Annotated in this window: 60 protein-coding genes and 1 pseudogene (1 of these 61 running past the window's edge); 26 read left to right on the top strand and 35 right to left on the bottom strand. The window is 62.9% G+C overall.

Going from position 1 to position 56,126, the window contains the following annotated elements; all coding sequences use genetic code 11:
- From C444_RS03515 to C444_RS03490, 6 genes are all read left to right on the top strand, one after another.
- On the top strand, positions 1-1,169 hold the 3' portion of the coding sequence (locus C444_RS03515; RefSeq protein ID WP_049909124.1) for a substrate-binding protein. The gene continues 247 nt to the left of window position 1, outside the view; the window shows 1,169 of its 1,416 coding nt (coding positions 248-1,416); the start codon falls outside the window, past its left edge; its stop codon occupies positions 1,167-1,169.
- A gap of 243 nt (positions 1,170-1,412) precedes the next feature.
- Positions 1,413-2,354: a branched-chain amino acid ABC transporter permease gene (locus C444_RS03510; protein ID WP_004590984.1), complete on the top strand. Its 942-nt coding sequence runs from the start codon at positions 1,413-1,415 to the stop codon at positions 2,352-2,354.
- On the top strand, positions 2,351-3,493 hold the full coding sequence (locus C444_RS03505) for a branched-chain amino acid ABC transporter permease (protein WP_004590982.1): 1,143 nt from the start codon (positions 2,351-2,353) through the stop codon (positions 3,491-3,493). Before C444_RS03510 ends, C444_RS03505 begins: the two co-directional genes overlap by 4 nt.
- Entirely contained in the window at positions 3,493-4,254 is a 762-nt protein-coding gene (locus C444_RS03500) for an ABC transporter ATP-binding protein (protein ID WP_004590980.1), read from the top strand. The genes C444_RS03505 and C444_RS03500 overlap by 1 nt, the downstream gene beginning before the upstream one ends.
- The gene (locus C444_RS03495) at positions 4,251-4,994 is read left to right on the top strand and encodes an ABC transporter ATP-binding protein (RefSeq protein WP_004590978.1); all 744 of its coding nucleotides are present in this window, start codon (positions 4,251-4,253) and stop codon (positions 4,992-4,994) included. The genes C444_RS03500 and C444_RS03495 overlap by 4 nt, the downstream gene beginning before the upstream one ends.
- Before the next feature lie 65 nt (positions 4,995-5,059).
- Positions 5,060-6,316: a beta-alanine-activating enzyme beta-propeller domain-containing protein gene (locus C444_RS03490; RefSeq protein ID WP_004590976.1), complete on the top strand. Its 1,257-nt coding sequence runs from the start codon at positions 5,060-5,062 to the stop codon at positions 6,314-6,316.
- 85 nt (positions 6,317-6,401) lie between these two features.
- On the opposite strand, the gene C444_RS03485 is transcribed toward C444_RS03490, so the two are convergent.
- The gene (locus C444_RS03485; RefSeq protein ID WP_004590974.1) at positions 6,402-6,812 is read right to left on the bottom strand and encodes a cupin domain-containing protein; all 411 of its coding nucleotides are present in this window, start codon (positions 6,810-6,812) and stop codon (positions 6,402-6,404) included.
- Between the two features lie 151 nt (positions 6,813-6,963).
- Between C444_RS03485 and C444_RS03480 the strand changes: the two genes are divergently transcribed.
- Together C444_RS03480 and C444_RS03475 are read left to right on the top strand one after the other, a co-directional pair.
- Positions 6,964-7,800, top strand: coding sequence for a phosphoenolpyruvate hydrolase family protein (locus tag C444_RS03480; protein WP_004590972.1), 837 nt, complete (start codon positions 6,964-6,966; stop codon positions 7,798-7,800).
- Between the two features lie 28 nt (positions 7,801-7,828).
- Positions 7,829-9,037, top strand: a complete 1,209-nt coding sequence (locus C444_RS03475) for a Tm-1-like ATP-binding domain-containing protein (protein ID WP_004590970.1) — start codon at positions 7,829-7,831, stop codon at positions 9,035-9,037.
- Between the two features lie 529 nt (positions 9,038-9,566).
- On the opposite strand, the gene C444_RS03470 is transcribed toward C444_RS03475, so the two are convergent.
- From C444_RS03470 to C444_RS03440, 7 genes are all read right to left on the bottom strand, one after another.
- Complete coding sequence (locus C444_RS03470) at positions 9,567-9,953, bottom strand: rhodanese-like domain-containing protein (RefSeq protein ID WP_004590968.1); 387 nt, start codon at positions 9,951-9,953, stop codon at positions 9,567-9,569.
- A gap of 38 nt (positions 9,954-9,991) precedes the next feature.
- Positions 9,992-10,534 carry an NUDIX hydrolase gene (locus tag C444_RS03465; protein WP_004590966.1) on the bottom strand — a complete coding sequence of 181 codons (543 nt, stop codon included), beginning with the start codon at positions 10,532-10,534 and terminating at the stop codon, positions 9,992-9,994.
- A complete protein-coding gene (locus tag C444_RS03460; protein WP_004590965.1) occupies positions 10,531-10,944 on the bottom strand; it encodes a hypothetical protein in 414 nt (137 codons plus the stop codon). The genes C444_RS03465 and C444_RS03460 overlap by 4 nt, the downstream gene beginning before the upstream one ends.
- A complete protein-coding gene (locus C444_RS03455) occupies positions 10,944-11,357 on the bottom strand; it encodes a DUF5809 family protein (protein ID WP_004590962.1) in 414 nt (137 codons plus the stop codon). The genes C444_RS03460 and C444_RS03455 overlap by 1 nt, the downstream gene beginning before the upstream one ends.
- A gap of 23 nt (positions 11,358-11,380) precedes the next feature.
- On the bottom strand, positions 11,381-11,845 hold the full coding sequence (locus tag C444_RS03450) for a DUF5810 domain-containing protein (RefSeq protein WP_004590961.1): 465 nt from the start codon (positions 11,843-11,845) through the stop codon (positions 11,381-11,383).
- 148 nt (positions 11,846-11,993) lie between these two features.
- On the bottom strand, positions 11,994-12,491 hold the full coding sequence (rimI, locus tag C444_RS03445; RefSeq protein WP_004590959.1) for a ribosomal protein S18-alanine N-acetyltransferase: 498 nt from the start codon (positions 12,489-12,491) through the stop codon (positions 11,994-11,996).
- A 581-nt stretch (positions 12,492-13,072) separates the two neighbouring features.
- On the bottom strand, positions 13,073-15,046 hold the full coding sequence (locus tag C444_RS03440; protein WP_004590956.1) for an aconitate hydratase: 1,974 nt from the start codon (positions 15,044-15,046) through the stop codon (positions 13,073-13,075).
- A gap of 141 nt (positions 15,047-15,187) precedes the next feature.
- Here C444_RS03440 and C444_RS03435 point away from each other — a divergent pair.
- The 4 genes and pseudogenes from C444_RS03435 to C444_RS03420 all read left to right on the top strand — a co-directional run.
- A pseudogene (locus C444_RS03435) lies at positions 15,188-15,670 on the top strand (deoxyuridine 5'-triphosphate nucleotidohydrolase); the annotation flags it as partial.
- A gap of 222 nt (positions 15,671-15,892) precedes the next feature.
- Positions 15,893-16,552 (top strand): helix-turn-helix domain-containing protein, encoded by a 660-nt coding sequence (locus tag C444_RS03430; protein WP_004590951.1) that lies wholly within the window; start codon positions 15,893-15,895, stop codon positions 16,550-16,552.
- 226 nt (positions 16,553-16,778) lie between these two features.
- Entirely contained in the window at positions 16,779-17,057 is a 279-nt protein-coding gene (locus tag C444_RS03425; protein WP_004590949.1) for a HalOD1 output domain-containing protein, read from the top strand.
- A 58-nt stretch (positions 17,058-17,115) separates the two neighbouring features.
- Positions 17,116-17,499: a methylglyoxal synthase gene (locus tag C444_RS03420; protein ID WP_004590947.1), complete on the top strand. Its 384-nt coding sequence runs from the start codon at positions 17,116-17,118 to the stop codon at positions 17,497-17,499.
- Between the two features lie 36 nt (positions 17,500-17,535).
- Here the strand turns inward: C444_RS03420 and queC are convergent, their stop codons facing one another.
- From queC to C444_RS03400, 4 genes are all read right to left on the bottom strand, one after another.
- Positions 17,536-18,234: a 7-cyano-7-deazaguanine synthase QueC gene (queC, locus tag C444_RS03415; protein WP_004590945.1), complete on the bottom strand. Its 699-nt coding sequence runs from the start codon at positions 18,232-18,234 to the stop codon at positions 17,536-17,538.
- Between the two features lie 19 nt (positions 18,235-18,253).
- Complete coding sequence (locus C444_RS03410; RefSeq protein WP_004590939.1) at positions 18,254-19,036, bottom strand: 7-carboxy-7-deazaguanine synthase QueE; 783 nt, start codon at positions 19,034-19,036, stop codon at positions 18,254-18,256.
- A complete protein-coding gene (locus C444_RS03405) occupies positions 19,036-19,485 on the bottom strand; it encodes a 6-pyruvoyl trahydropterin synthase family protein (RefSeq protein WP_004590938.1) in 450 nt (149 codons plus the stop codon). Before C444_RS03405 ends, C444_RS03410 begins: the two co-directional genes overlap by 1 nt.
- 228 nt (positions 19,486-19,713) lie before the next feature.
- Positions 19,714-20,004 carry a hypothetical protein gene (locus tag C444_RS03400; protein ID WP_004590937.1) on the bottom strand — a complete coding sequence of 97 codons (291 nt, stop codon included), beginning with the start codon at positions 20,002-20,004 and terminating at the stop codon, positions 19,714-19,716.
- Between the two features lie 237 nt (positions 20,005-20,241).
- Here C444_RS03400 and C444_RS03395 point away from each other — a divergent pair, with 237 nt between their 5' ends.
- Entirely contained in the window at positions 20,242-20,925 is a 684-nt protein-coding gene (locus C444_RS03395) for a hypothetical protein (RefSeq protein WP_004590936.1), read from the top strand.
- A 465-nt stretch (positions 20,926-21,390) separates the two neighbouring features.
- Here C444_RS03395 and C444_RS03390 read toward each other — a convergent pair whose 3' ends face one another.
- The gene (locus C444_RS03390; RefSeq protein WP_004590935.1) at positions 21,391-22,719 is read right to left on the bottom strand and encodes a M28 family peptidase; all 1,329 of its coding nucleotides are present in this window, start codon (positions 22,717-22,719) and stop codon (positions 21,391-21,393) included.
- A gap of 61 nt (positions 22,720-22,780) precedes the next feature.
- Positions 22,781-23,113, bottom strand: coding sequence for a hypothetical protein (locus C444_RS03385; protein WP_004590934.1), 333 nt, complete (start codon positions 23,111-23,113; stop codon positions 22,781-22,783).
- A 101-nt stretch (positions 23,114-23,214) separates the two neighbouring features.
- On the opposite strand from C444_RS03385, the gene C444_RS03380 reads away from it, so the two are divergent.
- The gene (locus C444_RS03380; RefSeq protein ID WP_004590933.1) at positions 23,215-24,282 is read left to right on the top strand and encodes a zinc-dependent alcohol dehydrogenase family protein; all 1,068 of its coding nucleotides are present in this window, start codon (positions 23,215-23,217) and stop codon (positions 24,280-24,282) included.
- A 39-nt stretch (positions 24,283-24,321) separates the two neighbouring features.
- Positions 24,322-24,546 carry a hypothetical protein gene (locus C444_RS03375; protein WP_004590932.1) on the top strand — a complete coding sequence of 75 codons (225 nt, stop codon included), beginning with the start codon at positions 24,322-24,324 and terminating at the stop codon, positions 24,544-24,546.
- 20 nt (positions 24,547-24,566) lie between these two features.
- On the opposite strand, the gene C444_RS03370 is transcribed toward C444_RS03375, so the two are convergent.
- The 8 genes from C444_RS03370 to engB form a co-directional block, all read right to left on the bottom strand.
- Positions 24,567-24,884 carry a 2Fe-2S iron-sulfur cluster-binding protein gene (locus C444_RS03370; protein ID WP_004590931.1) on the bottom strand — a complete coding sequence of 106 codons (318 nt, stop codon included), beginning with the start codon at positions 24,882-24,884 and terminating at the stop codon, positions 24,567-24,569.
- Between the two features lie 22 nt (positions 24,885-24,906).
- Positions 24,907-26,301, bottom strand: coding sequence for a selenium-binding family protein (locus C444_RS03365; protein ID WP_004590930.1), 1,395 nt, complete (start codon positions 26,299-26,301; stop codon positions 24,907-24,909).
- Between the two features lie 112 nt (positions 26,302-26,413).
- On the bottom strand, positions 26,414-27,316 hold the full coding sequence (locus tag C444_RS03360; RefSeq protein ID WP_004590929.1) for an NAD-dependent epimerase/dehydratase family protein: 903 nt from the start codon (positions 27,314-27,316) through the stop codon (positions 26,414-26,416).
- Between the two features lie 54 nt (positions 27,317-27,370).
- On the bottom strand, positions 27,371-28,255 hold the full coding sequence (locus C444_RS03355) for an NAD(P)H-binding protein (RefSeq protein WP_004590928.1): 885 nt from the start codon (positions 28,253-28,255) through the stop codon (positions 27,371-27,373).
- Between the two features lie 472 nt (positions 28,256-28,727).
- The gene (locus C444_RS03350) at positions 28,728-30,059 is read right to left on the bottom strand and encodes a cohesin domain-containing protein (RefSeq protein WP_004590927.1); all 1,332 of its coding nucleotides are present in this window, start codon (positions 30,057-30,059) and stop codon (positions 28,728-28,730) included.
- Positions 30,056-31,852 (bottom strand): DNRLRE domain-containing protein, encoded by a 1,797-nt coding sequence (locus C444_RS03345; protein ID WP_004590926.1) that lies wholly within the window; start codon positions 31,850-31,852, stop codon positions 30,056-30,058. The genes C444_RS03350 and C444_RS03345 overlap by 4 nt, the downstream gene beginning before the upstream one ends.
- A 395-nt stretch (positions 31,853-32,247) precedes the next feature.
- Positions 32,248-33,384, bottom strand: coding sequence for a hypothetical protein (locus C444_RS03340; RefSeq protein ID WP_004590925.1), 1,137 nt, complete (start codon positions 33,382-33,384; stop codon positions 32,248-32,250).
- A gap of 249 nt (positions 33,385-33,633) precedes the next feature.
- Entirely contained in the window at positions 33,634-34,251 is a 618-nt protein-coding gene (gene engB / locus C444_RS03335; protein ID WP_004590924.1) for a GTP-binding protein EngB, read from the bottom strand.
- 145 nt (positions 34,252-34,396) lie between these two features.
- On the opposite strand from engB, the gene C444_RS03330 reads away from it, so the two are divergent.
- Positions 34,397-35,677, top strand: coding sequence for a TIGR00341 family protein (locus C444_RS03330; protein ID WP_004590923.1), 1,281 nt, complete (start codon positions 34,397-34,399; stop codon positions 35,675-35,677).
- Positions 35,678-35,738: 61 nt separating this feature from the next.
- The gene (locus C444_RS03325; protein WP_004590922.1) at positions 35,739-36,452 is read left to right on the top strand and encodes an SIMPL domain-containing protein; all 714 of its coding nucleotides are present in this window, start codon (positions 35,739-35,741) and stop codon (positions 36,450-36,452) included.
- Between the two features lie 247 nt (positions 36,453-36,699).
- Here C444_RS03325 and C444_RS03320 read toward each other — a convergent pair whose 3' ends face one another.
- Entirely contained in the window at positions 36,700-37,695 is a 996-nt protein-coding gene (locus C444_RS03320) for an NOG1 family protein (protein WP_004590921.1), read from the bottom strand.
- A gap of 94 nt (positions 37,696-37,789) precedes the next feature.
- On the opposite strand from C444_RS03320, the gene C444_RS03315 reads away from it, so the two are divergent.
- A complete protein-coding gene (locus tag C444_RS03315; protein ID WP_004590920.1) occupies positions 37,790-38,107 on the top strand; it encodes an ASCH domain-containing protein in 318 nt (105 codons plus the stop codon).
- Positions 38,108-38,210: 103 nt separating this feature from the next.
- Positions 38,211-38,342: a hypothetical protein gene (locus tag C444_RS22885; RefSeq protein ID WP_004590919.1), complete on the top strand. Its 132-nt coding sequence runs from the start codon at positions 38,211-38,213 to the stop codon at positions 38,340-38,342.
- Positions 38,343-38,347: 5 nt separating this feature from the next.
- On the opposite strand, the gene C444_RS03310 is transcribed toward C444_RS22885, so the two are convergent.
- From C444_RS03310 to pdxT, 3 genes are all read right to left on the bottom strand, one after another.
- The gene (locus C444_RS03310) at positions 38,348-40,282 is read right to left on the bottom strand and encodes a response regulator (RefSeq protein WP_004590918.1); all 1,935 of its coding nucleotides are present in this window, start codon (positions 40,280-40,282) and stop codon (positions 38,348-38,350) included.
- Positions 40,283-40,344: 62 nt separating this feature from the next.
- Entirely contained in the window at positions 40,345-40,641 is a 297-nt protein-coding gene (hisE, locus tag C444_RS03305) for a phosphoribosyl-ATP diphosphatase (RefSeq protein WP_004590917.1), read from the bottom strand.
- A 36-nt stretch (positions 40,642-40,677) separates the two neighbouring features.
- Positions 40,678-41,271, bottom strand: a complete 594-nt coding sequence (pdxT, locus tag C444_RS03300) for a pyridoxal 5'-phosphate synthase glutaminase subunit PdxT (RefSeq protein ID WP_004590916.1) — start codon at positions 41,269-41,271, stop codon at positions 40,678-40,680.
- Positions 41,272-41,436: 165 nt separating this feature from the next.
- Here pdxT and C444_RS03295 point away from each other — a divergent pair, with 165 nt between their 5' ends.
- On the top strand, positions 41,437-42,471 hold the full coding sequence (locus tag C444_RS03295) for a PrsW family intramembrane metalloprotease (RefSeq protein WP_004590915.1): 1,035 nt from the start codon (positions 41,437-41,439) through the stop codon (positions 42,469-42,471).
- Here the strand turns inward: C444_RS03295 and C444_RS03290 are convergent.
- Entirely contained in the window at positions 42,468-43,046 is a 579-nt protein-coding gene (locus C444_RS03290; RefSeq protein ID WP_004590914.1) for a riboflavin synthase, read from the bottom strand. The genes C444_RS03295 and C444_RS03290 overlap by 4 nt on opposite strands.
- 128 nt (positions 43,047-43,174) lie before the next feature.
- On the opposite strand from C444_RS03290, the gene C444_RS22175 reads away from it, so the two are divergent.
- Positions 43,175-43,321, top strand: a complete 147-nt coding sequence (locus tag C444_RS22175; protein ID WP_004590913.1) for a hypothetical protein — start codon at positions 43,175-43,177, stop codon at positions 43,319-43,321.
- Here C444_RS22175 and C444_RS03285 read toward each other — a convergent pair.
- Both C444_RS03285 and gap read right to left on the bottom strand, forming a co-directional pair.
- The gene (locus C444_RS03285) at positions 43,318-44,523 is read right to left on the bottom strand and encodes a phosphoglycerate kinase (protein ID WP_004590912.1); all 1,206 of its coding nucleotides are present in this window, start codon (positions 44,521-44,523) and stop codon (positions 43,318-43,320) included. The two genes, C444_RS22175 and C444_RS03285, sit on opposite strands and share 4 nt — an antisense overlap.
- Before the next feature lie 319 nt (positions 44,524-44,842).
- Positions 44,843-45,847: a type I glyceraldehyde-3-phosphate dehydrogenase gene (gap, locus tag C444_RS03280; protein ID WP_004590911.1), complete on the bottom strand. Its 1,005-nt coding sequence runs from the start codon at positions 45,845-45,847 to the stop codon at positions 44,843-44,845.
- A 201-nt stretch (positions 45,848-46,048) separates the two neighbouring features.
- Between gap and C444_RS03275 the strand changes: the two genes are divergently transcribed.
- The gene (locus C444_RS03275) at positions 46,049-46,435 is read left to right on the top strand and encodes an Hsp20/alpha crystallin family protein (RefSeq protein WP_004590910.1); all 387 of its coding nucleotides are present in this window, start codon (positions 46,049-46,051) and stop codon (positions 46,433-46,435) included.
- Positions 46,436-46,491: 56 nt separating this feature from the next.
- On the opposite strand, the gene C444_RS03270 is transcribed toward C444_RS03275, so the two are convergent.
- Positions 46,492-47,355, bottom strand: a complete 864-nt coding sequence (locus C444_RS03270) for an ATP-grasp domain-containing protein (protein WP_004590909.1) — start codon at positions 47,353-47,355, stop codon at positions 46,492-46,494.
- A 177-nt stretch (positions 47,356-47,532) separates the two neighbouring features.
- Here C444_RS03270 and C444_RS03265 point away from each other — a divergent pair, with 177 nt between their 5' ends.
- Positions 47,533-47,964 carry a universal stress protein gene (locus C444_RS03265; RefSeq protein ID WP_004590908.1) on the top strand — a complete coding sequence of 144 codons (432 nt, stop codon included), beginning with the start codon at positions 47,533-47,535 and terminating at the stop codon, positions 47,962-47,964.
- Positions 47,965-48,031: 67 nt separating this feature from the next.
- Here the strand turns inward: C444_RS03265 and C444_RS03260 are convergent, their stop codons facing one another.
- Positions 48,032-48,229 (bottom strand): hypothetical protein, encoded by a 198-nt coding sequence (locus tag C444_RS03260; protein ID WP_004590907.1) that lies wholly within the window; start codon positions 48,227-48,229, stop codon positions 48,032-48,034.
- 245 nt (positions 48,230-48,474) lie between these two features.
- Positions 48,475-49,008, bottom strand: a complete 534-nt coding sequence (locus tag C444_RS03255) for a 50S ribosomal protein L16 (protein ID WP_004590906.1) — start codon at positions 49,006-49,008, stop codon at positions 48,475-48,477.
- 210 nt (positions 49,009-49,218) lie between these two features.
- Between C444_RS03255 and C444_RS03250 the strand changes: the two genes are divergently transcribed.
- Both C444_RS03250 and C444_RS03245 read left to right on the top strand, forming a co-directional pair.
- On the top strand, positions 49,219-50,217 hold the full coding sequence (locus tag C444_RS03250) for a glutathione S-transferase family protein (RefSeq protein WP_004590905.1): 999 nt from the start codon (positions 49,219-49,221) through the stop codon (positions 50,215-50,217).
- A 108-nt stretch (positions 50,218-50,325) separates the two neighbouring features.
- Positions 50,326-50,799, top strand: coding sequence for a type IV pilin (locus C444_RS03245; RefSeq protein ID WP_004590904.1), 474 nt, complete (start codon positions 50,326-50,328; stop codon positions 50,797-50,799).
- A gap of 43 nt (positions 50,800-50,842) precedes the next feature.
- Here the strand turns inward: C444_RS03245 and C444_RS03240 are convergent, their stop codons facing one another.
- Complete coding sequence (locus C444_RS03240) at positions 50,843-51,895, bottom strand: TrmB family transcriptional regulator (RefSeq protein ID WP_004590903.1); 1,053 nt, start codon at positions 51,893-51,895, stop codon at positions 50,843-50,845.
- A 175-nt stretch (positions 51,896-52,070) separates the two neighbouring features.
- Here C444_RS03240 and C444_RS03235 point away from each other — a divergent pair, with 175 nt between their 5' ends.
- Complete coding sequence (locus tag C444_RS03235; protein WP_004590902.1) at positions 52,071-54,089, top strand: glycoside hydrolase family 15 protein; 2,019 nt, start codon at positions 52,071-52,073, stop codon at positions 54,087-54,089.
- 143 nt (positions 54,090-54,232) lie between these two features.
- Here C444_RS03235 and C444_RS03230 read toward each other — a convergent pair whose 3' ends face one another.
- Together C444_RS03230 and C444_RS03225 are read right to left on the bottom strand one after the other, a co-directional pair.
- On the bottom strand, positions 54,233-55,399 hold the full coding sequence (locus C444_RS03230) for an ABC transporter ATP-binding protein (protein WP_004590901.1): 1,167 nt from the start codon (positions 55,397-55,399) through the stop codon (positions 54,233-54,235).
- 101 nt (positions 55,400-55,500) lie between these two features.
- Positions 55,501-56,126 (bottom strand): DUF3459 domain-containing protein (locus C444_RS03225; protein ID WP_004590900.1); only part of this gene is annotated, 626 nt, incomplete at its 5' end.

The raw sequence follows: 56,126 nt of genomic DNA, 5'->3' as shown, positions 1-56,126 counted from the left end.
GACCGACCTCGGGTGCCTTAGGTCCCGACGGACAAGACCAGGAGAAGGGCTTCGACTTGGCTGTCACACACCTCAACAACGGTGGTGGGCTCGTAGACTACTGGGACCGTCTGAGCGGTGGCGGCATCATGGACCACCAGATCGAGCCATCGAAAGCCGACACTGCGGGGAGTGCTGACACCGCCCAGGACAACATCGACCGGATGATCCAGCGAGACAACATCCAGTTCTGGACGGGTGGGATGTCCAGTACGGTGACGATGGCGATGCAGAACGTCGCTCAGCGCGAGAAAGTACCGTTCATGGGTGGGAACTCAACCTCTGCAGGAATCTCCGGTGAGAACTGCTCACGGTACTACTTCCATCCGACGTTCCACGCGGAGATCATCGGGATGGCGATGGGCGAGGCCGCGCCGTCCGTGCTCGGCGAGGACCGGTCGCTGTTCCATATCTACATGGATTACTCCTACGGCCAGTCGAACCGCGACGCCGCTCGCAAGTACCTCACCGAACAGGGTCCGTGGGAGGACGCCGGCGGTGCTGCTATCGCGGAGGGCGAGACCGACCATAGCTCCCAGATACAGGCGCTCGAAGACTCCGGGGCCGACACGCTGTACTTCTCCAGTTTCGGGAACTTCGCGGCCAGCGGTCTCGCACAGTTGCGAGACGCGGGGCTGACAGACGATATCGATGTCATCATTCCGCACGTCAGCGCGTTCACGCTCGACCCACTCGGTGCGGACGCAGAGGGCGTCCTCGGGATGGAGCCGTGGAATCCCAACGCCGACAACGAGGCCAGCCAGGTGTTCGTCGAATCGTATCAACAGGAGTACGACGAGACGCCCAACCAGAGCTCGATGCACACCTACGAGTCGATGATGGTCTACGCCGCCGCGGTCGAGGAGGCCGGCACGTTCCACCCACCGACAGTGGTTAGAACGCTCGAAGAGTTCGAATGGAGCCTCGCGTGGGGCGACTCGGCGTACCGAACGTGCGACCACCAGGTCGAGCGGCCGTGGTACCTCGTGCGTGGCGTCGGCGATGACCGCGCCGAGGAACTCGGTATCCGGACGGAGATCGTCGGGACGACCGACCCGCTCGTCTACGAGTGCAGCGAGTTCCCGGCGTCCAACTGCGCGATGGGCGACAACCCGTATGGAGACGAGTAGCGACGAACGCGTCCGACGGATCTTCATCGGCAGCTTCGGTCGGCAGACTGCAGGCGGATAGCTGGACACGGAGAGGGCAATCGGGCATCCGCCGCGGTGGCTCGTTCGAGAACGGCGGGTTCCGCGCCGCTGCGAGGTCGCTCTCCCAGGTCCGTTGAAGCGCAAGATTAACATACCAGATAGAATCAGTATGAATCGGATACCCATGAGACAGATAATCACACCTGTATCGAGGTGGCAGAGATGAGTATCGACGGAATCGTCGGCTTCCTGTTTATCGCGCTGAGCGTCGCGTCCCTGTACCTACTCGTCGCGGTCGGCCTCTCAATCGTCTTCGGGTCGCTCAAATACGTGAACATGGCGCACGGAGTACTGTACCTCGCGGGTGCGTACATCGGCCTCCTCATCGCGTCGAGCAATCAGTACGGCGGGCTGTTGGGCGAGGCGGGCCAGGTCGGACTCGGCTGGGGGTTCATCCCGGCGCTGGTACTAACCCCCGTCGTTATCTTTGTCCTGGGGATCGTCATGGAGCGGTTCATCGCGAAGCCGTTCTACGAGCGCGACCTCCTCGACCAGTTGCTGGTGACGTTTGGCATCCTGATCGCCGCTCAGGAGCTCGTCGCCATCGTCTTCGGTCGGACAGGGACGATCTATCCCCGCCCCGAGTGGCTCACTGGCGCGATATCGCTTCCCGTAATCGGCACGCCACCCGGGATGAGCGCCGCATCGACGATACGCGTCCTGGTCGTCGTGCTCACGCTCTTGCTAATCCTGGCTATCTTCGCGTTCTTCAAGTACAGCGACTACGGGCTCGCAGTGCGCGCCGGGACTGAGGACTCGGAGATGGCCCAGATGCTCGGGATTCGAGTCGGCCGTCCGTTCCTGCTGATATTCGCGGTCGGGGCCGCATACGCGGGGCTCGCTGGCGTTCTCGGTGGATCACTGTTCAACGTCACCTCCGGCATCGGCATGGAGATCATCATTCCGTCGCTGGTCATCGTCATCATGGGCGGCGTCGGCAGTCTCAGAGGAACCGTGATCGGCGCGCTCCTCGCGGGGCTCTTCTTCGCGACGGCCACGGAACTCGTCCCGAGCATGACTCGGGCCAGCATTTACCTGCTGGCGATTGTGGTCCTGACGCTCAGACCGAACGGGATCTACCCGTCGACGGAGATCGGACAATGAGCATGGACACGATCCGCAACAGCTTCGACGGGGACTCGTCGGTACTCAGCTGGGAGACGTGGAACCGGATCAAGCACACCGAACGGTTCGTCGTCCTGTCGTCGGTGCTGTTCGTGCTCCTGTTCTCGTACGCGTTCGGCCGCGCACCGGTCGTCTCGGACGTGTTCCAGGGGTACCACGGACTCGCGATGACGATACTCATCTGGTCCATCTTCGCCCTCGGTTTCAACCTCCTTCTGGGGCAGACCGGGCTCCTCTCGTTCGGACACGCCATGTTCTTCGGGACGGCGAGTTACGCAGCGGCCCTCTTTGCGATCCACGTCTATAACGAGCCACTCGTCGTCGTGCTTGTCGGGATGCTGGCCGCCGTTGCACTTGGTGTGGTCTCGGCACTGTTACTGCTGCGTCTGCACACCGTGTACTTCTCTATCGTCGCACTCGCCATCGCCCAGTTCCTCTACTTCCTCGCTCGGGAGCCGCTGGTCGAAATAACCAAGGGGATTAACGGACTCGACATCCCGCGTGTTCCTCTCCTGGGAATCGTCGATCTGAACCACGAATACAGCGGTCTCGTCGGAACGCTCCTGGTGAATAACCTCTACATCTTCATCGGGATCTTCTTCGTCGCCGTGGTCGCGCTCATCACGCGCATCCGAAAGTCGCCCTACGGGCTGATATTCAAGTCTATTCGGGAAAACGAGACGCGGACGGCGTTCATGGGCCTCGACGTCTGGCGCTACAAGTTCGCGGCGTTCCTCCTCTCGGCGGCGATTGTGGGGCTCGCCGGAGGACTGATGGCCGTCAACACGCAGTTCGCCGGCGTGGAACGTCTCTACTGGTCGGTCAGCGGCGATATCGTCGTAATGACCGTTCTCGGCGGTCTGGGAACGCTCGCTGGGCCCGTGATCGGGACGTTCGTCTTCTTCTACTTCAAGGGCATCGTCAACGGGTTCCCCACGCTCGGAAACTACTGGCTGCTCCTGCTGTCGCTGTCGTTCACCGCGGTCGTGTGGGCCTATCCCGACGGCATCTGGGGGATGCTAACTGACTTTACCGCGGCCCTCCGCGACCCGAAGGAACTGCTAACGAAAACGAGACAGCGGATCGCGGATCTCGTTCCGAATGGGGGTGATCGGTGATGGCATTGCTCGAAACGCGCGGACTGACAAAGGAGTTCGGCGGCCTCACGGCGCTGGACGACGTCGACATGGCCGTTGAGGAAGGCGAACTGGTATCCCTCATCGGCCCCAACGGTGCCGGCAAGTCGACACTCATCAATACGATAACGGGACAGCTCTCGCCCACGGCGGGCGATGTCTACTACGCCGGGACCGATCTCGTCGGAATGAAACCGTTCGAGATCGCGCAACTCGGCGTCGGGCGGTCGTTCCAGACCGCATCGATTCTGCCCGAACTCACGGTTCGCGAAAACATCCAGGTCGCGTCCTTCGCGGCGGAGCATGGCTCGTTCAGGATCAACTTCCTCCGCCGCCGTGACTCGTTCGATGCAGTCCAGGAGCAGACGAACGAGATCCTGCAGACGATTGATCTCGACTCCAAGGCCGACATGGATGCCCGATCACTTCCGTACGGTGATAAGCGTCGCCTCGAAGTCGCCATCGGTCTCGCGACTGATCCGGACCTGCTGTTCATGGACGAGCCGACGGCCGGGATGTCCCCCACGGAGACCGAGATGACGGTGAAGCTCATCGGGGACCTCCTGACCGAGTGGGGAATGACGATATTCCTGGTCGAGCACGACATGGATATCGTCTTCGACGTCTCTGACCGGATCTTCACGCTTCACCAGGGAAGACTGATCGCGCGAGGGACGCCGGAAGAGATCAGAGAGCATCCGGCCGTTCGCGAGGCCTACCTCGGCGGAGGTGAAGAGGCGTGAGTCTTCTCCAGTTGGACAACGTCCACTCCTACTACGGCCCGAGTCACATCCTCCGTGGTATCTCGGTCACCATCGAGAAAGGTGAGATCGTCACGCTCCTCGGACGGAACGGTGCCGGCAAGACGACTACGGTCCGGAGCATCGCCGGCACCGAACCGCCCGACGTTCGGTCCGGAACCATCCGTTTCGACGGGACAGACATCACGGACTGGCCGGCCGACGACATTGCGATGGGCGGCATCGGTGTCGTCCCCGAAGGACGCCGTCTGTTCAGCGAACTGACGGTCGAGGAGAACCTCGAGATGTCCAAGATCACGCGCGGCTGGTGGAATACGATCCGCCGTGGCGGGCTCGGTGGTGACGATAGTACGATGTCGCTCACGGAACTCTACGACCTGTTCCCTCGACTTGAGGAGCGACGAGAACAGGAGGCCGGAACGCTCTCCGGTGGCGAACAGCAGATGCTCTCGATTGCCCGGACGCTCCGATTACCTGATCTACAGCTGTTGTTGCTGGACGAACCGACCGAGGGGCTGGCCCCGCAGATCGTCGAGACGGTCGGTAACTCGATTGAGGAGATAGCGAGCCAGGGACTGACGGTGCTGCTCATCGAGCAGAACGTCCGTGAGGCGCTTCGCATCGCGGATCGGGGCTACGTCCTCGACCAGGGAGACATCGTCTACGAGGGGTCCGTCGAGCAACTCGAAAACGAGGACCTCGACGAATACCTCGTCGTTTGACGACGGGTGACTGCGGACGTCAGCAGCCGATAGCATTATTTTCCCCGCGTCGATATGTGTGATAGATGTCGAACAGAACCCGTCGACAGTTTCTCGCTTCGATCTCGGCGACTACAGTCACCGTAGCTGCCGGCTGTCAGAGTCCGGGATCCGTGCGAACGACCCATCCCGTCTCGGAGCCGATCACGTCGTGGCCGTCGTTTCGGGGGGGTCGATACAACACCGGCTACACGGGCGGGGCCTCGTCGATTGGATCGAGCCCGTCGATCAAGTGGACCTACGACGCCGACGGACCGTTCTGGGGCAGCCCGGTCGTCGCCAACGGGACGGTCTACGTCGGCAGCACGGACAATTCGCTGTATGCAATCGACGCCCAAACGGGAACGGAGGAGTGGGCGTTCCCGGCACAGCACCGGATCGAAGCGACGCCGGCCTACAGCGACGGGACGGTGTACGTCGGGTCCTACGACAAGCACCTGTACGCCGTCGACGCGACGGACGGAACGGAGGAGTGGTCCCGGTCGTTCGACGGTCTGGTCAGAGGGAGTCCGACAGTGTGGGACGGCTCGGTGTTCATCGGCGTCGGGTGTCACAACTTGGCATGTGCATGGTACGCCGACGAGACTGACGTTCCGGAGAACGGCTGGGTCTACTCACTCGACGCCGCATCGGGCGAGACGAACTGGCGTTACGAGGTCGGCACCGAGGTCGTGAGCAGCCCGGCTGTCACCGACGAGGCGGTGTACGTCGGTGCGTCGGACGGGACCCTATATGCACTGACGCCCGCGTCGGGCGACATCAAGTGGACGTACGACACCCGGGACATGATCTGGTCGAGCCCGGCCCTCGCGTTCGGGACCGTGTTCATCACCGATTGGAACGGGAACGTCCACGCCGTCGACGCGGCCACGGGGGACCAGGAGTGGCTCGCGGACACGGCTGGCAGGTACATCTCTGGGTCCGTAGCCATCGACGAGGAAGGCGTGTACGTCGGCCACACGCCGTACAACACGCTCGACGATCCCACGACGAACCACGCCAAGGTCTTCCGATTCGACCGAACGACCGGCACCGAAGAGTGGACATTCGAGACGCCGGCCCTGGAGATCGGGAGCAGTCCCGTCGTGACGGAAGAGCGCCTCTACGTCGGAAGTCACCGTCAGACCGACGGCGAGGACGTCGGTATTCACGCTCTCACAACCGACGGTGACGAGGAGTGGTTCCTCGAAATCGGAAACCGAGGCGTCGGTTCCAGCCCGGCACTCGTCGACGACGTACTCTACTTCAGCGGGACCGACGCAACGGTGTACGCAGTCGAGTAACGTTCAGGAGTCGCCACAATAAGCGGCGGCGGGACAGGCTGGCGAGCAATCCTCCACGCTCTGAACGGTGATGATTTCGTCTGGCCTACGCGTCCGGGACTTCACCCGGAGGGAAGACCGTCGCTTCGTCGAGGTCACGTATCTCGGCTTCCGGTCCAGGCGGGCAGTACACGGCGATGAAGCGAAGCGGCTCCCAGGACGTGTTGACTGTGCTGTGTTCGACACCGCTCGGGATGTAGACCATCTCACCCGCGCTGACGGACCGCTCCTCGTCCGCGATGGTCTGTTCGCCCTCGCCGCTGAGGAAGTAGAGTATCTCTTCACTATCAGGGTGTGTATGTCGCTCGTGCCCTTTTCCGGGTTCGAGGACCACGACTCCCGCACTGAACCCCTCTGAACCGGTGACATCGGGAGTGTTCATCCATTTCAGGGTTCCCCAGTCCAGTTGAATCGTCTCGACGTCGTCCGGTCGGACGAACCGCTCGTCTGCTACCATAACGTGTGATATCGAACAGCAAAGTATATTAAATATTTTGGTCAGGTCGATTTCCGGCAACCGACGACATCGCCAGAACGAACTGTTCAGTGGTTCGCCGCTACTGAACCCCAATCTTGATTAGGGATTCTACCGATTACTCGGTTGCACTATGGAGTTCGCACGAACGGAGTCGCTAGAGCGACTGGAATCGACCGTACAGGACGACGAACCGATCATCGGAGCGGGAGCCGGGACGGGAATTTCGGCGAAGTTCGCTGAACGCGGCGGAGTCGACCTCCTCATCATCTACAACTCGGGACGGTACCGGATGAACGGGCGCGGATCGCTGGCGGGACTGCTCTCGTACGGCGACGCGAACGAGATCGTCTTGGAGATGGGCCAGGAGGTCCTGCCGGTCGTCGAGGACACGCCGGTACTAGCGGGCGTCAACGGTACCGACCCGTTCCGCGAGATGGACGTCTTCATCGAAGACCTCCGACGCCGCGGCTTCTCTGGCGTCCAGAACTTCCCCACCGTCGGACTGATCGACGAGGACAGCTCCTTCCGGAAGAACCTCGAAGAGACCGAAATGGGGTATGACAAGGAAGTCGAGATGATCCGAGAAGCCAGCGAGCAAGGGATGCTCACCTGTCCCTACGTCTTCGACGAGTCACAGGCTCGTGAGATGACCGAAGCCGGTGCAGACGTTATCGTATCACACATGGGACTGACCACGTCCGGCGACATCGGCGCAGAGACGGCACTGAGCCTCGATGAGGCCGCCGAGCGGGTTCAGGCACACCACGACGCCGCCAAGAGCATCAACGACGACGTAATGGTTATCTGTCACGGAGGCCCTATCGCCTGGCCCGAGGACGCCCAGTACGTCCTCGACAACACCGACGGCGTCGTCGGCTTCTTCGGCGCGTCCAGCATCGAACGCCTCGCTACCGAAGACGCCATCGAAAAACAGGCACGCGAGTTCAAGGACATGACCGTCTCATGAGCCGACAGACACGGGAGAGGTGGACACGATGAGTGTCGTCATCGTCGGCACGCTCGATACGAAAGGTGAGGAGATCGGCTTCGCACGCGATGTCATCGAGTCCCAGGGCGTCGAGGTCCACTTGATCGATGTCGGCGTGATGGGCGAGCCGGAAATCGAGCCGGACACTACCGCGGCCGAGGTTGCGGAAGCCGGGGGTTCGTCGCTCGATTCGCTCCGCGAGGACGGGGACCGCGGTGCGGCGATGGAGGTCATGGGCGACGGCGCAGCGGCTATCGCGTCGCGGCTCCACGAGGCGGGCAGCCTCAACGGCATCCTCGGCCTGGGCGGGTCGGGGAACACGTCTATCGCCACGAACGCGATGCGTGCGCTGCCCGTCGGCGTTCCGAAACTCATGGTCTCGACGATGGCCTCGGGCGACACCGAACCCTACGTCGGAGCGACCGACATTGCGATGCTGTACTCCGTCGCCGATATCGAAGGCCTGAACCAACTCTCACGGACGGTCATCGCCAACGCCGCACTGGCGATGGTCGGCATGGTCGCCAACGACCCCGGCGTGGAGCTATCCGACAAGCCGACCATCGGCATAACGATGTTCGGCGTTACCACGCCGTGTGTCCAGACGGCACGCGAGGTGCTGGAAGACAGCGGGTACGAGACGATCGTCTTTCACGCGACTGGGACCGGCGGTCGAGCGATGGAGAATCTCATTCGAGAAGGCGTCATCGATGGAGTCCTTGACGTGACGACGACTGAGTGGGCCGACGAACTTGTCGGCGGGGTGCTGTCCGCCGGCCCCGACCGACTCGACGCCGCTGCCGAACGGGGAATCCCGCAGGTCGTTGCCCCCGGCGCACTCGACATGGTCAATTTCGGCCCGCGTGAGTCCGTCCCCGAAAAATTCGACGGACGAACCTTCCACATCCACAACCCACAGGTGACGTTGATGCGAACGACACCGGAAGAGAACGCCGAGCTCGGGCGGATTATCGCAGAGAAACTGAACGGCGCAACGGGACCGACGGCGCTTGCGCTTCCGCTCGGTGGCGTTTCGATGCTCGATGAAGACGGAGCGGATTTCGATGATCCCGAAGCCGACGCGGCGCTGTTCGATGCGCTTCGTGGCACGCTGGACGAGACAGTCGAGTTGATCGAGTCCGAGGCCGCGATCAACGACGAAGCGTTCGCACAGATGATCGCGGACAAACTCGACACGTATATGCAAGACAGATAACGCATCTGATCCAGACAACTGACCCTTGTGGTCCGTGAGCGGCGCTCAGCGACTTCAAGAGGCCTTTTCGGTTACCGTCACGATGGCGACAAACAACTGAAGTGCGATATCGTAATATACAATTACCTTCCAGTGGGATAGAAGTACAAGTGCAATTTTTGTGACCGTTGTTCGCTTTTTGTATATTTAACTCCCAAATACAGACTCATATATTCAGAAGGGGTTTGAGATTTTAATAATTCATATGTCGACAATACAGTTATTATCTTAGATACCAACGAACAAGACACAATAAGAGAGGCATGAAGTCAGATGTTACCCCGTCCAACAGCGAGTAGCATCCCGGAAAGTATCGGTCAGTGCCATAAACTAGGAGCGTGGACGAACGCAATTCGCGCCACGTTCGATGAACGAGTTTTTCACCAGTGATAGGCTACCAGGAGTTGGTGGCGATGACGAGATGTTACCCCCGCTGAGCCCCTTGTGACGATGGACTATTCCTGAGCCACCATTTCACTCCGAACAGCGGTTAAAACGGTGCAGCAGGGCCTTCGTCGGTGTCTCCGTCAGCAGCCGCAGTGTCTGCCGTCGCCTCCCCGTCAGCGTTTGCACGTTCTAGCGGCCCGTCCCAGCCGTTCAGTCCGGGTTCAAAGCTTACCACGTCGCCCTCAAACCCTTCATAGGACGCGATGAGCCGGGCGGCCTGCACGCTGGATTTGCCTTTCGGGCAGACTGTCACCACCTCGTCATCGCCTTCGAACCGTTCGACTTCGTCGACGAGCGACGGGAACGGAACGTTCTCGCTTCCAGGAATGTGGCCCCGCTCGAACGCGCCGGGCGAGCGGATATCGACCACCCGGACCGCCTCCTTGTCGAGTTTCGACCGTAGCTCGTCGGTGTCGATTTCGCCGTCCATACCCAGCCGCTAGCGGGCGATACCTAAACCTTCACCGGCTACAGCAAGCCGTCAGCCTGTGCCAGCAGGATGCCTTCGATGGTCGCGTCGTTGGCCGGTTCGCGCCGGGCGACCTGCAGCGCTTCGTCGATGGGCACAGTCGTCACCGAGAGGAATTCGTTGTCGTCCAGTTCCCGGTCGACCGGTTCGAGCCCCTCCGCGAAGACAATGCCACGGCGGTGCCGAAGCACGCCGGTGGAACACGAGAACTCCTCGATAAGTGAGACGCCGGCGGCCTCGAAGCCGGTTTCCTCGCGGAGTTCGCGTGCCCCGGCAGTCGTGTAGGACTCGTCGTCCTCAACGATACCAGCCGGGAGTTCGAGGCACTGCTCGCGAATGGTCGGGCGGTACTGGTCGACCATGACGAGTTCGTCGCCGGTCGTAGCGACCACGACGGCCGCGTCGGGCAGTTCAGCCCAGTAGTAATCCTTTTCCGAGCCGTCGGGCTGGCGAACCCGGTCGTAACCGCCGGTGTACCAGCCGGTCTCGTACTCGCGCTCGCTCTCGACGACGGGCCACTCGTGGGCGGGTTCGCGGGTCATACGTCCTGTCGGACCGCGACGTGGTAAAACGTGCCGTTGTGCCGGACGACGACGCCGTCGTCAGTCACAGCCCCGTCGTGCTGCTGTCGCAAGGCATCGCGTTCGTCGAAGGGCGAGTGGGTGAACGCGCCCTTGAATCCGAGCGGTCCGCGCCAGTACGGCTCTGACTGCCCGGCCGTCGACGAGGATGCCTCGGCCAGCGCCGCGCTTGTGTACGGGAACCGCCGCTCGGACTGGGTACTCCAGTTGATCGCCGTGCCGTTGTCGACGCTGTATTCGCCGTTGGTCGGCGTGGCGACAGTGTAGTAGGGGTCGCCGCTCTTGAGAAGGCCCGGGAGCGCACCCAGCGCCAGCAACAACACGACGACGGCGATAATGCCGAGCAAGGTGTTCCGTGTGACCGGACGCATCAGACGACCTCGCGGTAGATGCGGCCGAAGGCCTGACGGCGGAGCGTCCCGACTGCTGCCCGGCGTTCGTTCTGAAACGTCGCCGCAACGGCCTGCTCTGCGAACGGGGCGGCGTGCCAGACGACGTTGTCGACGTTCTCCGCGCCGACCAGCGACACCTCGCAGTCCGTGTCTTCGCGCCACTCCTCGAACTCCGCCATCGAGCCGACCTGAACTGCGAGCGATTCAGCAAACAGTACGTCGCGGGCGGTTTCGACCACCTCGCTGGTGACTCGCTCTTCGTAGGTCTCCGGGTCGAGACCCATCGCCTTCGCGACTTCCTTGACGACCACTTGCGCCGTCGGCCCGAACGCGTCGTAGCGCTCGCGGGCCTCGGCTGCCGATACCGGCGCGAACTGCCCCTCAGTGTCCATACGTCTTCTTGCTGCCGGCGGGACTATTCGGTTTCGTCTCCGGTCGCGCCCGTGTCGTCGCCATCGCTGGACGTGTCGCTGTCAGTGGCGTCCGCGTCGTCCCCCTCGTCGCTATCACGCAACATCTCCCGCGTCAGGTCCCGAGCCTCGGCCAGCACCTCACTGTCGTGGTCGCTGAGCGCGTTCGATCCCCGGTGGCGGTCCGCGCCCTGCGGGAGGTCACCGTGGCCGTGACCGTGCTCGTGGCTATGCCCGTCGTCGCTGCGGTCGACAGTGTCCTCGAACACCTGTGGAAACTCCGTCTCCTCGGCGTACTCGACGACCTCAGTGGACAGTTCGTCCTCGCCAAGCTGGCCCCAGTCGGGGACGCGCTCGTCGAGCCACGCTTCGTGGTCGTCACCGCCGGTCATCGCCGTGAATGCAAGGTGGTTCGCCAGATGCACGTCGTCGGCTTGCGGGTCGTCACACACTGGACAGGCGTATCCCATCGGTGTGCGAACCGTGGATGCGGAGCCGTATATGCAGTCGGGGTCTCGGAGCGGTGGTCGGTTCGGAAGAACTGGCTGTGCAGGGCCGTCCGGCAACAGACAGACAGTTACCACAGCGCTCAAACCGTCCCAGGCGTAGCTGACACACTCAAAGTAATCGGACCATCACAAGCGCGTCCTCGCCGTTGCTGTAGTAGTTCGGAATGGTCTTGCGGTGCTCGAACCCGAAGCGCCGGTAGAGCTTTCGTGCACCGTCATTGTCGGCTCGAACTTCCAGCTTAACCGAGCCAGCACCAGTCTCGCCGATGACCTCCAGTGCACGCGTCAACAACGCGCTCGCAACCCCCTGCCGGCGGTACGTTGGCCGGACCGCGAGGTCCTTGATGTGGCCGAGCGGGGTACCGTGGTTCGGCACCGTGTCGGCGATGACGTAGCCCGCGACGGCGGGCGGGTTGCCGTCGTCGTTGCCGGTTTCGGCGACGAGAAATCCCGTTTCGTCGAGATAGCTCTCCAGCGCCGAAAACGGCCACGGCTGTGGAAACGACGCCTGCTCGATGCGGTGTATCTCGATGAGGTCCGCGCGGACGGCTCGCCGAACCGCTGGCGTATCCGGCGTCTCCGGCCCATCAGGAGCGACCGTTGTCACATGTGTACTTCGGTGTGGACCTACATATGCGTTACCGCCGACCGAAGCTACCCGGTTTCTGACTGTTTGTCGATAAGTACTGATAATTCATGCATCGATACGACCGAGACAAGGTTAGAAAGGCGGAAGGTTCTTTAGGCTGACGAGGCTACTTATAATCGCACCCATTTTGGGTGCCACCACCCCCACCCCCACCCCTCTTTCCAAACTTTTCCATCGCTGCCGAGGTGTACTAGAGATAGATTCTGTCAGATCCGACTGCACGCGTCGTGATGAAGGGATCTGGCTACAAAATGAGTCTTGTTTGTTTGGTACTGTTGCGGGGCAAACTTCTGATAGTACCGTTACCTAGGGCAAATGTAGTCCTCAGCCCCGTTTCAATGTTCGAAAAATCGCGGTCAGAAGGCGACCGCGCTGTCTCACAGCGCGAAACGCCGTTCGACCTGAAAGTGATTCCTCGCTACGCTCGGAATCGCTCCGTCGCGGGTCGTTCCTCCCCGTCGTCGGGCGTCGATGCTGCCCGACTGCCTGCGGGACCGTAGGTCCCGCTCCGGAATCTGAGGTCGCGAAGCGACCTCGTGTTAGTCGTCTGCAGGTGCAGCGCCGCCTTCGTCGTGCTGCTGTTTCGTGTGTGAGAGCTTGCCACCGGCGGCGAGGATCTCGCGTTCGCGCTCAGAGGCGTCGAGCTGGCCGGTCGCTTCCCAGTCGTCGTTCACGCGGATGGTGAACTCCGTCTGACCGGATTTGACGGCCTCGGCCGCGTCGTCGACGATCTCGATGTCGTCGCCCTGCTCGATCTTCTCGTAGGTCTCCTCGTCGATGGTGAGCGGGACGATCCCGAAGTTGAACAGGTTCGCCTTGTGGATGCGGGCGAAGCTCTGTGCGAGGACGGTCTCGATACCCAGGTACATCGGGCACAGGGCCGCGTGTTCGCGCGAGGACCCCTGACCGTAGTTCTCGCCAGCGACGAGCACGCCGCCGTCAGATTCGAGTGCGCGCTCCGCGAACGTGTCGTCGACGCGCGAGAGCGTGAACTCGGAGAGCTTCGGGACGTTGGACCGGTACATCAGGATGTCCTGTGTGGCCGGGATGATGTGGTCCGTCGTGATGTTGTCCTCCATCTTCAGGAGGGCCTCACCACCGACTTCGGTCTCCAGCGGGTCCTTCAGCGGCACGTCGCCGATGTTCGGGCCCTTGATGAGCTCGTCGTCGACAGCGTTTTCCGGTGCGATGAGGTCCGACTCGGAGTTGCCGATGTAGGAGTCGGGCATCTCCAGACCCGGCGCTTCGAGGTCGCCGAGGTCGTCGGCGAGGTTGCGCGGGTCGACGATTTCGCCCTTGATGGCCGCCGCGGTGGCGACCTCCGGCGAACAGAGGTAGACGTTGTCGTCCTCGATACCGGAGCGACCCTCGAAGTTGCGGTTGAAGGTCCGCAGCGAGACGGAGTCGGAGGCCGGGACGTGACCGATACCGATACAGGCACCACACGTCGCCTCGGAGAAGTTGACGCCAGCGGCCATCATCTCCGCGGTCCAGCCCTCGCGGGCCAGCATCTCGGAGGCCTGTTTGGAGCCGGGGGCGACGATCATCTCGGTCTTCTTGTCGATGTTGCGCCCTTCCAGCATCTTCGCGGCCGGGAGGATGTCCTCGTAGGCGCCGTTCGTACAGGAGCCGATCATGACCTGCTCGACGTCGACGCCCTCGACCTCGGAGACGGGCACGACGTTGTCAGGCATGGACGGCTCGGCGATGAGCGGTTCGAGGTCCGAGAGGTCGACGACGATTTCGTCGGCGTACTCGGCATCCTCGTCGGGGCCGATCTCCTCGAAGACGTCCTCGCGGCCGAGGCGTTCGAGGTAGTCCTTGGTCTGGTCGTCCGTCGGGAAGATCGAGGACGTGGCACCGAGTTCGGTCCCCATGTTGGTGATGGTGGTCCGCTCGGGGACGGTCAGCGTCTCGACGCCGGGGCCGGTGTATTCCAGCACCTTGCCGACGCCGCCCTTGACCGACAGCCGGCGGAGCAGCTCTAGGATGACGTCCTTGGCAGTGGCCCATTCGGGCAGTTCGCCTTCGAGGCGGACGTTGACGACTTCCGGCATCTCGATGTAGTAGGCACCGCCACCCATGGCGACGGCGACGTCGAGGCCACCGGACCCGATAGCGAGTTCCCCGAGGCCACCGGGGGTCGGCGTGTGCGAGTCGGACCCGAGCATCGTCTTGCCGGGTTCGGCGAAGTTCTCCTTGTGGACGTTGTGACAGATACCGTTGCCGGGGCGCGAGAAGTGGGCCCCGAACGTGCCTGCCGCAGAGCGGAGGAAGCGGTGGTCGTCAGTGTTCTTGAAGTCGAACTGATACGTCTGGTGGTCACAGTACTGGGCGGCCAGTTCCGTCTGGACCTCTTCAAGGCCCAGCGCCTCGAACTGCAGCCAGACGAGCGTCCCGGTCGTGTCCTGTGTCAGCACCTGATCGATCTCGATCCCGATCTCTTCTCCGGGTGTTAGCTCCCCTTCGACGAGATGGTCGTCGAGAATTTTTTCCGTAAGCGTCTGTCCCATAACGTGCGTCAATGGATGGCGCGGCGGTATAAATCCCGCGTATTCCGTCGTATTTTTCATATAAAAACCCGCTCCGTCCGTCACTCAGAAGCGAGTCAACAGGTCGGGACAGCGGTCGGCCAGACCGGCAGTTCTTTCCACGACACTCGCACAGAACCGCGTATGTTCAAAAGTGGGCGGTTCGTCGCCGATGCCCTCGGCGACCTGAGAGAATCGCAAGTGCAACCGAACGGCGTCGACCTCACGCTCGGGGCCGTCTACGAGCAGGTCGAACCGGGACGCATCGAGCGCGAGGGCAAGACCGTCGGCGACCGGCGGGAAGTGGCCAGCGACGATGGCGTCTATCACCTCGACCGCGGCGGCTACATCGTCGAGTACGCCGACCGTGTCGTCATTCCGGAGGGGCATATCGGCTTTCTCCTCCCGCGGTCGTCGTTGCTCCGCAATTCCTGTATGCTCGATACGGCTGTCTGGGACGCCGGCTACGAAGGGCGGGGCGAAGGGCTACTGGAAGTCCACCATCCGATCGAACTCGAACGGGGCGCACGGATCGCACAGCTCGTTCTCGCTGATGCCGCTCACGAGGGGACGTACGAAGGGTCGTATCAGGGTGAGAATCTCTGATGCATAATCGCGGTCCCAGACGTGTCTCATAACCCGAGACATGGTAGGCCATGCTGTGAATTTAAGTGGATTTCCTGAGTGCTATCGATTGGTGCTTGAAGCAACTATACCCCGGTCCATACCGCCGTCAGCCTCCAGTACCCGGAAATTATACAAGCACCGTTTTCAGGTACGACAACTGTCTGACCGGGATTTATCACCGTTGCTGCGTGACAGTGAGACATGATAGTAGAATTTCACATCGATGCCCCCCTCTTGCAGCGAACAGCTGAAACGCTGAGTAAAGCAGCGATACGGATACAGCGACTTCACTGCGAGAGTGGCGACTGCCGTGCCGTCGCCTGGATTGGCCCCATCGAGCGGCCCGCCATCGAAGCGAATCTGGCCCAGGACGAGAGTATCACCGACTATGCCCACGTAGCGGCAGAAGGAGATGGTCACTGGTACACCCTACATACAACTGATACGATAATCGATACGATCGGAGAAGCGTTGTTGAACGCGGACGGGTTCCTGCTCGGTGCCGCACAGACCGGTGACGACTGGGTGTTTCGAGCCCGGTTCCCCGAGAAGAGTTCGGTGCTGTCGTTCCGTGACGTGCTCGTATCCAGTGATATCAACATCGACATTCAGACCATCACTGACGACACGGAAGCCTCCCCACAGTTCGGCGTGACGGACCCACAGCAAGAAGTGCTGTTGCTCGCGCTCAATCGTGGGTACTTCACCGTCCCGCGGGAGTCGTCCCTCTCGGACCTCGCTTCGGAGCTCGGAATCTCCAGTCAGGCCGCCTCGGAGCGGCTCCGTCGCGGGACGCGAACGCTGGTACAGAACACGCTGGCGGCCCCCGAGCGGCCGCTTGTCGGCTCACCGCCAGAGTAACCGGGACAAGGACGGCCCCCGGTTGGTGGAAAGTGAGGATGGTGGAACGCCGCCGTCTGTGAGCAGCCGGTCTAGGGGCGATATATTGCCGAATAGCTGCGTTTTGTGTCGCTTGAGCCGACAGTGTGGGAGGACGTAGCGTCTGGTCCGTCAGTTGACCACCGGTTACTTCAGACAGTGAAACAGCTCATCCGCTGTTATAAGAGAAGGGAGCGTATGCTGGAGTATGAGTTCGAACGAGGGGACTGTGTATATGTTGCGGAACCGGGCTACGGAGGGGTCCGACGACTGGGTGAGCCCCGAACCCGCAGGAGATATTATTGCCGATGCGGTGCTTGAAGCGACAGATCTAGATGCAGCTGATATTGACGGGCTGGATGCGTATGTCGACAGCAAATCACTCCGTGCGGTCGTCGGGGAGGGGACGACGGAGTCGCTGACGTTCGCTGTCGAAGGACACGACGTGACGATAACTGCTGACGGAGAGATTTCTGTCGACGGGTAACCGGCGCTGACACGGTCCCGTCCCAATGACATAAGACGATGGCCCGAGAGCCCCAGATATGACCCGCGTCGCACTCATCGCACACGACGACGAGAAGCCCGAGATGATCGATCTGGCACAGAGTTACGAATCAACGCTTTCGGAGTTCGATCTCGTCGGAACTGGCACGACGAGCAAGCGCATCATGGCAGAGACGGACCTCACGGTCGAGCGCAAGGAGAGCGGGCCGATGGGGGGCGACACGCAGATCGGCGCTGAGGTCGCCGAGGGCCGGATGGACGGTATCATCTTCCTCCGAGACCCACTGACGGCACAGCCCCACGAGCCGGACATCTCGGCACTCCTGCGCATCTGTGACGTCCACGACGTGCCGCTGGCGACGACCCGGACATCGGCGGAGTACATTCTGGACGGGCTGGTCCGGGACGAAGCCGACGACTAGCCTGTCGGGAGCGGGAGACAGCCGACTGAACGTTGCTTACTCAGCGTACGTCGGTCGTTCCGCGTACTCTATCGGGTCCCGTTCACCGATGCGCTGGAAGGCTTCGAGCCGGAACGCACAGGCATCACACGTTCCACAGGCCGGTTCGTCGTCACGGTAGCAGCTCCAGGTGTCTTCGTAGGGGACGCCGAGTTCGACACCGCGTTCGGCGATGTCGGTCTTGGACCATTCGACGAAAGGTGCAACGAGGTCAATGTCGGTGTCAGGCTTCGTACCGGCGTCGATGACGCCCTGAAAGGCGTCGAAAAAGGCGGGCCGACAGTCCGGGTACCCCGAGAAGTCCTCGCTGTGTGCGCCGATGAAGACGGCCCCACAGTCGTTGGCCTCGGCGTAGGAGACCGCCATCGACAGGAGGTTCGCGTTGCGAAACGGGACGTACGAGGTCGGAATCTCGTCGCTGTCGGTGTCGGCGTCCGCTACCTCCATCGAGTCGTCAGTCAGCGACGACGCGCCGATCTGGGTGAGGTGGCCGGTCTCGACGTGGAGGAAGTCCGCCGCGTCGACGTGGTCGGCCAGTGCGCTGGCGCATTCGTACTCTCGGTCCTCTGTGTTTTGCCCGTAGCTCGTATGCAGCAGGTACAGGTGGTCGTAACCGCGGGTCTGTGCTTCGTAGGCCGCCGTGGCGCTGTCCATGCCGCCGGAGGCGAGCACGACAGCGCGGGTGTCGTCAGTCATCTGTTGGATTTGGGGGTAGTCAGGTTCCCGGTGCGTCGTTCCAGAGGTCGACGTGAAGCCGTGGCGTGTACCGGTAGCCGTACTCCAGCGCGAGGTCCGCGACCTCTGTCCGGGTCGCTTCGAGTTGGTCGCGCGTCTGGCCTTCCGGCATCAGTAACACGTCGTCGTCACGTACGCGGGTGGACGCAGCGTCGCGGAGTCGCTCGACGAGGCGCTCGATTTCGGCCATGTCCTCGCGGCCCGTGACGACGAACTTCAGTTGTGTGTCGTAGGTTTCGACGAGTTCGGCCAGCGTCGGCAGGTCAAGCCGGCGCTCCTCGTGGCGGTCCGCCCACTCGCCGTCACCGTCGGGGTCGCGTTCAGCCGTCGGCGTGCTGGAGGCCAGTTTCGGGCTGACGCTGGCGAGGTCGATAGGGGCGTTCGGGACAACGGTCCCGTTGGTCTCGACCGTCGTGTGATAGCCCCGGTCGGCCAGCCGCTCCAGCAGGTCCGCACTCGCGTCGTGGATGAGCGGTTCGCCGCCGGTAAGGACGACGTGGCCGGCGTCGTACTCCTCGATAGCCGCCAGCACGTCGTCGACGGTAACCCAGTTGTGGGTCGGCTCCCACGAGGTATGATAGGAATCACAGAACCAGCACCGCAGATTACAGCCGCTGGTCCGGACGAACACGCTCGGGACGCCCGCCAGTCGGCCCTCGCCCTGGAGGGACTGGAACAGCTCGTTGATGGGGAGGTCGCCCGTCTCGGCGTCGGCATCGGTCCCCTCGATATCGACCCCGGGCGCGTCGTTCGCGACCGGCATCAGCGGATACAGAGTTCGCTCGTCTCCCGAACAGAGACGGCTACATCCGACACCGTCTCCGGGAGGCGGTCGGCGAGACGCTGTTCCAGTATCGCGGCCATGACCTCGGCTGTTGGTGGGTGGTCGAGGACCACCACGGCATCGCCGTCGCCACTCGCGTCGAACGCCTCGACCAGCGGGTCGCCAGTCTCAAGCAGGAACCGGTGATCCCACTCGTCGACTACGTCCGTGATTTCGCCTTTGTCGACGACCCACCCGTCGTCCGTGAGTTCGCCGGTGACGCGGACAGTGATTTCGTAGTTGTGCCCGTGCGGGCGCGAACATTTCCCGTCGTGGTGTAGCAATCGATGGCCCGCAGAGATCCGGAGCGGCCGGTCGCCGCCGACGACGAGTTCACGTTCGCCCGCGTCGGCGAGCGTGTCCTCGGCCTTCGATAGTCGCTGAGACATACCACGGTATTATCGGTCGATGGCTTAACTCTCACGGGAGCTGGCCCGCCAGTGCCTCGGTAACACGGGAACCGAGACAGAAGGGAGTCCAACAGTCACTGTCCGACAGTATGAATGCAGTGGCGGACGGTATCGAGAGCAAATAGACAGCGACTAGAGAACAGCTTTCACCACGGGCTGGCGCTCAGCAACCTCCAAAGCCGGTTCTGCGTTGGTGTGCTAGCCAGATCACTCGGAGATTGTTCCGTCGTCGACGGCTGCAAGTCGTCGGTTCATCGCTCGTAAATACTCGGCGGCAGCGTCAGGATGGCCGGTATCAAGCGCGGTGTGCACTTGCTCGCAGCCGTGCAGCAACTGCGAGCGCAACTCACACTCCGGGAGTTTGTTGCGGCTGACCGTCTCAGCCGTCGCAACTGTCTGTCGAGCCGTATCGAACTCCGCGCCGCTGATCGCCGTCTCTCCCTCTTCAGCGAGTTGTGTCAGCACCGCGTGTACGTCGCTGGGCAGGTCTCTGGACACAGGCGTTGTTAGGTATGCACAGTGATAACAGTCGTGTTGGATGTACAGTGGAGCAGCGAGTCGCAAGCCCCGGACAACAGTTGCGGCGAACCAACACTATCCGGACACATATTGGAGGCCGGAAGGAACCTGGAAATACACCAGTCGGCGGCGGTGGGCGGCGCCCCGTCTCGCAAGCGACTATCGCTGGCGAACATCGGCGTAAGGGATAGGTCACTGCAGCCCACAGAGTCGGGTGTGACACGACGTGCCGTCGAACGGGAGTTCGAACGTTACCTCTCGCAGTTCGTCGACGAGACGTACGCGGCGTTCGACGTGGCAGCCGTGCTACGCGGGTCGAGCGGGGGCCGCGTTGCAGGCAAACTGCTGAACAACAGCCGCCCGCTAGAACGCCACGTTGTCCGGCCAAAACTCCAGTCCTACCAGCAACAGATACTCGACCAGCTGGAGCCAGTGCTTGATTACGCCGCCACTGATGCGGCGTTCGACACCTATGCTGACGAAGTGCTGGCCCGGGATATCTACTGGAACGCGCTCCGTGACACCGTCCGTGGCGACCGACGAGACCAGATCCGGGAGCGGCTGCTGGCCCGCCAGCAGTCGTTCGGCGAAGACCTCGAACCGCTGGTGGCCGCCGACAGCGACGACTTCTGGACTGCTGTCACCGACGCATACGACCAGGAGACAGCGACGGGTATCGTCCAGACGCACTTCGAGTTCTCCGTCCCACTGCAGGAGGACCAGAACGCCTTCGCCTTCGAACTGAGCATCGACCCCGGCGAGGTGCTGGGCGGTCTGGCACGGGCACTGCCCACGCTTGATGTCGAGTTCACCGACGAGGCGTTGCGGTCGATGCGCCGCGCTGAACAGCAGGTCATTCCGTCGGCGAAGGCTGACGTAGAACAGGCTTACGAGTCATAGCGAGGTTCTGCCGCTGAGTGCTGTTTTGCACAGGACGCGGCCGGTCGGTGTTCCTCAGAGGTATTGTCCGAAAGTGGACACAGCGGCCGTCTTGGCACGTGGACGGCCGTTGTGTCAGGTATTGGTGTTGGTGTTGACTGACGACGGCAGGGATGGTTTACTCACGTCGGCTCGGCCTCGGACTCCGCGAGACCGAATAGCATGGGAGCTTGGCAGCGAACGCCGGTGACGGCGTTCACGTGCGGGCTTCAGTACGTAGACCAATCGACCTGCCATCGATTTCCATGTACCCATATGGTAAATAACCTACGGAATATGTTACTTCTATACTGAGTAAATCATTATAGTCGATTCTCAGCGACCAAGACGCCGGAACACAGGCGGGGGAAGAAATACTAGAATTCTGGTAATTCTTTATCACAGGTCGCAGGCGTCGAACGTGGCGGTGACGGGACCGGCGTTACGTCAGTCATCGAAGGGCCAATCACCGGTAATCCGCATCCCTTCAGCGAGGTTCTGGGCTTCGAGCGCATCGGCGATCTCTGCGGGGTCTTTGTGAGAAGGCTGGACTGAGTTATCTGCAAGCGTCACGGCGAGTTCGGTCAGGAGGACGGCCTGCTCGCGGAACGTCCGGGGTTCCAGTTTGTCCAGTGTATCGGCATGCGTGTGGCCCCAGCCGCGACCCTCACCGCCCGTTTCGCTGGTCACGTGATAGCCGGGGACGCCCCGCTGGACGAACGGCCAGTGGTCGCTGTGGGGACCCTGCTCCGGCGTGAGCGAGATAGGGTGGTCGAGGCGGTCGGCCACATCCTCGGCAGCGGCCGATAGCGCGTCGAAGCCGTGGGTGTAACATTTCAGCGTGCGACCCTGCACGACGCCGTCGAAGTTGAGCACGGCCGTTAGGTCGTCGAGCCCAGTTTCGTCGGCCAGCCGGTTCGAGCCGACCAGACCGACCTCCTCGGCACCGAAGGCGACGAACTCCACGCGTGTCTCCAGTTCGTCCTCGCGACCGGCCAGTGCGCGAGCCACCTCGACGACCATCGCCGTTCCGGCCCCGTTGTCCATCGCCCCCTCCGCGATGTCGTGGGCGTCGACGTGACTGGTCACCAGCAAGCGCTCGTCGGTGTCAGGTCCCAGTTCGGCGTGGACGTTCTGGCTCGTGGCATCGGGCGTCTCGCAGTCGACGCTGAGAGTGATATCGTCGCCCGCGTAACGACGGGCCAATCGTGCGCCCGTCTCGCTGGCGACGCCGACGGCCGGAATCTCGCCGATGGGTGCGTCTGCCGTCCCGACGCTCCCGGTCGGCGGCAGCACGCCGTCGACGTGATTCCGGTAGATGAACCCGACTGCGCCGGCCTCGACGGCGTGGTAGTACTTCTCCCGCCGGTGGATGTACCGGTCGTACCAGTCAGGCACATCCGAGCGGGCCAACACGATATGGCCCTCGCAGTCGGCGTCCTCGAAATCCTCCGGAAGCCCGTGACCGACGTCGACCAGTTCGCCGGACACCTCGTCGGTCGGCGACCGCGGCAAGGCGATACACTCGTGGGCCTGTGTCGCGACCGGTGACCCGTCGGCGTGGACGGCGCTGTTGCCCCGTGCCCAGCCCTGTATCCCGAATTCGGAGAGGCGGGCGTCGCGAGTAAATTCTGCCAGCGCGTCCCGGGTCGCCTCGGCGGCCACCCGTTCGCCGTCGCTACCCGCCATCCGGTTCCCGATGTCGACCAGCGTCTCCAGGTGGTCCCACCCGACCGTGCTGGTGAACGTCTCACCGATCCAGTCAGTGTCGTCCATACGTTTCGGTGGGACCGTGCCGGCTTTGAAATTAGGGGTCGGCGGGCGACTGAGGAAGCAATTACGATGGGGCGAGCGGGCCGTACCGACTGGTGAGTCCGTACCCCAGAACCGCCAGTGCAGTGATGGCGAAGCCAAAGAGGAGCAGCGAAAACAGGAGATCGAGCGGCGTGACGGCTATGGCCGGTTGGTTCAAGAGGCGATAGTACGCCGAAAAGAGCTCACTACCGAGGACGCTCGCGGCCAGAAATCCGGCGAAACTGGCGAAACCGACGACCGAGGCGGCGGCAGTCCGGTACCGCCGTGACAGGTCACGCCGCCTGGCGTCAGCGTACACCAGCGCGGCGACGGCTGGCGACACGAACAGGGCGGCGACAATCGGGAGGAGGGTCATGATCGGACAGTTGGCCGCAGGGCTACATAAACTCGGCTCCCGGTCAGTAGTCCGGGGTCGCCGTCCCCCGGTATTTTGCCAGGGGCGCGCGAAGCCGGTCCATGCGCGCAGCAGTGCTTGAGGCGTACGGCGAACCGCTCGCGGTCCGGGACCGGGACACCCCGACGCCGGACCCGGACGGGGCCGTCGTCGCGGTCGAGGCATGTGGAATCTGCCGGAGCGACTGGCACGCCTGGCAGGGCCACGGCGACTGGGCCGACGACGACGTGCCGCTGGGACAGGTGCTGGGCCACGAACCGGCGGGCCGCGTCATCGCAACGGGCGATCAGGTGACGACAGTGTCCTCCGGCGACCGGGTCGTCGTACCGTTCAACCTCGGCGACGGGACCTGTGGCTACTGCCGGAACGGGCACGGCAATGTCTGTACCGACGGATGGGCGCTGGGCTTCGAATCCGGCGTTCCGGGCGCGTTCGCCGAACAGGTCGCCGTTCCACGAGCCGACTACAACCTCGTCGGCCTCCCCGAGAGCGTCGGCTTCGATGCCGCGGCGGCGCTGGGCTGTCGCTACGTCACGGCCTTCCACGCGCTGGCTCATCGGGCTGACATCGCCGCCGGGGACCGCGTCGCGGTGCATGGCTGTGGCGGCCTCGGACTGGCGGCGGTCCAAATCGCGTCGGCGCTGGGCGCGAGCGTCGTCGCCGTCGACATCCGCGAGGAACCGCTGGCGATGGCCCGCGACGTGGGCGCGAACACAGTCGTCGACGCCAGCGCCGTCGCGGACGTGCCGGCGGCCATCGAGGACGAAACGGACGGCGGCGCGGAGGTGTCCGTCGACGCGCTGGGCCGGGCCGAGACCTGCCGGAACAGCGTCCAGAGCCTCCGCCCACGGGGCACGCACGTGCAGGTCGGGCTGACGACCGACGCCGAGCGCGGCGAGGTAGCGCTGCCGACCGACTGGATCACCCGCTGGGACATCGACGTGCTGGGGTCCCGTGGCATGCCGCCCTCCCGGTACGACGAACTCCTCCGTCTGGTCGCCGACGGGACGCTCGACCCGGGCGCACTGGTCACTCGGCGGGTCAGCCTCGATGCGGTCTCGGATCGGCTGGCAGCGATGACCGACTACGGAACCGACGGCGTCGAACTGGTGAGCGAGTTCGGGCCGTAGCGGGGTACGCTTTTGCCGAGTCCGTCCGATTAGTCGGGCATGTCCGACACACTGCGCGACGCGGTCGCCGAGCCGGTCCGGGACGCCGTGCCGTTCCTTGTCATCACCGCCCTGTGGATCGTCGTGATGGTCGTCCTCTACGGCCTGTTTCTCGCGACCAAGCCCGGCGACATCACCTACGACGCCTGGGTCCACGCGACGGTGTTCGTCGTCCCAGCTATCGGATTTCTGGGACAGATCCTCCAGCAGGCACTGTCGGGCTGAACGGATCCGGCACGGGAGCGTTACTTCCAGGGGTTCGGCACCAGTTCGGCCTGCACCGTCGCGCCGACGGCGAGATGCGTGTCGGTCGTCGGCTCGGCGATACAGAGCAGGACGTAGCCGTCCCGCAGATGCCGGTCCTTGAGCGCCCGCGGCGGGCGGCGATGGGTCACGTCGCCGGACAGCAGACGAGCCGTACAGGTCCCGCACGCGCCGGTTCGACAGCCGAACGGAAGCGAGACACCCGCGGCCTCGGCGGCGTCGAGTACCGTCTCGTCGTCCGGCACCGAGACCGTCTCCGTTCGCCCGCTGTCCTGCCACTCCAGCAGGACCTCGGTCATCGGCCGCCCGGTCGCAGCGTCGTCATTGCCACACGTCGCTGGTGCAGTCCCCGTCGGGCCACCGGATCTCGTGGGCACGGGCCGGCCCCTCTGGGAGATCCCCGAAGTCCACGAGGAAGTCCCGGTCTAGCGACATCGTTCCCTTCCGCGGGTCTACATCGGCTTTGAGCATCACCGAGCCGTTCTCGGCCTCCTCGGGGAAGAACTGGTTGTCCCACGAGGAAAACAGCGAGGTCGTCCAGTAGAGGCGCTCGCCGTCAAGTGAGAGCTGGAGCATCTGCGGGCCAGCAACCAGGTCCCGACCCTGGATCTGCTGGATGTCGCCGAAGTAGCCGCCGACGGAGATGGAATCGGCCTTCCGGGGGTTGCTCGGGTCCGAGATGTCGTACATCCACACCTCGCCGTGGAGCCAGTTCGACCCGAACAGGTAGCGGTCGTCCATCGAGATGAGGATGTCCGTCACCAGTGCCGGCACCGGCATGTCCCAGTCCTCGTGCTCGCGGTCGTCGAATTCGATGACCGGTTCGGCGTGGTACTCGCCGCCCGACTCGTGAAAGTGGATGATGTTCGAGGATAGCGCCGCCCCGACGTAGCCGTGGGTGCTCTCCGGGGTGTGCAGGAAGCGGGCCTCCAGCGGAATCAGGCCGTCCTCGCCGAGGTCGATGGTTTGCTCAACGGTGCCGGCTGCCCAGTCCCAGAAATTGAGCCGCTGACCGTACTTGCCGTCCTCGACGTCCTCCAAATCGAAGCCGGGGTAGTAGGTTTTCGGGGCTGCCCACTCCGTCGACAGCATCACGTTTTGGCGGGGCTGGTACCAGTAGTCGTAGTTCATCTCGATCTCGCCGGGGGTGTCCCACCGGCCCTGAACCTCGAAGTCGTCGTTCAGTTCGAGGAAGCCGCCGGGGAGGTCGCCGTCGGCGTCGCCGAGCATGGAGATGAGGATCTCACCGTCGGGGATGCAGTGGACGGTGTGGGGCGCGGAGAGGTCGTGGTCGTACACCGCTTCCGGTTCGATGACTTTCGTCAGTTCAGGATCACGTCGCTCCTTGGTGTCGACGATGTGAATTCGCGAGGACCGCTGGCCGGGAATGATGAGATGCCGGCGCTCCAGCCCCTCCATATGGCACGAGGAGGAGCAGGCGTTCCACCCGAAATGATGGAGTTCGTCGCCCTTGTTCGGCATCTGGACCCGATTGACGATTTCGCTGTAGGTATCGGAGTCGGGGTCGACGTCGACGACAGCCAGGAAGTCCGGTGCGTCGACGTCCTGACCGACGTGCAGGCCCATCACGTACGCGGTCCGTTCGGGTTCGGCTTCCTCGATAGCGGCCTGCGGAGTGGCATAGCCCGGTCCCTCGTGGTCGTGATCGTGATGGTCGTGTGTCCGACTCTCAGCTGGCTGCTCTGCGTCACTCATGCATGTTAGTTACATACACATTCCGTTTTAGTAACGTGTTCCGGATGAAACGGCCGCTACATGCGGCGCGGTAATGGCGGCGTCTGGATCGATGTGCGGGCCACCACTGGCTTCACACCAGTTGCCGCCAGCTCCAGGTCGGCTCCCAGTCGAGCAGCCGCTCGGCTTTCGTCGTGTCGATGAGCGGTGCATACGGGTTCTCGTCGTCGGCTGTCGGCCCCTGATAGTCAGCATCAGGGTACAGTTCCGCCGCGAGTTCGGCGCTTGGTGTCTCGGCGCTCGTATCTGGTGCCGAGATCCAGATGCGTTCGTGGCCGTCGAACGACGCAGCAACGGTCCGCTCGACGAGCCTAACCGCGTCGGTGGTGTGGACGTACGCATACAGCGTGTTCCGTTGGGTGTGGAAGTTCGTTGACGCCCGAGACCCGGCGAGTGTCCGGTCTGGCGCGACGAAGGTCTCTCGGGCCAGGTCGTCGTCGACGACCCACGGAAGCCGAAGCGACGTGATAGTGTCCGGCGCGTCTGTGCTCCGGCGGGCGAACCCGTCGGCAGCGATCTCCAGTGCCTGTTTCCCCATTGCATACGGGTTCGACGGCGTGAGGCGGTGGTCCTCGTCAATCGGGAGGTAGTCAACCGCGATGGGGTCCGGTTCGAACCCACCGCCGATAGCGCTGAAACTCGACGCCAGGGCAACCGTATCGACACCCAGTTTGCCGGCGGCCTCCAGCACGTGATAGCTGGACATGACGTTGCTCTCGTAGGTCCGGTATCCCGGCGTGTGGTCGGGCGTGGGAATCATCCCGAGATGGACGACCGCATCGGCGTCGGATTTTGCGAGTGCCCCGTAGACCTCACCCGCATCCAGCATGTCGGTCCTGACATATGCGTCCGAATGGTCTTCCTCCTGTTTCCCACGGGAGAGGTTGACCGTTCGATACCCCTGTGCGGTCAGGTGTTCGAGGACGTGCTGGCCGACACGGCCGTTGCCACCAGTGACGGCGACCGATTCGGGCATACCTACGTCTGCACTGCACAGCCCCAAAACAGTCCCGCAGGGGCCGGTCGCCGCCTACGACTCCATCAGCGACCGCCGAACGGCGTCCTTGATCGGCGTTTGGTCGATCGGTACGACGTCCTGCAGGTCCATTTCCGGGTCGACCGTGACCGGGTTCCGCATACTCTCTGCCAGCGGCCGGGCGATGGCGTACTGCACGTCTGTCGTGAAGCGGAGCCAGTGCGAGGACAGCCCCGGCGTCATCACCGGCACGGCAACGATAAACACCCGCTTGCCCTTTTCCGACGCGGTGAGCTTCAGCAGTGACTCGTATGACCACACCGATGGCCCGCCGATGTCGTAGGTCTCGCCGCGAGTCTCGTCAGCGTCGAGTAACGCCACGAGGTAGCTAATCGCGTCGTCGACACCGATGGGCTGACACGGCGTTCGGACCCACTTGGGGACGAGCATCAGCGGCAAACGGTCGGTCAGGTCGTCGACGATCCGAAAGCTCGCGCTCTCCGGGCCGATGATGACCGCCGCCCGGAGTACTGTCAGGTCGAACGACCCCTCCGCAAGCACCGATTCGACTTCGCGCCGCGACGCCAGATGGGGCGAGAGATTCTCCTCGTCACCGCTGATACCACTGAGATAGACGACACGGTCGACATCCGACGCCGACGCTATGTCGGCGAATCGACGGGCGTAGCGCCGGTCCAGCTCAGCGAAGTTCTCCGAGGTGAGCGAGTGAATGAGGTAGTACGCGACATCGATACCGTCACAGAGGCCGTCGAGGGAGTCCGGTTCGCCAAGGTCGCCCTCGAACGGCTCGACGCCATCGGGAAAAGATTCCTCACTCGCGCTCCGAGAGAACGCCACTACGTCGTGGCCTGCGTCGTCCAGGGTGCGGACCAGTCGCTGTCCGATAAATCCGGTCGCACCCACAACGAGCACACGCATACACTCGTACCTTGTGTCGGAACCCCAAGGACGTTGCGGCGATTCCGTGCTGTGACAGTCGACGGAGCCGTGAGAAACAGGTCGAGTGGCGCTCACGTCTTTCGTGACGACGTGACTTCTCGCTGCCGGTTCGCTCACCGCTGGTAAAACCCGGGTTCGCTATCGCTCGGCAGGTTCGTTGCACGGGCGGTGAGTCATAGCAGTTCTTCGGCATGTAGAATTTCGCGGGGTGGTGACAGCGTCACTCTTGTAGAATATGTTCGGCGTTGACCTGGCGGATTGCGAGCTTGGTCCTGGTTATATACGGGTGCTGTTGCGGATACGCGACCTTCTCACCCTATCGGCACGGTCGTTTGGTCTTTTCTCGTAGGCATGCTTTCTCCGAAAACCGGCTGTCGTACCGCCCGCTTTCGGGCTGAGGTTTCCGCCGGGCAGCCTGTGGTGGAAACGACTGCCTCTCTGTAGCCGCGACTCACTGTACCCCGTCCCGGCGATAGCCGAGCCAGCCAAGCAACAGCGATAGCGAGACGACAACAGCGGCGAGACTGAATCCGGGGCCGGAGCCGTCCGTTGTTGTCGCCCGCGTCTCTGAGACGGACGTTGTCGTGCCGGTCCCAGTGTCCGATGCTGTTGTCTGTGCAGTAGTCTGCGATGCAGTGGCCGTCCCAGTATCGGGTACAGTGGCCGACGCTGTCGAATCTGATGTCGGTGAGACAGTCGCAGTTGCTGTCCCATTTGTTGTCTCGTTTCTAGTTGCGTTCATCGTCCCATTCGTGGTGCCGTTGGCCGCTCGAACAGTCACGTTACCCACATTGGTTGTGTTGAGTTTCACGGCGTGGACACCGGATGAGTTGAACCGGACTGTGAGGTTCACCTGACGCTGTTCTCCCTCCGGGATTTCGAGGCTTGCATTCGCCCCCGTCACCGTTCCGTTATCGTAGACACGCGCCTCGAACGTCCCGTCATCGTCGCCATCATTCTCGATGGTTCCGGACACCATGACCGACTGTCCAGGCGCGGCCGATGTTCTGTTGAGCGACGTGTTTATGATCGAAAACGAGGGTTCAGGTGGGGAGATAGCACCGCCTCCACCCCCACCGCCCCCGCCACCGTTGTTATCATCGTCGTCGTTAGCGTTGCTATCATCATCAGTATCGTTGTTACCGCCGTCGCTGCTGCCATCAGAGCTGTCAGTATCGTTTCCTGCTCCGCCAGCAGTACCGGTTGCTGTTTCCGTAGCCGTTGGCGTGTCCGTTCCCGACGGTGTCGTGGTGTCTGTTGGAGTCGACGAACCGGTGTCGACGCGTAGCTCAATACTGTTGTAGGCTTCGGGTGTGACAGTCTCGCCGTCGCTGTCGGACAGTTTCGTGTCCGCGCCGACGAAGGTGAGCTGTGTGGACCCAGACGCATTTTCGGGGACTGTGAGCGTGATTTCGGCGAGAACAGGATCGTCCGTCTCGCCGGGCCGGAGCTGATTGAACGCAACCCAGCCGGCCTCGTTGTTCACGTTTGTAACGGGGTCGTCGAAGTCGTCGCTGCCGGCAACGCTGTCGATATCCGCGATGGTAGGGTCGAACGTGATATTGGTCTGGTAGCCACGCACCGCTGTTGCGTTGGTCCAGACCTGTACAGTGACCGTTTCACCGGGGGCAACGGCGACCCCGTCGCCCGACGTTTCTGAGACGGTGGTACCGACCGAGATCGTGCTCGCAGACCCCGGTGCCAGTGCGGCGACCGCCATCGGGAGCGTCCCGACTACGACCGTCAGGGCGACGGCGACAACAATCGTTCGGCCCGCCCTCATTGATTCCCCTCCGCCAGGTTCCGGGCGGAAACAGCATCACCGATGTCGACGTCACCGTCGCCATCGACGTCTGCTGCGTCCCGGTCGATGTTACCGTCCTCGCCGGCAACTGACCGCTGGATCCGGTCTACATCATCAGTGTCGACGTCACCGTCGCCGTCGGCGTCGCCGGCCACGGTTTCTCCAGGGGTGTAGCTGACAGTCAGGGTCGGTGGTACGTCGCTGTCGGCACTCTGGATATCCCAGCCGTCGTTCCCGAGCGGGCGAAATACCCACCCGGCGTTCTGTGCGCCGTTTGCCCATGCTTCCACGCTCGCCGTCACATCAATCGAACTCTTACCTGTCTCTACCGCGCCGGTTCGTGTGACCGCATCGGTGACGGCCTGGGAGCCGTCCGTCTGGACGCCGCCGTCCAGCGACGCCCACGTCGAATCGGCGCTCCAGTCCGTTCGCAGTCGATGGACCGCCGCGCCATCCCCCTCGCCCGACGTTTCAAGCGCTACAGTGGCCTGTTTCACGTCCGACCCGGGCGGTATCTGCCCGCTGTCTGTACCGATGATACCATCGAACCGGAGGAGTGCTTGTGTGCTACTGCCCGACCCCTCCGGGTCACTGCCACCGATAGATAGTGTCTCAGCGGTGCCGTAGCTCGTCTCCGGCTCAGCAGCGCGTATCATCGTGTCAGTCGTGCCGCTGTAGCCATCCGTCCGCTGCTGGAACGTCGCCGTCGGTCCGTCTGGCGTCTCGGGTGTTTCCGTTGGTTCCGGCGTCCCGGGCGACGACCCGAATCGGGCGTCAAAGTCGATATCGAACCCGAACTGCGAGTCGCTGTCGGTCTGTTCCTCGTCGGTACTCGGCGAGTACGTCCGGATCTGGATCCGGTCCGGCGCGTCAGAACCGTCTCCCGGACGGAACTCGATGCGGCGAAGCAGGCCGTGCCCGCCGTCGTCTCGGAACTGGTAGTTCGCAAGTAGCTCGTACACTGACGAGCCTGCATCGTTCGTCGACACCTGATGGGCCTCCCCGCCGCTCTTGCCCGTCCCATCGTGCCAGTGACCACAGAGAACCATGAATATCTGGCCGTTCGGTGAGACGAGGTTCTCCCAGACGGTCCGGCCCGTATTCCCGACCTTGCTGGCCTCCTGCAATTCCCGTGTCCGTTGCTGGGGCTCGTCACGGAGATACGAGTGCGTCGTGAGTATCGTCGCCCGGTTCGGATACCGGTCGAGAACGCTCTGTGCCCACCCCAACGTTGTCGACGGGTCGTCCACCGTTCCCGGCGGCTCCCACTCCAGGGCGAGATGGAGGAAGTCGTAGCCGCCGGCCGAAAACAGCTGATAGGTGCTGAGGTTATCCCGACCTTCATCACCGTTGGTCGGGCCCGCCCCGCCGAACCAGTCCCGGCCGTCGTACCGCGAGAGGCCGAAGTACTCCTTGTAGTTGGCAACAGAGGAATTCCGATCCCACAGCGTCGCGTAGTCGTGGTTGCCAGTCACGGTGGCGTAGGGGACCACCCCGTCGAGCGTGGACATGGCCTCATCCATATACTGCCACTCCGCGTCGTCGTCACCGTGGTCGACCACATCGCCTTCGTGGCTGACGAACGCGATGTTTTCGGCGTCCGCGTTGTCGGCGATCCACTGCGTCTGGTCCTTGCCGTAGGGCGTCCCCTCTTTGGCGTACACTTGTGTGTCCGGCAGTGCAACGACCGTCCAGTAGTCCGTCTGCTGGCCGGTACTGGCAGTGGTTCCCAGCGCAGTGAGGCCGACGCCAGCACCAGCAGCTTTGAGCACCCTTCGTCTTGTCGTAGTGGCCGACCGTTCGAACCTGTCGCTACTGTCCATACTCACACCCGGCACAGATCCTGCGATGAGTCAGGGCACAACCCGGCCGCTTCCCTGTGGTCCATCCGTTGTCTCGGCCGCTACGATGGCACCGTCGCGTCTGCCATCGGCCGGCAGTCTCGGCATATGGTCGATACATTTCTAGGCTCTCGAACACAGACCCGTTCGCAGGACGGCGATTAGTTATTGCTCGGTTACTGCGAGTATGCTGTTGTTTTTCGGCGCTCTCGCGATAGGGACTCTTTGTCGCAACTATCCACCGACGCATAGCTAAGGGCTCACTGTCACTCTCGGCTGGGATCGCGGTTTCATTCCGTTTTCACGACGCATATACGATACTCGGCTCAATCCATCGCCTTGATCACGCGCGGCGAGTCAAGCGATTTGACGGCCTCGACGATGGCGGTGTCGAGGTTGTGGTCGCCCCAGTTCCGTTTTCGGGGGATGTGTGCGCGGTAGGTCGCGACATCGTCGAACAGTTCCCGGAACGTCGCCCGCTCCTGTTCGACGACCGCATCGAGGGTGGCGACCATCGAGCCGTCGTCAACGAGTGAATCGTAGGCGTGGAAGTATTCCCTGAGCCGTCCGTCCCATTCGAAGTTACAGATCGACGACGTGGCCGACATCGCGGTGTCGGTCGAGATGCCTTCCACAGTGACTGTGTCGGCGTTTGGCGTGGCCTGGAGGAACACGACGTTGTCGACTGTCGATTTGTCGACATGTTCCGAACGTGGATACAGGTCCGAGATACTCGTGAAACTCCGGCTATCGTCGCCGAGAAACGTCTCGTTCAGGAAGTTGAGCACTGTTTCCGGAAACGAACCGGCTCTATCGACTCGCTCATCGATAACTCCGTGAAGCTCACTACGCAGCCGGTCCCGCTCTGTGTCATGCTGTCGTTTTATTTCGGGGAACGACTCGATATTGAACGGTTGGAGGTTCACACCGAGCGGGTAGCCGACAGCCGTGCCATCCGCGCCGACCCAGAGTCGATCATCGGAGAGGAAGTCCGCGCCCTCGCGCAACAGTGACAGCAGGGTATTGGTCTTCCCGGCTCCACGCCAGGCCGGGAACAGCGTCGTCCGGCCGTCGAGTCGCACGCCCGAGGCGTGTATCAGGGCCTGCTGTCGCGCAGCCCGCTGCTGTCGAATGTGGAATTCGACCGGATAGATGGAGTAAAACGGCTCAAAGCCGCGCGTCACTCGGATATGCTGCCAGCCCGGCGAGACCGCCATGAAGTCCGCCCCGTTTCGGATGACGAACTCGTCACCGGTCCAGGCATAGTGGTCGTCGGGGCTACCGAGAACGACCTCCGCGTGGACCGCCTCGGTCGTCTCCTCGATGACGATATCTGGGTCGTTCGCAGGTGTATCGGTCTCGAACTGGTCATACATCCTCCGGTATTGCCGGCTCGTCCGCCCGCCGTCCCCGAGAACCGTTACGACAACGTCGCCGAAGAAGTCATACGAACGTTGGTTCATAGCCACCTCGATAGATGCTGGCCCGGTGTCGGACCAAGATAGACAATCATCTGACTCATCGTTCCCGTCTGTACGCGGTTACTGCATATTGTTATATATGCGACAATATACCGCGGTTCACTACTAATGAATAATTAGTTCTCGAAAGTAGCACATACATGCCGAGACAAAGCATGATGGTAAACGCCGGCGCCCTGCTGTTACACCGTGGAATTTTGCGTAAGGCTGGGTTATGAACGGTTTAGCCGGTTAAAAGAACTGAAACAGGTCGTCCCGCTGGACCTCGTGGAGGTGGTGTCGGACGGCCTCGTTCAGCGGCTCGGTGGAGCCCCGCTTTGCGCTGATCGGTGCGATAGTTTCCTGCCACTGCTGCCACGGCGGGTGCAGTCCGAGCCGATCACAGAGTTCATTCAGGCGCTCATCCGTGTCGTCGACCTTGTCCATCTTGTTGACGGCGACGACCGGTTCGACGCCGACCTCCCGGAGGAAGTGAAACATCTCCACGTCGTGGGGGATTTCGTCGGGACCGGAGTGGCGGTCGATGATGTCGATGACCGACTTGCCGTCCACGACGAGAATACCGACGAGAATATGCTCGGCGTTCCGCTCGACGTACTGGACCACGTCAGTCTTGATTTCCTCGCGGACGTCCTCTGGGACGCCCTTCATGTACCCGAAGCCGGGGAGGTCACTGATGACGAAGTCGGCGCTGGCCCAGTCGAAGTGATTTGGCGAACGCGTGACGCCGGGCCGCTGGCCCGTGTCGAACGTGTGGCCCGTTATCTCGCGCATCAACGTCGATTTCCCGACGTTTGACCGACCGATGAGCACCACCTCGGCGTCCCGGTCCGGTCGTGATTCGAACATACCCCGTGTACTCCGCCAGCGGGGAAAAGCGCGTCCGTTTAGCGGGGACCGACGATTCCGGAACAATAGCCGTGTGCCTTTCAGCCCCGCACCTGAGACCCGCTGACTAGCCGCCTTTTTATCCTCGGCGGCCCCACCGAGAGCCGTGCGGCTGGTACAGCTACTGATTCCGACCGGGAAGCGTGATGCCGTTTTAGGTGTGTTAGCTGACGAGGGCATCGATTACGTACTCACCGACGAGACGAGCGGGCGGGAGTTCACCGCCGTGGTTACCTTTCCGGTCCCGACAAACGCACTCGAACCTGTCCTCGAAGAGTTGCGGGATGTCGGCATCAACGACGACGGCTACACAGTCGTCGTGGACGCGAACACTGTCATCTCTAGCCAGTTCGAGGAACTGGAGGAGACGTACGCCGAGGAGGAAGACGAGGACCGCATCGCCCGGGAAGAACTCACGTCGAAGGCAAACGATCTCGCGCCGTCGATGTCGAACTACGCGCTGATGACCGTCATCAGCGCGATTATCGCGACTGCGGGGCTCCTGCTCGATTCCCCGGCTGTCGTCGTCGGCTCGATGGTCATCGCTCCGCTCATCGGCCCGGCGATGACTGCCAACGTCGGCACCGTCGTCGACGACCACGAGATGTTCGCCCGTGGCGTCAAACTCCAGGCTATCGGGCTCGGACTTGCCATCGCAAGCGCGACCGTATTTGCGTTGCTCGTCCAGTATGCCAACGTCATTCCGCCGCTCGCCGACGTGACCTCGGTCGGTCAGATACGCGAGCGAGTCGCCCCCGATTTCCTCTCGCTGGTCGTCGCGCTCGGTGCTGGCGCGGCCGGCGTCGTCAGCCTCACCAGTGGTGTCTCGACGGCGCTCGTCGGCGTCATGATTGCTGTCGCACTCATCCCGCCGGCGGCCACGGTCGGCATCGGCATCGCGTGGGGCCAGCCGCTCGTCAGTCTCGGGTCAGCCGTGCTCCTGCTGGTGAACGTCCTCTCGATCAACCTCGCGGTGCTGGTCGGGCTCTGGTACCAGGGCTACCGCCCGGAGCACTGGTTCCGGGAGAGCGACGCCCGGTCGGCGACCGTCAAACGGATCGGCGTTCTCGCCGTGTCGATACTCGTCCTTTCGGCGTTTTTGGGCGGCGTGACGCTGGATTCCTACCAACGAGCGGCGACGGAGTCGGACATCCGCGAGGGCATTGAGGAGAGCATCGATCCGCCGGCGAGTGTCCTGTCGGTCGAAGTCGAGTCGACGAACACTGCGATCTTCCAACAGCCGCGCCGTATCGTTGTCACCGTCGGCTTGCCGCCGGACACGGAGCAGCCGTTGCTTGCTGACCAGATCGATACCGTGGCCGACGACGCGGCCGGTCGAGATGTCGCGACGGAAGTCCACTACGTCACCGTCGAGCGGAACGGCTGACGCTCAAAACCGACTTTTACCGTTCGATGACATAAATAGGGCCGGGCGTGTTACGGATGATATGGTATCACGACCACTCGCAATCGCTGGCGTACTTGTACTGCTCGTCGCCGGTGGCGTCGGGTTCGCACTCGCGGACACCGGAGCCGTCGCGTCGTCATCGAACTCGACTGTGAGCGTCAACGCCGACGCCACCGTCGAACGCGCGCCCGACCGTGCAACTGTCACCGTCGCCGCGGTGGGCCGCGGTGAGACCGCCGAAGCGGCACGCAACAACCTCACCGGCGACGCCGACGCCATCACGTCGGCGCTGGAAGACGAGGGCGCAGACGTGACTTCCTCGCGGTTCCAGATACGCCCCGAGTACGAGGAGAGTAGAGAGGGCCGCGAACAGGTCGGCTACGTGGCGATCCATACCGTCGAGGCCGAAACGAGCAACGTTTCGACTGCCGGGACACTCATCGATGCCGCCGTCGACGCCGGTGCGGACCGCGTTGAGGGTGTGCGCTACTCCCTGAGCGAAGAGACGCGACAGGACGCCCGTGAAGAAGCCCTGACGACCGCTATGGACAATGCCCGGACGGACGCTGAAGTCGTCGCCACTGCGGAGGATCGCTCCGTCGGTGACGCTGTCACGGTCCAGACCAGCGACCACGGCCGCCCCGTCGTGTACGCGGAAGCGATGACCGCCAGTGATGCCGGCGGACGAACGACCATCCAACCCGGTGAAGTCACTGTTGACGCCTCGGTCAGTGTCACGTACGAACTAGAATAAGCCGTCCTTACTCACCATCGCGGTTCCTTGTTCGGCCGTTTCGACATGCCATCTGCCGGTGACGACAGCCCCCGCGATGGCGACCGCAGTCCTCGCGGGTCGCTGTGCTCCCCGCTCGGAGTCTACGAGACGCCTCCCGCTGGTCGGCGGTTTATTCAGATAGCAATCACAGCCCTCGCGGGTCGCTGTGCTCCCCGCTCGGAGTCTACGAGACGCCTCCCGCTGGTCGGCGTCTCGCTATGTCTCGCTACTCGTCAAACGGCAGTTCGAGTTCGTAATCCACAGCGTCGATAGCGGCCTGCAACACGCCGTCGACGTTGTCGTCTTCGGTGACGCTCATGTAGTGGTCGGCCTCCACGTCCGTCGAGAGATCGCTCTTGTTCGCGATGGTCAGCACCGGCACGTCGAAGCGGGCTTCGATGTCGTTGCGCAGTTCCAGCTGGTCCGCGAGCGGATAGCCACACTCGCCACTTGGGTCGATGAACACGAGAACCGCGTCGGCGAGGTGTTCGAGCGCGCTCACGGCCTGTGACTCGATCTCGTTGCGGTCCTCCGGCGGGCGGTCGAGCAGGCCGGGCGTGTCGACGAGCTGGTAGCGAATCCGCTGGTCCTCGAAGTGACCGACGCGGATCTGTGTCGTCGTGAACGGGTACGAGGCGATCTCGTTGTCGGCCCGCGTGACGCGGTTGACGAACGACGACTTGCCGACGTTGGGGTAGCCGGCGACGACGATAGCTGGCTCGTCCGGGCGGATGTCGGGGATGTCTTTGAGGGCGTTGTGTGCGGTCGAGACGGCGGCGAGGTCGTCTTCGACTTCCTCGACGACGTCGGCGATACGGGCGAAGGCCTGCTTGCGGAGCTTCCGGGCGGTGTCGATATCGCCGCGGGCGACGCGGCTCTCGTACTCCTGCCGGATCTCGACGACCTTGTCTGCGGCCCACGAGATCTCCGAAAGGTGCTGTTTCAGCGCGTCGATACCGGGGTCGTCGTCCGCGGGGTAGGCCTCGCCGACAACCGCGTCGGCGAGTTCGACGTAGAATGGGTCGAGGTCGTCAATCGTCGGCCACGCGGTCACCACGTTCTCCATGTTGTCGGAGGCGATGTTCGACGCCGTCATCAGCATCGACTGCTGGGCTTCGTTCCCGTCCTTGGCCCCGCCGGCGCGCGACGCCCGCGAGAAGGCTTTGTCCACGAGCTCCTCGGCGGTAGGCGTCGTCGGCAGACCCTCGAAGGGATGGCTCATAGGTTCCGTTGACGGCCGGAGCGTAAAAGCGCGTTCAATCGCTCCCCAAACTGTTGCGAGTCACGCTTTTCAGCGTCCCGGACACAGTTCCGGTATGGCACAGATTGACGCCGGCGAGATTCTCCCCAACGACCACGTCCAGCAGATGGCCGCCGAGGGGCGGGTCACCCAGATGCACCGTGGTCACCAGTACGCTGATGAGGGCGATACGTTCGAGATCGACGGCACTGAGTTCGAGGTGACAGACGTAACACACCGGACGCTGGGCGACATGACGGACGAGGACGCACAGCGAGAAGGGTCTGAAGACCTGGCGGCGTACAAAGAGCGGATGAAAAAGGTTCACGGCAGCTTCGAGTGGGACGATGACAGCGAGGTCGTCCGGCACCGATTTGCGCCCGTCGACGAGTGAGACGGGGGTCTCTGATGACAGCCGGCAATTGAATCGACAGCCGAGCAGACTGCCACCGCATCGCAGACAACCCTTATCAACTCCGGTAACTATCAGTAACTACATGACAGAGACGATGACGAAGTCGAAAGCGGACGACCCGGAGCGGTCACATCTCGCAGACGTTGAAGACGGCTGTGGCTGTACCGAAATCTGGGAGCACATGAGCGAAGCCCGCGACGAAGACGACGACTGAGCGCCCTATTCTTTCGATACTACGTCGACATCAGTAAACTCGAAGCGTGCACCGCCGGTGTCGCTTTCAGTGAGCGTGACCGTCCAGCCATGCGCAGTGGCGATCTGTGAGACAATCGAAAGCCCGAATCCGGTGCCGTCAGTCGTCGTCGAGTAGCCGCTTTCGAACACCGTCTCCCGGTCGGCTTCGGGGATACCCGGGCCGTTATCCGAGACGGCGAACCCGCCCGGAATCTCACTAACCGTTACTGTCACGTCCGGACTGCCGTGGTCATCGGCACCGCCAGACTGGATTTGACTGCCCGTAGCGCTGTGCTCTACGGCGTTTCGAAGCAAGTTCTCCAGCAACTGTTTGAGCCGCGTCATGTCCGCCTGTATCTTGCGGTCGGTGTCGACCACCAGCGCCGCGTCGCCGGTATCGACGACCTCCCAGCAGTCAGTGACTGCCGTCGCCAGTGCCACCGTTTCCATCTCCGCGACGCTGTCGCCGGTCCGGGCCAACAACAGCAGGTCGTCAATCAACGTCTGCATCCGGTCGAGTGCCTGCTCTACTGCGGCGACGTTATCGTCATCGACCTCCTGTTTTAGCGTTTCCAGTCGGCCGATAGCGACGTTCAGCGGATTGCGGAGGTCGTGGCTGACGACCGTGGCGAACTGTTCCAGCCGGTCGTTTTGCATCGACAATTCCTGCTCACGGTCGCGGAGTTGCTGGTCGCGTTCGACGGCCGCGAAAGCCGCCTCCATGTTCGCCGCAAGGACCCGTCCAGCGACGATGTCCGCCTCGTCGAAGGCGTCGACAGTCGTCGATGCAGCGATGAGAATGCCGTGTTCCCCCAGTGGCAGATACAGCTCGCTGCGTATCGGCGTCTCTGGGTTCTGCACGTCCGCTTCCAACCGCACGTCGGGAACTGCAGTCACCTCGCCGCGTTCGTACACCCGCCAGGCGATGCTGTCGTCCGGCCCGAACGCCGGGATGTCGCCGATAAGCTCCTTGAGCGACGCGGTCGCGGCGACAGGCTCCAGCTGGCCGTCGTCGTTGACGAGGTGGACAGCACTCGCATCGAGGCCGATGATCTCTGCGGCGGCGTTGACGCCGATGCCGGCGACTTCGTTGCGGACTTCCGCGGCCATCAACTCCCGCGTGGCCTCGTGGAGCGCTTCGAGTCGGTGGTCGCGCTCGTCGCTATCGCTTCGGTCGCTGATGACCGCCACTGTGCCGTCTTCGCCGTCCCAAGTCACGTCACACGCTGTGACGCTGGCCTGGATGCTGTTACCGGCCATCGTCCGTATTATCCGTCTGACCTTGTCGGCCGTCGGGCCGTTCTTGACGACGCGTTCGACAGCCTCGGTCCCGCCGTCCACCGGTTCGACGAGTTCAGTCAGTGGCCGGTCGCGGAGTTCGTCGCTGTCGGCGGCGCCGAACAAATCCACCGCCGCCGGGTTCACGTACACGACGGTGTCGGCGACGCTGACGAGAACCGCATCGCTCGTCGCATCGAGAATCCGTTTCGTCCGTTCCTGTGCGGTGTCGGCCGTTGCTTTCGCTCTGACTCGCTCGACTGTGTTTCGGATTCGCTGGGCGAGCACGGCGTACTGCTGGGTCCCGTGCGTTTTTTGAATATAGTCAGTGACGCCGGCTGTGATCGCCTCGCTTGCGAGCGACTCACTCCCCTGACTGGTAAACAGCAGGAACGGTATATCCGGATCTCTGGCACGGACCGCCTCCAGAAACTCCAGTCCGTCGATGCCGGGCATGTCGTAGTCGCTGACGATGCAGTCCACGTCGTGCTCAGCTAGATACGACAGTCCGTCTGTCGCGCTCGTGACCCCGGTGGCGTCAATCGCCTCGTCGTTGGATTCGAGATGTGTCGCGATCAGGTCTGCGTACGACGGTTCGTCATCGACACAGAGGACTGTAACGCCCGACGCCACATGGCCCATACTCCTGATATGAACTGTGTCAGTGTCAATCTATCGCGCTCCTCACCTGGTGAGGGGTCGCCTTACCGCCGCTTGGCCAGTTCTGATCGCAAATCATCGACATCCATTTCTTTCATCGACAGCAGGACGAGCAGGTGATAGACGATATCGGCCGATTCGTGGGCGAGCTCTTCGGTGTCGTCGTCTTTGGCCGCCAGAATCAGCTCCGTCGTCTCCTCGCCGATCTTCTCCAAGACGGCGTTTTCGCCCTTCTCGTGGGTGAACAGCGACGCCGTGTAGGAGTCCTCCGGGAGGTTCGCCTTGCGATCCTCGATGACCGCGAACAGTTCGTCGATGACGTCGCCGGTGTCGTCGCTCATAGCCGCCGTTCGGTTAGCGGGGCCTTCAGGCCGTCGCTACGACTCCACGGAGTCGAAGAAGGCCAGGTCGTGGATGCGCGGGTCCTCGGTCAGTTCGGGGTGGAACGACGTGCCGACGACCGGCCCGTCACGGACCGCGACCGGGCGGTCGTCCCACGCCGCCAGTACTTCGACGTCCTCTCCGACGTAGTCAATGACCGGTGCACGGATGAACACCGCCGGGAACGACTCGCCGAGTCCGGTCACGTCAAGCGGGGCCTCGAAGCTGTCTTTCTGTCGTCCGAAGGCGTTGCGTTCGACGGAGACATCGATGACGTTCAGCGTGTCGACGCGGTCGTCCTGTGCGTCGGTCGCGCTGACGATGAGCCCGGCACACGTCGCCAGCACCGGCTTCCCGGCGTCGACGTGGGCCTCGATTTCTTCTGCGATGCCTTCCCGGTGGATAAGCCGTGAAATCGTGGTCGATTCCCCGCCCGGTAGCAACAGGACATCGCAGTCCGGGACCAGCCCTGCCTCACGTATCTCGACGACCTCCGCGGTCCGGTCGTGGGCCGCTGCTGCCCGCTTGATTGCGTCCCCGTGTTCAGAGACGTCGCCCTGAACCGCGAGTACACCCGCGCGTAGCGTCATACATCCCCGTTAGTGAGCCTGTGCGAAAAGCTTCTCGTCTCCTGCAAGTGTCTGTTCTGGCAGGGGCTGTCCTGACTAATCATAGTGTCAGCCGTACCGCCACCAATGCTCGTTCGGGTCTAACCGAACCAAACGGTTAGGTGAGGCGGACTGTAGACGTGGCACATGGGAAAGCGACGGCAGGACCCGGTTGAGGTAAACGCGGATGGGTCGGCAGACCTCTACGAGATATCGACTTGGGAGCCCCGGTCGACACTGGACCGGTTCGCCCACTGGCTCTACCACATCGGAATACGGACGCTGCGGTATCTGGTTGTGCTCACAGCTATTGCGATTCTCCTCCTGCAGGTCGCGTTCGGGAGCCTCGGCGCGCTCGGCGACCAGCCGCTGTTTGCTGGGATGGCGATTCTCTCCGCCGTGCCGGCGCTCGGCCTTGCGGCCTACATCTACTACGCCGACGTGACCACGCAGGAACCGCTAACGCTGCTCGTGGGGACGTTCCTCCTTGGCGTGCTGTTCGCCGGTTTCGCGGGCGTCCTCAACGGGTTCCTTGGCGAGCCGGTGCAAATAATCGGCTCCGGATTCGGTCTGGTCCCGTTCCTCGGTCAGGTGTTCGTTTTCTTCCTCATCGTCGGTCCCGTCGAGGAGACAGTGAAGTTGCTGGCGGTGCGCCTGTACGCCTTCCGTGACAACCGCTTCGACGCCGTCGTCGACGGGGCAGTGTACGGTGCCGCCGCCGGCCTTGGCTTTGCGACCATTGAAAACGCGTTGTATATCACCCAAAACGCCGAGATGGCTACGGGGACGGTTGAGTTACTCGCGGCCAGCAGCAACATCACCGCGGTCAGAGCGCTCGCGGGACCGGGACACGTCATCTACTCGGCCTTCGCCGGCTACTACCTCGGGCTAGCCAAGTTCAATCCGGACGATGCCGGGCCGATTGTCCTGAAAGGGCTGCTCATCGCTTCGCTCATCCATGCCGTCTACAACACGCTAGCCGGCCCAGTTACTGCCATCGTGGCCACGATATACAACGTCGACTTCCTCGTCGCGTTCTTCGGATTCGTCATCGTGTACGATTCGTTCTTCGGCCTGCTGTTGCTGAAGAAGGTTCACGCCTACCGGCGGGCCTACAAGCGCGCTCACGAGGACCCGGACGAGACTGCGCTTCGGCCGGAACAGACTGAGTTCGACCCTTAGGCCAACTGTTCGACGTACTTTGCGACCACGTCGACCTCCAGATGCACCGGATCGCCGACCGACTTCTCAGACAGCGTCGTCTCGGCGTAGGTCGTCGGGATAATCGCCACGTCAAACTCCTCGGAGCGCCGGTCAGCGACGGTCAGGCTGATGCCGTCGACCGTTATCGACCCTTTCTGGACTAGATAATCCCGATGGGCCGCAGGCAGGGAGAAGGTGAACGTCCAGTCCTCGCCTTCCTGCTCGATACCGACGATTTCGGCCGTCGTATCGACGTGGCCCTGCACGATGTGGCCGTCGAACCGGCCGTCGGCGGGCATCGCCCGCTCAAGGTTCACCCGGTCCCCACCGTCGAGGTCGTCGAAGAACGTCCGGGCGAGGGTTTCCTGGGCGAGAAACACCTCGAACCACTCGCCGTCGGCCGCCTTCTCGACGGTGAGGCAGACGCCGCTGACGCTGATTGACTGACCGTGGTCGAGTCCCTCGAACGGCGCGCCGATCCGCATCCGACGCCCGCCCTCATCGTCAATAACTGCCTGCACCTCGCCGGTCGTCTCGACGATTCCGGTGAACATATCCCAGATACGGCGCGGCTGGCGGAAAGCACTTCGCTTCCCGGAGACGGAATATAGACTCGGAATCGAGTAATTATATTCACCAACATTGCAGAAGGAATTTATTCCCGCCGCTGATAGCGCGGTGTATGGCAGCTACGCCCGACGCTGACCACGACTGGACTGGCCGTCACGCACGGACGGAGCCGACCGAAACCGGTCGACTCGTCGAGGTACCGGACGAACTAATCGAGGACTGGGACCTGCGACACGCCGAGACGAAAGGCCGCAGTTAACGCTGCAGCACTTCGACGCCGACCAGTTCTGCGCCGGTCAACGCCCGGATGTAGGCCCCGCCCGCGATAGAGACGTGGCCGAACTCGTTCTCTTCCATCCCGTACATCTCGATGGCTCGTGAGGTGTCGCCGCCGCCGACGACGGAGAAGCAGTCGGTGTCGGCGATGGCCTCGAGCACGCCAGCGGTCCCGACCGAGAACCGCTCGTCCTCGAACATCCCCAGCGCGCCCTTCACGAAGACGGCCTCAGAGTCGCGGATGACCGGTGAGTACTCCATGACGGTCTCGCTGCCGACGTCGAGGTAGGAGACGCGCTTCTCCTCGATATCGTCGACGGCCTGCTCGGCGCGGTCGCCGTTCTCGTCCTCGTAGGCCAGGTCGACCGCGAGCGTAATTTGGTCGCGATGGTCTTCGAGCATCGTCTCGATCTTCTCGCTGTTTTGCTCCCACTGCTCGTCATAGAGGTTCGCGTCGTCGATGTCGTAGCCGACCGGGTAGCCAGCGGCCCGCAGGAACAGTTCCCCAGCGATACCGCCAAGCAGGAAGTCGTCGACCTTCTCGTCGAGGTGGGTCATCACGTCGATGACGTCAGTAGCCTTCGTCCCGCCGACAACCATCGTCACCTGTCCGTCGAACTCCTTCTCGGCGATGGCCGTGTTGGCCTCGTACTCGGTTTCCATCACGCGGCCGGCGTATGCGTCCATGACCAGCGGGAAGCCCACGAGCGAGGCGTGCGAGCGGTGAGCCGCCGAGTACGCGTCGTTGATGTAGGCGTCGAACTCGTCTTTCAGCGTCTGGACGAACTCCGTCTGTGACTTGACTTCCGGGTCCTCCTCGGGCAGTTCGTCGTCGCACATCCGCGTGTTCTCGAGGACGAGCACGTCGCCGCTGTCGAGGGCCGCGATGTCGTGAATTGCCTGTGGCCCGTAGGTCTCGTCGACGAACTCGACCGGGTGGTCGATGTGCTCGGCGAGAATGTCGGCATGCTGGTCGAGCGAGACAAAGTCGTCGCGGCCCGGGCGGCCCTGGTGGGCCAGCACCGCGACCTCGAACCCGCGGTCGACGAGTTCACTGATCGTCTCCGTGTGGCGATCGAACCGTCGATTGTCCTGTACCGTGCCGTCCTCCACCGGTGAATTGAGATCGAGTCGGACGAGGACGCGCTGTCCGTCGTCGAGGTCATCGAGCGTCTGGAAAGTCATCACTCGGGAGGAAACCTGCCGGCCGCTTAACGGTTTCCGAGTCCGACAGCGGGCGGCTTACCGACCGAGCCATACTGCCACTACGTCTTCTGTTTCGACTGCTGATTTGGAGAGGGGAGAAAGAATGGGGTGGGAGTGGTGGGTCCTCATCCGCTGTACCTAACTGTGGGTCACGGGCCACCGACTGCGCCGACACACAGAGCTTGCCAGTTGCGTGAGTCCGATTCACACTCTGTGTGTATCAATATGGTTTGCGAACAAACCCCATAATCTTTTCTTATATTTTAACCGGTTTCTGAACAGAACGGCCGGACGATGATTACTCTGTGATGTACTCGGCCACGTCGAGCATCCGGTTCGAGAAGCCGTACTCGTTGTCGTACCAGGTGAGGATTTTCGTCATCCCGGAGACGACGTTCGTCGACTGCAGGTCGACCTGCGTGGAGTACGGGTCCCCGAGGATGTCGGAGGAGACGACGTCGTCGCTCGTGACGCCCAGCACGCCTTCGAGTTCGCCAGCGGCGGCCTCCTCGAAGGCGGCGTTGACGTCGCTCTCCGTCACGTCGTCGTCAAGGTCGACGACGAACTCGGTAATGGAGCCGTTCGGCACCGGGACGCGGATGGCCATCCCGTCGAGCTTGCCCTCAAGCTCGGGCAGGACCTCAGTGGCCGCCTGCGCGGCACCGGTCGAGGTCGGGATGATGTTCTCGGCGGCCGCGCGGCGACGGCGGGGCTTGCCGTTCGGGCCGTCCATCAGGTTCTGGGAGCCGGTGTAGGCGTGGACCGTCGTTAGCTGGCCGGCGTTGATGCCGAACTCCTCGTCGAGGACCTTCGCGACCGGGGTGATGGAGTTGGTCGTACAGGAGGCGTTCGAGACGACGTCTTCGCCGTCGTACTCGTCGTGGTTGACGCCGTAGACGAGCTGTTTGACCGGCTCGTCGCCCTTCGGCGGCGCGGAGATGAGGACCTTGTCGGCCCCGGCATCGAGGTGCTGGCTCGCGCCCTCCTTGGTGCGGAAGATGCCGGTCGCTTCGAAGGCGACATCGACATCGAGGTCGTCCCACGGGAGCTGTGTGGGGTCGGTCTCGTGGAAGATACCCGCCTCGAAGTCGGTCCCCTCGACCGTGAGGACGCCGTCGTCGACGCTGGCACCTTCGAGCTCGCCCATGACGGTGTCGTACTGGGCGAAGTAATCGATCTCCGAATCGTCCATCACGTCGTTGATGCCGACGACCTCGACGTTGTCGTTGTGTAACGATGCGCGGAATACGTTGCGGCCGATACGGCCGAAGCCGTTGAGGCCGACGCGGACTGGCTCACTCATTGGTGTCTAGAGAGGCAGTCGGTCAGTGTAAAATGTTTTCGGATTTGTTGTAAATTTGTGTTTGTTTATGCGCGTTCGAGCTCGAATGATTAATGGTGAAGGTGCCCAGTCGTGTGAGAGGACTCCCTCGACGGTGTCGATTAACAGGGACAATATTCGTCCGAAGGCTTTTGAAACGGACGGACGTACTGGTCTATAGGAATGAGACGCGATGACAGTGACGACCCGTTCGACGAGTTCTTCCGGGAAATAGAGCGGATGATGGACGAGATGATGGGGGCCGAAGGCGACGTCCACATCGACCGGGACACCGGTGGTGGTGGGGCCGACCTCCACGTCGACGTTCACGAAACCGACGAGGAGATCCGGGTCGTCGCCGACGTTCCGGGTGTCGACAAGGACGCGATCGACCTCAAGTGCGACGGCACTGTCCTCACGATCAACGCCGAAAGTCCAGAGCGCGAGTACCACGAACGACTGACCCTGCCGACCCGCGTCGACGAACACTCCGCCGCCGCGACGTACAACAACGGCATCCTCGAAGTCACCTTCGACCCCGAAGAGGACTCCGCGGACATCGAACTGTAGCGCGCCCGATACGCGGTTCTGGTTTTTCGCGTGCCAGCAACAGCACGCGTGTTTTGCTACTGCTCAGCCGTTTGCCGTATCAACGCCGCCAAGTCGTCCCAGAAGCCGTCCTCGTACTTTGTCGCCGAGTCGATCGTCGGGCGGGCGTTCGTCTCGTTGACCACTGCGCGGTCCGCGGTCACCAGCAGGTCGACGCCCAGATATGGAATCCCCAGTTCCTCGGCCGCGTCTTCGGCCAGTTCCCGTAGCTCGGGTGGCAGTTCCCGACCTTCGGCTTCGGCCCCACGGTGGACGTTGTGCTTCCACCGGCCCCGTTCGCGGCTCGCTTCGGGGAGGCGGCGCTCGACCGCGCCGACGTACTCGCCGTCGACGATCATCACGCGGTAGTCGGCGGCGTCGGCGATGTACTCCTGTACGAGAAACGACTGGTCGCCGACCGCGCGGTAGTCGTGAACCAGATCGAGATAGTCGACGATGCCGAGAAACGAATCCAGATCGTGAGCCTTGGCCACGCCGACGCCGCGGGTCGTCGAGTTCGGCTTCACGACTACGGGCGGGTCGAACCGCTCGAACGCCGCCGTCAGTTCGGCCTCGCTCGCCGGGTTCGACACGACGACGGTCTCGGGAACGGGAATTTCTGCGCGTCCGAGGCGCGCCAGCACGTCGGCCTTGTTCCGCGAGCGGAGGATAGCCTCGCGGTCGTTGACCCACGGCACGTCAAGCATGGCATCGGCGACTGCACCTTCCATAATCCGCGAGGGGTAGACGAAGCCCACGTCGTACTCGCTGTAGGGACTCTCATCGAGCGCCAGTGTCCGCTCGGCCGTCTCGACGTGGCCCACTTCGATATCCCGGGCCACCAGCGGGGCTTGCATCCGCTCGAAGGTCTCGGCGTTCGTGGCGACGGCCAGCCTGTGCATGGATTTTCGTTGTCGTGGAGGAATAAAACACGCTCGCAGCCACACAGTCGAAGCCCTGTCGCGTGCCGCGCTCCGGCCACCACAATCCGCAGAATAACGGGTAGAGTGGATGAATACAGGACTATATTCGAAATTGTCAGACAAATACTAAGTATATTGGGGAAAAATAGGCCACGCGTGTACGGCGATATTCTCTTTCCGACTGACGGGAGTGACGGTGCAGACGAGGCGCTCGCACACGCGCTCGAACTGGCGGAGACGCACGACGCGTCGATACACGTGCTCTCTGTTGTCGATTCGACGTATCTCGGGAGCGCCGCGGCAGAAGCAACGACTATCGAATCGCTGCAGGAACAGACTGAACAAGTCATCGATGAGACTGTCGACGATATTGCCGACCACGGTGCGGCCGTTGTCGCCGAGCACCGAATGGGCGATCCGTACGAGGAGATTATCGACTACGCCGAGACTACGGGTGTCGATATGATCGTCATGGGAACCCACGGCCGGAGCGGTCTGGACCGGTTTCTGCTGGGGAGCGTCACTGAGAAGGTCGTCCGGACAGCGGACGCGCCGGTGTTGACGGTCCGGCTATCTGACGATACGTAGCGGGCAACCGGTAGTAGTGCCGGTCAGCAGTGTGGTGTGGCGATCGTTGCCCAGTTACTTTGCCGAGTCACTCGCCGCTACGACGCCGCCGGAGCACCCACAGCACGAGAAGCGCGCCTTCGACGCGGGCGGCGCTGTACACCCACGGGCGTAGGTTAATCTCGTCGCCATCTGTCGTCGCGAGTCCCATCCAGAAGTCAACGACCTTCCGGGGCCGGAGCAGTTCGAGGACGCCGAGGGCCAGGAGTGCGAGTCGGAGTACCATACGCGGAGGTACGCGGGACGGGTGCAAGAGTATTGTGGGTAATGGTAACATGAAACAAGAAAGTGGAGGTACCTGCGCCATCCAGCAACTGGGACGTTACTCGGGACTTTTCGGAGCGGCGCTGAAAAACGAAGTCGGGCGGTTGTTCCACCGTACGAACGGTGAGCGAACGCCGCTGTCCGACTTACGCGATACGCAGTTCTTCGCCGTGTTCTGCAAACGGTGAGAAGACGTTGCTGATTGACTTACGCGATCAGCAGTTCTTCGCCCCGCTCGACCTTGATGCGGCAAGAGGGCGTAATCTTGTTGTAGGCACGGCGGAACGCTTCCTTGACGTGCTCTGCGTCCTCGACGTTGCAGTAAGCAGTGAAGAGCTGTTCGCCAGCCTGAACGCGGGCGGCGGTGCCGACGATTTTCCCGAAGGCGGCACGCATCCCGTCGGAGACACGGTCGGCCCCGGCACCGGTCGCCTGCTTGTTCTCACGCAGGACTTGGTGGGGGAACTTCCGCAGCATCATCTTGTAGTCGCCCTCTTCGCCGAGCTCCTTGATCATGTGGCGGTTGGCCGACAGGCGAGACGCCTCCAGCGAGCCGTGACGGAGCTGGACGGTCTCCTCGACGATGAGGCTGATCTGGACGGGGTACTCGTCGGCGTCCTTCTGTTTGCGGCCCATCTTGTGCTGTGCGATCTTCGACCCGGGAATGCCTGTGATGTATTCGCGTCGGGTGTACGCGGGCTTGTCGATGTCCCGGTACATTGAGGCGGGTTTGTCCGACATAGGTACTCTTGGAGAATACGTCGCCGAGCGGCCCAATAAGGGCTTCGAACCCGCCCGGCGGCGTGTCGTGGTATCCCATACACCGGCTCGCAACCGTGAACGGGCCCAAACTGAACGGTACTGTGATGCCTGTGTATATCGCAGTACTGTCCCAGTAACACCGCTGTCACCGCGCTCTTTTAGGCTTCGCGCGCCTACGGACGGTAACCAATGAACATGCTCGTCGACGGCGAGTGGCGGACCGACGCGTACGAAACGACGGACGAGGACGGGGCTTTCGACCGGCAGGACACCACCTTCCGTGACCGGGTCGAGGACGACCCCGACGCGCGGTTCCAGCCCGAGGCGGGCCGGTACCACCTGTACGCCTGCCGCGCCTGCCCGTGGGCTCACCGGGTTCTGGTCGCCCGGAAGCTCCTGGGGCTCGAAGACGCTATCACCGTCGACTACGTCGACCCCTTCCGCGGCGAGGACGGCTGGCAGTTCACGCCCGAGAAGGACGGCTGCACGCCGGATACGGTCAACGGGTCGGACTACCTCCGCGAGGTCTACGTCGCGGCCGACCCCGACACCACTGGCCGCGTGACGGTCCCGGTGCTGTGGGACAAGCAGGAAGAGACCATCGTCAACAACGAGTCCGAGGAAATCCTCCGGATGCTCGACACCGAGTTCGACGACGTGTCTGACAACGATGTTGACCTCTATCCCGAGGGCTATCAGGACGAGGTCGACCGCATCATCGACGACATCTACGAGCCGATCAACAACGGCGTCTATCGGAGTGGCTTCGCGAACAGCCAGTCGGCCTACGACGAGGCCGTCGAAGAGTTGTTTGACGCCCTGGACCACTGGGACGTTGTCCTCGAAGACCAGCGATTCCTCGCCGGTGACCGCCTGACGGAGGCGGACATCTGCATGTTCACGACGCTCGTGCGCTTCGACGAAGTGTACCACACCCACTTCATGTGCAACCACAAGCTCATCCGCGAGTACGATAACCTCTGGCCGTACCTCCGGGACCTCTACCAGCTCCCCGATGTCGCCGAGACGGTGAACATGGACCACATCACGGAGCATTACTACACCACGCACCCCGACGTGAGCCCGAAGCGCATCATCCCGATGGGTCCCGACCCCGACTTCGAGGCCGACCACGACCGCGACGACCTGCCGGGCGACCTCCCCGAGACGCTCTTCCCGACAGCGTAACCGAGCGGTTTCGCGGCCGGATATCGAACGCTGAGTCGACGCTGTTCCTTTTATATACCCAGTTCTCACCTGTGGTCAATGAGTCGGGTAGATGGGCGAAGTCGGGCCGTGAGCCCAGTCATTGGTGTTGTTATCCTCGTCGGCATTGTTGCAATTCTCGCCGCCACTATCGGCGTGTTCGCGCTCGGCTTCAGCGAGCAACAGCCTACGCAGGCACCCCAGGTCGCTATCGTGGCCGACTACAGCGAGCGAACCACTGGCAACGGGGAGTATCTGAACCTCAGCTTCAGCAGCGGTGAAACCGTCTACCGGGATACCCTCACTGTCGTCGTGTCGGGCGCAAAAAGCTCCGACGGCAGCGACGTGACGCTGGCCAGCGACCCGATACGGGCACAGGCCTCGACACGGATTACGTCGGGGACCCAAATTACGATCCATCGGGGGCAGTTCACCGGCATCGGTAGCGGGGAGCACCTGGACCTGGGCGATGCGACGCTTTGGCTCGTCTGGAACCCCGTGGATGAACCGGCGTCGGAAACGTACGTCATCTATCGCTGGCCGGACCCGAGCCAGCGTAACTGAGTCGTCGGTTCGACCCCTCTAGCTGCCGGTGGGTCGGCTCTCGTCACTCGGCCAGCGAGAGCGTGACCTCGTCGGTTTCGTAGTCCTCAATGAACGACCCGGAGCCGCCAAGCGAGACCGTCCGGTCGCCGATGTCCACAAGCAGCGTGTGTTCGATGGGGTAGGAGTTGGTCTGTGGCTCGGCCACTCCCTGTTTCGTCTCGACGACGACCCCTTCGATATGAGTGGTGTCGTCCTCGGCCTGCACCGGTCGCACTTCCGCAGAGACTTGCACATCGTGGCCCGCGCGCAGGTGAAGCGTCGCCTGGAGGACGGCGTGGCGGAAATCGTGGTAAGTGGCCGGGAGCGGGGCCGGGTCGGTGACGGTCTCCTCGGTGGCCATCAGCCAGTAGTTCCCGAGGAACGACCCAGACAACACGGGGACGAGCTGTTGCTGGACGAAGGCGATGGCGCGCTGGTCGGAGTTGGTGCGTGTCACCATTTCGGTTGGAGAGACGAGGCCGAACTGAGCGTCGACGGTGAGCATTATCGGCATCGGCTGATCCCAGGACCGGACCACGGAGGCCAGCCCACTCGCGTCATCCGGACGCAAGCCGTCGGCGCTACTGACGACCAGCATTACGAGGACGCCCCGGTCGACGGCCGCGGCCAGTTCCTCCGAGATCTCCGGGAGGTATTGCTGGGGAACCGACAGCATGATCTCCCGTTCCGCGTTTCTGATGTACTCCGTGAGTCGCTTGATGACTGTCACCCGCGACTTGATGACGTCGAACTGCTGGGGTTCCCGCGCACTCGACGAGTATCGGGAATCGAGCGCCCCGCTCATCTCTTCTAGCCGGTCGGTCAGGGCGTCGATGACCTCCTCGGGCGGCCGGGCGCGTATCGTCGTGGGCACGACGTGGTCGTTGACCTCGACGAACCCGCGGTCTTCGAGCGATTCACTGATGCTGTAGACGTACCGTTTGGAGACTCCGGTGTCGTCGGCGATTTCGCTGGCCGTGGCCTCGCCGCTGCCGAGAATCGACAGGTACGTGTCGACTTCCTTCTCCGACAGGCCCAGTTGCTCCAGCCTGTCCCTGAGAGTCGAATCGTCCATCTGTTCACATCTGGTAACGGCGGCGGATAACTGTGTTTCGGTGCTGTATGGCCCACCAACGCCCCCGAAGCCGCCTCAACGGAACCGTATCGTCGACTAGCCCACCACCACCGTTCACAAGAATGAAAAACTATTACACCATATTTTATATTCCCCGCAGTGGTGTCTCTCATCAATGACGCTCCGGACGGCACTTAACGACTTCAAGCGGACCCGGGACCGCCGTCACCAGTTCCCGGGCGAGTTCCGTTCTACGACGGGTACTTTCTCCGGACTCGACAGCAGACTGGTCCACGTCGACAGCGACGGCTCACTGCGGGACTACTCCTATCCGCTGTGTGGGCTCACGGGGATCGACCGCTCGCGGTTCGGTATCGACACGGGTTCGACGACGTGGTTCAGCGCCGACGCCGACCAGCGGTATCGCGGTGACGCAGGCGTCGTCGAGACCATCCACGACTGCGGCGATTGGGCCGTCGTCCAGACGGACTGCACCATCGAGCAGGCTCACGTCACCCGGTTCGAACTTCGTGGCGACGCACCCACTGACGTATCGCTTCGGGCGTTCGTCGATTTCGCACCCGACGGGCGGGACGGCCGACAGAGCCTGCTGATGCACGGAAACACCGTCGAGGCCTACCACCGGTCCGAACACGACTTCGTCGGTGTCTCTACCGAACTTGACGCCGTTCAGGGCCAAATCCCCGAGCGGTTCCCCGAACTCGTCGACGACGACCCGGTCTCGTTCCCCCGAGCAACCGGGGAGCGCCGGTACGAGGATACGACGCTGACTGGTAGTGTCCTGCTGTCCGCACCCTTTGTCGACAAGGGCGTCACGCTGACGACACTGCTGACTGACACGAACGACATCGGCCGTGACGCGGCGCTGTCGACCATCGACCGGCTGGTGAGCGACCACTATACTTCTGAGACGCTGCTCGAAGCGGGCCAGGCACAGCGCCAGTGGACTGTGCCTGCGGACACGCCGAGCCGCGAGAGCGTCGTGGCCGATCTCCGCGTCCTCTCGCTGCTTTCAGCCACGAACGGGGCCAGAATCGCCGCGCCGGACTTCGACCCGTACTACGTCACCTCCGGCGGGTACGGCTACACGTGGTTCCGCGACGACGCCGAGATATCCGCGTTCCTGCTCGAAGCCGACGGGACGTTCGACCTGGGACTTGATGCGTGGCACCAGCGCTCTGCTGAATTCTACTGCCGCACCCAGCAACCGGACGGGAGCTGGCCTCACCGGGTCTGGCCCGGCGATGAGACGCTTGCGCCGGGCTGGGCGAACGCCCGGCTCGAAAGCGGTTCGGACGCGGACTACCAGGCCGACCAGACCGCGAGTGTCACCACCTTCCTCGCGACGTACCTCCGGACCGACGAGCCGGCCGACCCGGAGCGCATAGAAGCCACGCTCGGGCGCGCCGTCGAGAGCATCGACGACACACTGGCCGACGACGGCCTCCCCATCGCCTGCCAGAACGCCTGGGAGAACATGCAGGGCCGGTTCACGCACACCGCCGCGACCTTCCTGCACGCCTACGCGGCCGTCGCCCGCGCGCCCGTCTGTGCCACGCTCCGAGACCACGCCCGGTCACAGGCCGAGACGGTGCTGTCCTCGCTGGATACGCTGTGGACCGGTGACCGCTACGCCCTTCGTGAACACGACGGGGCCATCGACGACCGACTCGACTCCGCGACGCTGGCCCTCCCCGCCGCCTGTCGCGTCGCCGCCGAGGCCATCGACCTGCCCGCGGGGACTCGCGACCGGCTCTGTACCCACATCGAGACGACGCTCGACGGGCTGGAACGGGACACCGGCGACATCCGCGGTCTCGTCCGCTTCGAGGACGACGACTGGCGACGCGGCTCGCAGGACCGCGAGAAAATCTGGACTGTCTCGACAGCGTGGGGCGCAAACGGGGCCGCTCAGCTGGGCGCGCTCCTGCGTGACGCCGACGACACCCGAGCGGCGGCGGCCTACGCCCGCTCTCGGGACCTGCTGGGCGAGATCCTCCCCGGTGGCTCGCTCGTTCAGTCCAGCGGCTACCTGCCCGAGCAGCTGTTCGACGACGGCACGCCTGACTGTGGCACGCCGCTCGGCTGGCCCCACGCGCTCCGACTGGCAACCGTCGCCCACCTCGCTGACGCCGGGGAGCTCACTACCGAACCGCTGAGCGCCCGCGAGTAACCGCCGAGTCACTGAGCGTCCGCGGGTAACCTCTTTACGCGGACCTCGCTGCTTGAGTTCGAAAGCGTACCGGCTGGCCGTAGGGACTCTATAACTAGTCGAAAACAGCGACTACGTTCGAACGCGGAGCACTGGCTATCGACCTACTGCGGTGCTGCGACGGGCGTGTCCTCGCCGGGCGTGACTGCCTCGCTGGTCTCCGAATCGAACAGATGAACCGCGGACTCATCGAACGACACCTGCACGCGGTCGCCGATGGCCGGCTCCACGTCGGTGCGCACCCTGGCGATGAAATCCGGCGCGCCGTCGCCCTCAAACCCGGTCTGTGACCCACCCAGATCGAGATACAGGTAGTTGTCGCTGCCGACGGGTTCGAGCACGTCGACCGTCGCTGGGACGGCGTTCTGGTCACCGCCATCGCTGACGGAGACGTGTTCCGGGCGGACACCCAGCACGTACGAGCCGGGCTGGATGTCGCCGAAGGCATTGGTTCGACCGCCCGTGAGGTCATAGACGAAGTCGTCGTTCGCGCCGGTGAGCCGCACACCGCCGTCGAACGGCTCCGCGGTCACGTCGAGGAAATTCATCGAGGGCGAACCGACGAAGCCGCCGACGAACTGGTTCGTCGGATTGTTATACACCGTCTTCGGTCGGCCGGCCTGCTGGAGTTCCCCGTCGTTGAGGATGACGATGCGGTCCCCCATCGTCATTGCTTCCTCCTGGTCGTGGGTGACGTAGACGGCCGTGATACCGAGCTCCTCCTGCAGGCGCTGAATCTCCGTTCGCATCGTGGTCCGGAGCTTCGCGTCGAGGTTCGACAGCGGCTCGTCGAAGAGGAACACGTCCGGTTCCCGGACGATGGCGCGCCCGAGCGCGACCCGCTGTTTCTGGCCGCCCGAGAGCTGGTCCGGCGTGTCATCCAGCAGGTCGCCGATGCCCATCATCTCGGCCGTCTCGGTGACCAGCTTTTCGCGTTCCGCCTTCGAGAGGTCAGTGCTCATTCGCAGCCCGAAGGCCATGTTCTGCCGGATTGACTTGTGCGGGTACAGCGCGTAGTTCTGAAAGACCATCGCCACGTCGCGCTTGCGGGCGTGAACGTCCGTCACGTCCTCGCCGCCGATGCGGATTCGCCCACTCGTCGGCCGTTCGAGCCCGGCAATCATCCGCAGCGTCGTCGATTTCCCACACCCCGAGGGCCCGACAACCGTTACGAACTCCCCATCGTCGATGGACAGGTCGACGTCGTCGACCGCCACGATGGAGCCGCCGTCGAACTCCTTGCGGAGACCGTCTAGTTCGAGACTCGCCATTACACAGAGTCTCACACTCATCGCTAATAAGTTTGATGGGATTTTTCATAGAAGTTCTAGCGTCGGGCAGATGCACCGCTTGGTCCGTGAGCGCAGCCGGCTTAGCTGTCGGCCGCCGGTACCACGACGACATCCCCAACCTCGACCGTCCCGTCGCCGCCGACCTGGTCATCGCTGAGCAGGTCAGTGTCGCCGACCGGGGTATCGAACGATACCGTCGCCGTCCCGTCGCCGAAGTGCAGGACTACCACCAACGTCTCGTCGCCGTCGGTGCGCTCGTACGCGACGACCCTGTCCGCATCGTCCGTCTCGACGGTGTGGAGAACCGGGCGTACGGCCGGCGCGCGTAACGCAGCGTAGTCGGTTCGCAAGTCCACCAGTCGCCGGTGGAAGTCCGTCAGCGCGTTGTCGCCGTCGTGCCAGCGCATCGTCCCGCGCTGCTTTTCCACGCCGCGTTCCTGTCCTGCGTAGATCATCGGGGTCCCGGGGAGCGTGAACGTGGCTCCGACGGCCGCCCGCAGCGGCGCGGCCCCGCACTCGTCGATGTAGCGGTCCTCGTCGTGGTTGTCGACGTACCGCATGTGAGCGGCACGGTCGGGATAGCCGCGCTCGGGTGTCGCGTCGAGCGCCTCGAACAGCGCTGTCGCCGGTGCCTCCCCAGTCCCGATGTCACGGAGCGCGTCGAACAGGTCCTGTCTCTTATACACATCTCTGAGCGGGCTGGCAA

Source organism: Haloarcula japonica DSM 6131 (assembly GCF_000336635.1).
Lineage (GTDB): Archaea > Halobacteriota > Halobacteria > Halobacteriales > Haloarculaceae > Haloarcula > Haloarcula japonica.
Note: the sequence above shows the minus strand (reverse complement) of the source record. Positions and strands in the feature narration are given on the sequence as shown.

Coding starts and splice junctions, on each gene's coding strand:
- C444_RS22175 (WP_004590913.1), top strand. CDS start 43,175: ATGGCAGCTACGCCCGACGCTGACCACGACTGGACTGGCCGTCACGCA.
- C444_RS03390 (WP_004590935.1), bottom strand. CDS start 22,719: ATGGACGACACTGACTGGATCGGTGAGACGTTCACCAGCACGGTCGGG.
- C444_RS03270 (WP_004590909.1), bottom strand. CDS start 47,355: ATGCACAGGCTGGCCGTCGCCACGAACGCCGAGACCTTCGAGCGGATG.
- C444_RS03365 (WP_004590930.1), bottom strand. CDS start 26,301: ATGAGTGACGCAGAGCAGCCAGCTGAGAGTCGGACACACGACCATCAC.
- C444_RS03350 (WP_004590927.1), bottom strand. CDS start 30,059: ATGAGGGCGGGCCGAACGATTGTTGTCGCCGTCGCCCTGACGGTCGTA.
- C444_RS03405 (WP_004590938.1), bottom strand. CDS start 19,485: ATGTCTCAGCGACTATCGAAGGCCGAGGACACGCTCGCCGACGCGGGC.
- C444_RS03475 (WP_004590970.1), top strand. CDS start 7,829: ATGAGTGTCGTCATCGTCGGCACGCTCGATACGAAAGGTGAGGAGATC.
- C444_RS03460 (WP_004590965.1), bottom strand. CDS start 10,944: ATGCGTCCGGTCACACGGAACACCTTGCTCGGCATTATCGCCGTCGTC.
- C444_RS03450 (WP_004590961.1), bottom strand. CDS start 11,845: ATGGGATACGCCTGTCCAGTGTGTGACGACCCGCAAGCCGACGACGTG.
- C444_RS03320 (WP_004590921.1), bottom strand. CDS start 37,695: ATGAGCCATCCCTTCGAGGGTCTGCCGACGACGCCTACCGCCGAGGAG.
- C444_RS03240 (WP_004590903.1), bottom strand. CDS start 51,895: ATGGACGATTCGACTCTCAGGGACAGGCTGGAGCAACTGGGCCTGTCG.
- C444_RS03480 (WP_004590972.1), top strand. CDS start 6,964: ATGGAGTTCGCACGAACGGAGTCGCTAGAGCGACTGGAATCGACCGTA.
- C444_RS03465 (WP_004590966.1), bottom strand. CDS start 10,534: ATGACCCGCGAACCCGCCCACGAGTGGCCCGTCGTCGAGAGCGAGCGC.
- C444_RS03385 (WP_004590934.1), bottom strand. CDS start 23,113: ATGACCCTCCTCCCGATTGTCGCCGCCCTGTTCGTGTCGCCAGCCGTC.
- C444_RS22885 (WP_004590919.1), top strand. CDS start 38,211: ATGACAGAGACGATGACGAAGTCGAAAGCGGACGACCCGGAGCGGTCA.
- C444_RS03325 (WP_004590922.1), top strand. CDS start 35,739: ATGGTATCACGACCACTCGCAATCGCTGGCGTACTTGTACTGCTCGTC.
- C444_RS03295 (WP_004590915.1), top strand. CDS start 41,437: ATGGGAAAGCGACGGCAGGACCCGGTTGAGGTAAACGCGGATGGGTCG.
- C444_RS03340 (WP_004590925.1), bottom strand. CDS start 33,384: ATGAACCAACGTTCGTATGACTTCTTCGGCGACGTTGTCGTAACGGTT.
- C444_RS03370 (WP_004590931.1), bottom strand. CDS start 24,884: ATGACCGAGGTCCTGCTGGAGTGGCAGGACAGCGGGCGAACGGAGACG.
- C444_RS03250 (WP_004590905.1), top strand. CDS start 49,219: ATGAACATGCTCGTCGACGGCGAGTGGCGGACCGACGCGTACGAAACG.
- C444_RS03500 (WP_004590980.1), top strand. CDS start 3,493: ATGGCATTGCTCGAAACGCGCGGACTGACAAAGGAGTTCGGCGGCCTC.
- C444_RS03375 (WP_004590932.1), top strand. CDS start 24,322: ATGTCCGACACACTGCGCGACGCGGTCGCCGAGCCGGTCCGGGACGCC.
- C444_RS03310 (WP_004590918.1), bottom strand. CDS start 40,282: ATGGGCCATGTGGCGTCGGGCGTTACAGTCCTCTGTGTCGATGACGAA.
- C444_RS03425 (WP_004590949.1), top strand. CDS start 16,779: ATGAGTTCGAACGAGGGGACTGTGTATATGTTGCGGAACCGGGCTACG.
- C444_RS03380 (WP_004590933.1), top strand. CDS start 23,215: ATGCGCGCAGCAGTGCTTGAGGCGTACGGCGAACCGCTCGCGGTCCGG.
- C444_RS03260 (WP_004590907.1), bottom strand. CDS start 48,229: ATGGTACTCCGACTCGCACTCCTGGCCCTCGGCGTCCTCGAACTGCTC.
- queC (WP_004590945.1), bottom strand. CDS start 18,234: ATGACTGACGACACCCGCGCTGTCGTGCTCGCCTCCGGCGGCATGGAC.
- pdxT (WP_004590916.1), bottom strand. CDS start 41,271: ATGACGCTACGCGCGGGTGTACTCGCGGTTCAGGGCGACGTCTCTGAA.
- C444_RS03315 (WP_004590920.1), top strand. CDS start 37,790: ATGGCACAGATTGACGCCGGCGAGATTCTCCCCAACGACCACGTCCAG.
- engB (WP_004590924.1), bottom strand. CDS start 34,251: ATGTTCGAATCACGACCGGACCGGGACGCCGAGGTGGTGCTCATCGGT.
- C444_RS03235 (WP_004590902.1), top strand. CDS start 52,071: ATGACGCTCCGGACGGCACTTAACGACTTCAAGCGGACCCGGGACCGC.
- C444_RS03275 (WP_004590910.1), top strand. CDS start 46,049: ATGAGACGCGATGACAGTGACGACCCGTTCGACGAGTTCTTCCGGGAA.
- C444_RS03470 (WP_004590968.1), bottom strand. CDS start 9,953: ATGGACGGCGAAATCGACACCGACGAGCTACGGTCGAAACTCGACAAG.
- C444_RS03430 (WP_004590951.1), top strand. CDS start 15,893: ATGATAGTAGAATTTCACATCGATGCCCCCCTCTTGCAGCGAACAGCT.
- C444_RS03360 (WP_004590929.1), bottom strand. CDS start 27,316: ATGCCCGAATCGGTCGCCGTCACTGGTGGCAACGGCCGTGTCGGCCAG.
- C444_RS03285 (WP_004590912.1), bottom strand. CDS start 44,523: ATGACTTTCCAGACGCTCGATGACCTCGACGACGGACAGCGCGTCCTC.
- C444_RS03440 (WP_004590956.1), bottom strand. CDS start 15,046: ATGGGACAGACGCTTACGGAAAAAATTCTCGACGACCATCTCGTCGAA.
- gap (WP_004590911.1), bottom strand. CDS start 45,847: ATGAGTGAGCCAGTCCGCGTCGGCCTCAACGGCTTCGGCCGTATCGGC.
- C444_RS03510 (WP_004590984.1), top strand. CDS start 1,413: ATGAGTATCGACGGAATCGTCGGCTTCCTGTTTATCGCGCTGAGCGTC.
- C444_RS03230 (WP_004590901.1), bottom strand. CDS start 55,399: ATGGCGAGTCTCGAACTAGACGGTCTCCGCAAGGAGTTCGACGGCGGC.
- C444_RS03420 (WP_004590947.1), top strand. CDS start 17,116: ATGACCCGCGTCGCACTCATCGCACACGACGACGAGAAGCCCGAGATG.
- C444_RS03485 (WP_004590974.1), bottom strand. CDS start 6,812: ATGGTAGCAGACGAGCGGTTCGTCCGACCGGACGACGTCGAGACGATT.
- hisE (WP_004590917.1), bottom strand. CDS start 40,641: ATGAGCGACGACACCGGCGACGTCATCGACGAACTGTTCGCGGTCATC.
- C444_RS03255 (WP_004590906.1), bottom strand. CDS start 49,008: ATGTCGGACAAACCCGCCTCAATGTACCGGGACATCGACAAGCCCGCG.
- C444_RS03455 (WP_004590962.1), bottom strand. CDS start 11,357: ATGGACACTGAGGGGCAGTTCGCGCCGGTATCGGCAGCCGAGGCCCGC.
- C444_RS03490 (WP_004590976.1), top strand. CDS start 5,060: ATGTCGAACAGAACCCGTCGACAGTTTCTCGCTTCGATCTCGGCGACT.
- C444_RS03290 (WP_004590914.1), bottom strand. CDS start 43,046: ATGTTCACCGGAATCGTCGAGACGACCGGCGAGGTGCAGGCAGTTATT.
- C444_RS03505 (WP_004590982.1), top strand. CDS start 2,351: ATGAGCATGGACACGATCCGCAACAGCTTCGACGGGGACTCGTCGGTA.
- C444_RS03355 (WP_004590928.1), bottom strand. CDS start 28,255: ATGCGTGTGCTCGTTGTGGGTGCGACCGGATTTATCGGACAGCGACTG.
- C444_RS03410 (WP_004590939.1), bottom strand. CDS start 19,036: ATGCCGGTCGCGAACGACGCGCCCGGGGTCGATATCGAGGGGACCGAT.